Below are 55,501 nucleotides of genomic sequence, written 5' to 3' on the forward strand. Positions count from 1 at the left end.
GGCCTGGAGCTGTAAAGCGTCGCGACCTGCAAAGGGGACAGTCCCTTTTGCAGGTTGACCTGCAAAAGGGACTGTCCCCTTTGCAGGTCGCGACCACAAACAAAAGGCCCGGTGAGCGCGCTGCTCGCCGGGCCTTTCTTTGCAAGATGGCAGGGGTAGAAGGATTCGAACCCTCATTGACGGCACCAAAAACCGCTGTCCTAACCATTGGACGATACCCCTGTGCGCAGGCCATTGTACCAAGAAGCGCCGCCGTAAGAGTGGACAAAGGGACAGCCCCTTTGTCCACTCTCGCCATCTGCGCATTTTACGTAGCCCGTACACGAAGCGCCCGTGCGGCCCCCGCCGGCGAGCGGCTGAGTTATCATTGTGAACGGTATTTATCTGGGACCCGCAACGTATCGCATTTTGGAGGCAAATCCATGCCCATGACCGCGATTATCCTCGCCGCCGGCGAGGGAACGCGCATGAAGTCCCGTCACCCCAAGGTAATGCACAAACTTCTCGATCGCCCGCTGGTCTCGTGGGTTACGCGCGCCGCGCGCAACGCCGGGGCCGACCGCATCATCGTGGTCGTCGGCAACGGCGCCGAGGAGGTCCGCGCGCACCTCGCGTCCGAGAAGGACGTCGAATGCGTCGAGCAGACCGAGCGCCTGGGTACGGGCCACGCCACCCGCGTCGCCATCGAGGCCGCGCACGTAAGCGAGGGGCCGGTGGTCATCCTCAACGGAGACCTGCCGCTCATCGAGTCCGAAACCATCCGCGCCTTCGCCGACACCGTCTCGTCCGGCGAGCACGCCTGCGCCATCCTCACCATGACGCCGCCCGACCCCTTCGGCTACGGCCGCGTGGAGCTCGCCGCCGACGGCACCGTGGCGCGCATCATCGAGCAGAAGGACTGCACGCCCGAGCAGAGCGAGACCCTGCTGGAGTGCAACGCCGGCTGCTACGCGTTCGACGGGGCGCTTCTTGCCGCCCACGTCGGTGAGATCGGCTGCGAGAACGCGCAGCACGAGTACTACCTGCCCGACATGGTCGAGATTCTGCGCGGCCACGGCCACAGCACGACCATCACCCACTGCCCCGACTACGTCGAGGGCCTGGGCGTGAACTCCCGCGTGCAGCTCGCCGAGCTCACCGCGCTGGCGCAGGCTAAGATCAACGAGGGCCTCATGGCCTCCGGCGTCACCATGCTCGACCCCAAGACCGTGTGGGTCGGCCCGGACGTGGCCGTCGGGCGCGACACCGAGCTTCTTCCCATGACCATGCTCTGGGGCGCCACGAGCGTCGGCGAGGGCTGCACTGTAGGCCCGAACACCCGCCTCACCAACACGACCGTGGGCAACAACGTGCTGCTCGAGGAGGTCGTCGGCGTCGACGTGACCATCGACGACGACGCGACCTGCGGCCCGCGCGCGTACCTGCGCGGCGGCGCGCATGTGCTCGAAAGCGCCCACATCGGCACCCACGTCGAGCTCAAGAACACCGTCGTGGGCAAGGGCTCCAAGGTTCCCCACCTCAGCTACATCGGCGACTGCGAGATGGGCGCCGGCGTCAACATCGGCGGCGGTTCCATCACCTGCAACTACGACGGCGTGCACAAGAGCCGCACCACCATCGGCGACGGGGCGTTTATCGGCTCCGACACCATGATGGTCGCGCCCGTGAGCATCGGCGCCGGCGCCATCACCGGGGCCAGCTCCTGCATCACCAAGGATGTGCCCGCCGACGCGCTCGCCGTTGAACGCAGCGAGCAGTTCATGAAGGAAGGCTACGCGAGCAAGAGGCTTGAGCGCCTGAGGAAGGAAGCCTAATGTACGAGAACCTGAGCAATCCCGCACCCATCAACACCGAGATTAAGCTCTACACCGGACACGGCAACCCCGAGCTTTCCAAGAAGATCGCCGATATTCTGCACCTCGAGCTCCAGGGCCTGACCACCGAGAAGTTCGCCAATGGCGAGACCTATGCGCGCTTTACCGAGTCGGTCCGCGGCGACGATGTGTTCTTTATCCAGACCATGGCCGGCTCGAACGTCAACGACCTCATCATGGAGACGCTCATTGTGGCCGACGCCGCCAAGCGCGCCTCTTGCCGCAAGTTCACCGCCGTCATCCCCCACTACGGCTACGCCCGCCAAGACCGCAAGGCCGCGCCGCGCGAGCCCATCACCGCGCGCCTCGTCGCGAACCTGCTCGAGGCCGCCGGCGTCGACCAGGTGATCACCGTCGACCTGCACCAAGGCCAGATCCAAGGCTTCTTCAACATCCCCGTGACCCACCTCACCGGCCTCTACCTGCTCGGCGATTACTTCTTGAAGAACAAGGACTTCGACTGGGCAAACACCGTGGTCGTCTCGCCCGACATGGGCCGCGCCAAGGCCGCCAAGAAGCTCTCCGACTACCTGGGCTGCGAGGTCGCCATTGCCCACAAGAGCCGCCCGAAGCACAATGCGGCCGAGGTCATGGGCATCATCGGCAACATCGAGGGCAAGACCTGCATCGTCAACGACGACATGATCGACACCGCGGGCACTCTGTGCGGCTCCGTCAAGAAGCTCAAGGAGATGGGCGCAGGCAAGATCTACGTGTGCGCCACCCACGGCATCTTTACCGAGCCCGCCATCGAGCGCCTTGAGGAGGCCCCCATCGAGGAGTGCGTCGTCACCGACGTCATCCCGTGCGCCGTGGCCAACCAGGAGGGCTCCAAGATCAAGACGATCTCCATCGCCAACGAGCTCGCCGAAGCTATCTTCAGCGTGTACACCAACAAGCCGGTTTCCGACATCTTCGGCGGCAACCTGAACCTGTAGCGTCGCGCCCGCAGCGCGCGAAGGCTGTTCCTTTCGCGCCCTTCGCGCCGGTAAACGCGCCATCCGCGGGGCCGTCTTCGGGCGGCCCCGCTTTTGCTGAGAGGAGCTTACGTGGCAAAAGCGGCCACCATCATGATCGTGTGCGGGCTCGGTAACCCCGACGACGACTACGCGCGCACGCGGCACAACGCCGGCTTCGCAACCGTCGATTTGCTCGCCGAGCGGCACGGTGTCCGCTACTGGAAGAGCGAGGCGGGCGCGCAGACGGCCACGCTGACCTGGCGCGACGCCGACGGTGAGAAGCGCGAGGTGCTTCTTGCCAAGCCGATGAGCTACATGAACACGAGCGGTGGGCCGCTGTCCAAGCTGGCCCGTGCTCATCATGTACAGCCGGCCGAGATTTTGGTGATTCACGACGAAATTGACCTTGCTGCCGGCGAGATCCAGCTCAGGATGGGCGGCGGGCTCAACGCCCACAACGGCCTGCGCTCCATTGCCGACAAGCTTGGCACCCGCGACTTTGCCCGCCTGCGCTTTGGTGTGGGGCGTCCGCCCGGAAAGATGAACGTGGCAGACTACGTGCTGCGCGAGCTCAAGGGCAACTTCCTGACCGACTTCGAGGTAACGGCCCAAGACGCCGCCGATGCCGCTGAGTGCGCGCTCACCCAGGGCGTTAAATAACCGCACATTGCAAGGTTTTGCCGCTCGTGCGACGTAAACGCGAACCCGGTGCATACTTTTGCCGCTCGTGCGACGTAAAATCAGCCTCAAGACGGCCAAATGAGGCCCATACGCCCCTTGATTGGCGCTTCAGGGCGTGTTTTAACCCCAATTCACGTCGCACGAGCGGCAAAACCTTGCAGGGCCTACCTGTTTACGTCGCACGAGCGGCAAAACCTTGCAGAATCACCCGACGACTCTCTTCTGAAGCCGGGCAAAGCAATGGAGGGAATGGCCGACAGGTCATTCCCTCCATTTAATTGCCGTGCTATTCAGCGCAGTGAAGGCGCGGTGCTACTCAGCGTCACCCACAAGGGACTTGGTGATGCTTGCCGCGGCCTTCTTGCCGGCGCCCATGGCCAGGATGACCGTGGCGGCGCCGGTGACGATGTCGCCACCAGCCCAGATGCGCGGATCGGTGGTCTGGCCGGTCTCCTCGTCAGCTACGATGTAGCCCCACTTGTTGAGCTCCATCTCGCCGCCGATCTTGGCCGCGAACGGGTTGGCGTTGGTGCCGATGGCGGAGATGGCAACGTCGCAGGGAATCTCTTCGATGGCGCCCTCGATGGGCACCGGACGGCGACGGCCAGAGGCGTCGGGCTCGCCGAGCTCCATCTTCTGGACGCGAACGGCGCACACGGTGCCGTCCTCGCCGGCCACAAACTCCAGCGGGGCAACCAGAGGCATGACCTCGACGCCCTCGGCCTTGGCGTGGTGCAGCTCGGCACGACGGGCGGGCATCTCCTCCTCGGTACGGCGGTAGGCGATGATGGCGTGCTCGGCGCCCAAGCGCTTGGCGGTGCGCACGGCATCCATGGCCACGTTGCCGCCACCGAAGACCACGACGTTCTTGCCGTGCTTGGTGGGGGTGTCGTACTCAGGGAAGTTGTTGGCCTTCATCAGGTTCACACGCGTGAGGTACTCGTTGGCAAAGAACACGTTGGGCAGGTTCTCGCCGGGCACGTTGAGGAACTTGGGCAGGCCGGCGCCGGTGGCGACGTAGATGGCGTCGAAGCCCTCCTCGAAGAGCTCGTCGGCCGTGGCGATGTTGCCCACGACGGCGTTGTACTCGAAGTGGACGCCCATGGCCTCCAGGCCGTCGATCTCGCGCTTGACGACCGCCTTGGGCAGACGGAACTCGGGGATGCCGTAGACCAGCACGCCGCCACCGGTGAAGAACGCCTCGAAGACGGTGACGTCAAAGCCGTTGCGGGCCAGCTCGCCGGCGCAGGCGATGCCGGAGGGGCCGGAGCCTACGACGGCGACCTTCTTGCCGTTCTTCGGCTTCATAGCAGGTGCGGAAGCGAGCTCGGGCTGGTCGCCGACAAAGCGCTCCAGCTGGCCGATGGCCACCGGCTCGCCCTTCTTGCCGCGGACGCACTTGCCCTCGCACTGGTTCTCCTGCGGGCAGACGCGGCCGCAGATGGCGGGCAGCATCGAGTCCTCGCGGATGATGTCCAGGGCGCCGCCGTAGTTCTTGTTGCGGATCTGCTCGATGAACTTGGGGATGTTGATGTTGACGGGGCAGCCCTCGACGCAGAACGGGCGCTTGCAGTCCATGCAGCGCTCGGCCTCGGCCAGAGCCATCTCCTCGGTGAAGCCCTTGTCGACGGGACGGAAGTCGCAGGCGCGCTCGGCGGCCGGCTCCTCGTTGTCAGCGGTGCGCGGGGACTTCATGTCCGGGACAAAGCGACCATTTACCTGTGGCATGCGCAGTTCGCCTCCTCATAGGCCTTGAGGGACTGGCCCTCCTCGGTACGATATGCAGCCTGACGTGCGCGAAGGTCGTTCCAGTCGACCTTGGTGGCGTCGAAGTCGGGGCCGTCGACGCAGGCGAACTTGGTCTGGCCGTCGACCTCGACGCGGCAGCAGCCGCACATGCCGGTGCCGTCAACCATGATGGGGTTGAGGGAGGCGGTGATGGGGGTGCCATACTTCTCGGCGGTCATGGCCGAGAACTTCATCATGGGCACGGGGCCGACGCAGAAGACCTGCGTGACGGCCTTGGACTCCAGCAGGCGCTCGAGCGGGGCCGTGACCACGCCCTTCTCGCCGTAAGAGCCGTCGTCGGTGGTGATGTGAATGTGCCCGTCGTCCAGCAGCTCGCGGAACTGCTCCTCAAGCAGCAGAAGGTCCTTGGTGCGCGCGCCCATGATGGCGTGGACCTCGTGGCCGGTCTCGACCAAGTGCTTGGCGACCGGGAAGGCGATGGCCAGGCCGACGCCGCCGCCGATGACGGCACAGGGGCCGTCGGCCATCTCGGTCGGGACGCCCAGCGGGCCCGTAACGTCCTTGATGGAGTCACCGGCCTCATAGGTGGACAGCATCTCGGTGGTCTTGCCGATCACCATGAAGATGAACTCGACCCAGCCCTCGTCGGCGTTCCAGCCCGCAAGCGTGAACGGGACGCGCTCGCCCGTCTCGTTGGCGCGCACCATGAGGAACTGGCCAGCGTGAGCGTGCTTGGCCATCTTCGGCGCGTCGATGCGGAACTTGAACACCTTCTCCGAGAACTGCGTCTTTTCGAGGATCTTGTACATTAACGAAACTCCTCTCCTGCGATTCTCTTGCCATGCGGGCACCGTGCCGAATCCCCCACGAATCGAGACGCTGCCTCTAAACTGCGTTATTGTACCGCGCAACCCGCGCTCGGCCTAATGGATTGGCCACCCGCAGTCGCAGGGGCGCCGTTGGCGGAAATCGACCTAGCCGTCTGCTCAAATACCGAACTTTACGGTCGTTATTCCGAGGAGCGTCATCTATGCTGAGGACGACATGACTCGATTACCTGCGCATTTGCAAATTCCCCAAGCTCCACTACTCGGCCTTCTGCAGAACAACGACCGTAAAGTTCTGTTTTTGAGCAGCAATGATCCAAAACACTTAGAGCGGGGGCATCGGCTTCCAGTCGGGATCATGCAGAATCCTGCGCGACTCCTTGTAGCCGGCCCACAGGCGCGCCCAGCCGCTCTTCAGGTGGCTGCGGTCGACAATCAGGATACGCAGCAGCTCCTTGGCGAAGTTGGCGACGGTGCCCACCGCGTAGAGCACAGGGTTGTAATCGCCGTACACCTGGAAATATCTGGCCAGATACCCGCGGTTGCGCGTAATGTAGTAACGCGTCATGTCGCTCGCCGAGTTGAGCTGGCGCACGCTGCCGATCTCTTTGTTGGCCACCTCGCGACGACGGCTGAGCACGTAGTCGGGCACATAGTACACGTCGCAGGCCTTGCTCGCCACGTACCCGAAGCACGCATCGTCCAGGTAGATGAAGAAGCGCGGGTCGGGCAGGCCGGCCTTCTGGACCACGCGGCGAGAGAAGAAGCTTCCCTCGAAGCACAAAACGTTGCAGAGTTTATATCGCTCACCCTCGCGCCAGCCGTCACGTGAGAAGGGGTTGTAAATGGCGAGGCCGCACCAGAACCGATGCTGCCAGAAGAAATGGCCCCCGTCGAAGTCGCGGCGCCGCCCCATGATGGCGTCGGCCTCCTCGGACCAGCGACCCAAAATCGACAGCCCGTCCGGCTCGATGGCCACATCGTCGTCCATGACCCAGAACCACTCGGCGCCGAGCTCGTACGCCCGCCGCACGCCCTCGGAAAAGCCGCCGGCGCCGCCCGTGTTCTCCTCCATGGGCACGTAAACCACACGAGACGTGCCGCCGCATGCGTCCAGGTCGTCCTCTGTGTGGCCCCACAGCGAGTTCGCCCGCCCCTCGAAGTCTCGCACGATATCTGCCGTAAGCTGCGCGTTCTCGTTGTCCACGACCACCACGCGCCACGGCGCGACCGTCGACCCCTCGATGGAGTCGAGCAGCTTCGACAAGAGCTCTTGGCGCTTGAACGTGACGATAACGATGGCGGGGCGATTCATAGGAGCGCGCGTCCAATCGGTTTGGCGGTAACGCTGACTTATTATAGGGGAGCCCGCACGACCGCGGGCCTGCGTCGAGGAGGGCACATGACCAGCATCAAACAAGGGACCGTCTCCGTTGTCGTCCCAATGTACAACGTGGCCGCAACGCTCGAGCAGTGCCTCGCGAGCATCGAGTCGCAGACCTACGCCAACCTACAGATTATTTGCATGAACGACGGCTCGACCGACGACACGGCGCGCATCGCGGGCGCCCACGCGGCGCGCGATGCCCGCATCGTCGTAGTCAACAAGACCAACGAGGGCTACGGCGCCACGATGAACCGCGGCATCGCCGCCGCCGAGGGCACCTGGATCGCCATCGTGGAGCCTGACGACTACCTGGACACCACAGCGTTCGAGCAGCTCGTGGCCTGCGCCGAAGCCGTGAGCACCTCTTCCGGCAAGGTCGTCGACGTCGTGCGCTGCGCGTATTGGCGCGTCTTCGGTGAGGCCGGCGGCGAGACGCGCGCGGCCTGCCCCTATCTCCACCGCGTGAAGCCCGCCACGCAGCCGTTCGCCGTGGGCGACGGCATTGAGCTGCTGCTCCACCACCCCGCCATCTGGGCCGGCATGTATCGCCGCGAGTACCTTGAGCAGGCCGGCATTCGCTTCAACGAGGTCCCCGGCTCCGGCTGGACCGACAACCCCTTCCTCGTCCAGACGCTTTGCGGCGCAGGCGTTGGCATCGCGTACGTGGACGAGCCGCTCTACTACTATCGCGAGCACGACTTCAACGACGCCGAGGCCCTGGCCAAGAAGAGCCCGCTCACGCCGCTGACCCGTTGGAACGAGATGATGGACGCCGCGTGCGCCCTCGGCGTCGACGACGACCACGTGCTCGACGCGCTCGCGCTGCGCGGCGTCAACTACGCGACCATCACAGTGAGCGCGGCGGGAATGGAGGCCGACGGGGTCCACGATCTCGTGGAGCGCTCGATGGAGCGGCTGGACCCGGCGCGCGTGTTTGCCATCCCCGCGCTGTCAGGAAACGCAAAGGCTATGTTTGCGCAGGTAAGAGGTATCGAAGTACCAGCGGAAAACAAAGCCGCGCGCGTGAGGTACCTGGCTCGCGAAGCCGCATATCGCGTCCGTGTGAACGGCCTCGGCTTCGTCGCTCAAAACGTCAAGAGGCGCCTGAACCGCCTCTAGCCCCGGCCCCTGGCCCCTACTCCCCTACCCCTTATAGTTCGGAAGGCTTCCAAACTTCAGAAGCCTTCCGAACTTTAGTTAGAGGTCTTATAGCCGCAGGTAAATCGCTTGCGCTGCAAGCTTTCAGCTGCCCGAAAAAGTTTGGAAGCCTTCCGAACTTTAGAGGAGAGGTGCGAGGGGCGCGCGGGCGCGGCGAGCGTGAGGGCGCGGGGCTTACAGGAAGGCATCGGGGGTGAGGGTCGACGGAGCGCCGCGGCGAAGCACGTTGAGCAGGCGCGCTTGGACAATCGCCATCTGAACGTTTTGCGTCTTGATGGGTCCGACCAACGCCTTCGCGGCGCCGTCACGCGGCTTGGCCACGCTCGCCGCCAGCTGCGCGCGCTCACTCGAAATCAGCTTTCTAACCAGCTCTCGGACGCCGTCGCCCTTATCGCCGCCCTGTCCGGACCCGGAGCAGGCGCACTCAACGCACAGGGCCAACATCTCGAGGTAACGGCTGGTGAGCATATCCATGCTCGCAGGGTCGCCCAGCATGTCCCACCCGCTCAGCAAATCGTGCACGTCGTCGTAGCCGGCGTTCAGGCGGGCAAAGAGCTCGCGCGCACCGTCGGCCCCTCCTAGGTTCGGGAGTTCGCGACTCACGCGATAACCGCGTCCCACAAAAGCCACACGTTCAACGCGCCGCAGGTAATCGGCCACAAACGAGTGGTCATTGCCAGACTGCGCGTCAAAACGGCAGCGCTCGGAAGCCACGCGCTCGCGAACGAACAGCTTGCCGGTCGCGGGCATGAGGCGGCCCGATGCGAAGTGACGCCACGCGTCGGCACGGAAGTCGTGCTGGGTAAGATAGCGCGTGTCCTCGTCATCGCACTCCATCTCGACCGTGCGCCGGCCGCTCACGACCTCGGCAGAAACCCCGCCGACCACAAGCTCAGCATGGTACACCGCAACCGCGTCAACGAGCTTCTGTAGGTAGGTGGACTCGATCCACGCGTCAGGGTCCATCACAAAGAGATAGTCGCCGCGAGCATCGGCAAGCGCGAGGTTCAACGCCTCCTCGCGGGGGCACTCCGGCACATGCTCGACGCGCACGCGGATGTCGCGCTCGGAAGCCACATCGAGGGCTCGGGCGGTCCCGTCCGTGGACCCGGCGTCCACCACAACGGTCTCAACGTTGCGCAGGGTCTGGTTCTGAATACTGTCGAGCGCGCGGCGCAGCGTCTTCTCGGCGTTGCGAGCACACATGAGCACAGAGACCGTCGGCGATGTCGGGGAGAAGTGGGGCAAATGGATACCTATCGCAAGCTGCCCTTGGTTGGGGCTGACCTTACCTGTAAGGCCATTATCCAGACCATTTATGCACTCCTTGTGTGCGCAGGCAGACTCCCCAAATCATCAAAAATGCCCCACGGCCATTCGCGTGAGAAATAGCAGTGGCCCCTTCGTCTCATGCCGCGCGCGAAACAAGCCGAAAGGACCGTAATTCTTGTCGCTTTGTATAGGCTCTTTAACTACTCACCCTCAACGAGCGTGCCGAGCATAATGCACAGCCACGTCTTGTCAACGGCTTGATAACCCGTCTCGTACGTGGAACCGTCCTCTGCCTGCGCCGTATCGGCTTTTGTGGGCGCGTCAAAAGTTCCGATGGCCTCAACGCCTCCGAGCTGCGAGATCTTGTTGCCCAAGGCCACGAGCTCGGCTGCAGTCATATCGGTGCGAATCTTCATAACAAGGTCAAGCGAGTCGTCGACCAGCTTGCCCGAATCGGTGCCGGCAAGAGCCGCCACGCGCGCGAGCACATCTTCGGTCGACACAACAACGTGCGAGAACTTGACATTGAGCGCCGCGTTGAGCGGCGTCACGCACGCTGCGGGGCCGGAACTCGCGCAGAGCTCCGCCAAAGACGAGCTCGTGCCGGCGCTCGCGGTCACCTTGACGTCGCCGCCGACGTTGGCCATCTGCGCGGTAATGCTCGCTGCGCTCTCGTCCTCGCCCTCCTCGGGCACGTGCTCACGGATAACGAGCACGTGCGCGGACTGCAGCTGCGCGCCCTTGGCGAGCTCGCCGTCGCCGGAAACGGTAAGCAACAAGATCTTGGTGAAGCTGTCCTGCGAGATGGAGTAGCTGTCGTCCGTGACGGTCATGTACGACTGGTTGCTGACCTGCTTGCCCAGCGTGGAGTCGTTGAGACGAGCCTCCTTGCCCACACGGTCGGCCACACAGCTCACGGTGAGGACCAAGGCGATGGCCACGACGGCAAGCACCACGCCGCCGATGGTGTTGGTATACGGCCCGGGGGCGGGCACGTCGGTGCGCTCAAAACGCTCGCGCTTCCTAAAGAGCATGAAAACCGCCTTCCCACGCGCCTGCGCGCGCAAATCTCCTGTTTACAACAGGATACCTAACGCGACGGCGCCGAGCCCCGCGACAACCGCGGTAACGTAAACCAAAACGGTAATGAGCAGATTTTGGCGCGCGCTGGCGTTTGTTCTCCACAGCACGAGCAGGCCGACACCGCCCGAGGAGAGCAGGCCGGCAAGCATGGGGCCGGTCGCCAGCGTTCCGTCAAGGAAGAGCTCCGAGATGGCGACGGAAGCGCCACAGTTAGGGATAAGGCCCACGAGCGCGGATAGGAACGTGGCGCGCACCGGGTGGTTGGCCAGCGCGGCGCCGATGGCGTCCTCGCCCACGCCCTCGATAATCAGGCCGAAAACGAACGTGATGACGAAGATGAACGCGGCGACCTGGACGGTGTGGACCAGCGCGCAGCGCACGATACCCCAGACGCCGCGGCCGTGGTGGTGATGGCCGGCGTGGTCGTGGGCATGGGCGTCGCGGCCGTGGGCGCGCTCGTGGCCGGCGTGGTTGTGGGCGTGCGCGCTGGCCGCGCCGTCGCCGTCAGCCTTGTGGGCGCAGCACCTGCCACAGCACGCTCCCTCGCCGTCGGCGAGCCCCTCTTCGCACTCGTCCTCGCAGTGGCAGTGCTCGCGCTCGCAGAGCTCGTGGATGTGCACGTGGCCGTCGCCCGTGTGGTTGGACGCGCGCAGCATGGCGTCGAGCCCAAGGCCGACAACCAGACCAAACACGACCTTGATGCCGATGATGGCGGCCATGCGGCTCGGCGCGGCCTGATGCGCTACGAAGACCGGGATCAGCTCATCAGATGTGGAGAGGATCACCGCGACGAGCGTGCCCGCCGTGACGACGCGCCCCGCGAAGAGCGTTGCCGTCATGGCCGAGAAACCGCACTGTGGCAGCGCGCCCAGAAGCGCGCCCGCGATCGGGCCGGCGTGGTCGGTGCGCTCGACGATCCTGCGGACCTTATCGCTGGCCGCGTGCTCGAGCGCCTCCATCGCCAGGTACGTGAGAAGCAGAAACGGTATGAGGTTCAGCGTGTCGTGCACCGAGTCCTTAAGCACGTCAACTAACAAATCCAAAGCTCAAAGCCTTTCTTTAACAGCGGTTTGGGGACAGTCCCCTTTCTGCAGCGGTTTGGGGACACACCTCTGCGGGAACCTGCAAAAGGGACTGTCGCAGATGCGGGTCAGCGCCAGGCTGCAAGGGCGCCGGCCGGGTAGTCGACGCCGACGAACGTGAGGCCGCGGGCGGGCGCGCAGGGGCCGGCGGCGGCGCGGTCGCAGGCCGCCAAGGCATCGGCCACCCATGTCGCGTCGCGATGGCCGCGCCCGACCTCCACGAGCGTCCCCGCGATGGTCCGCACCATGTTGTGAAGAAACGCGTTGCCCTCGATGTCGATGCACACGAGCGCCTCTCCGGCCTCCTCGATCTCGCTCACGCTCAGGTGACCCACATATCGATGCGTCGGCTTGTCGACGGCCGAGGTGGCCTTACAGAAGCTCTTGAAGTCATGCTCGCCCACGAGGCACTGCGCGGCATCGTGCATGGCGGCGACATCGAGGGCGCCCTTGTACCACCAAGCGTGGTCCCATGCCATGATGGGCCGCGTGTCGCCAGCCGCGATGCGGTAGCGGTAGCGTCGGGCCTCGGCATCGAAGCGCGCCGAGAAGTCCGCCCCCGCGCGGTACAGGCCAACTATCGAGAGGTCATCTGGCGTGAGTGCCACGAGGCTGCGACGTAGGCGCCGGCCCGCAAGCCCTAGCTCGGCGGCGCTCACCGGCACACTGACGTGCTGCGCGATGGCGTGGACGCCCGCGTCGGTTCGCCCGGCGCAGGTGAGCTCGACGGGGCGGCGCAGCGTAGTCTCGAGCGCGCGGCGCAGCTCGCCTGCGACGGTGCGCTGGCAGGGCTGCTCAGCGAAGCCTGCGAAGCCTTCGCCGCGGTAGCCGAGCTTGACCACCAGCGTGCCCGCGGCCTCAGCCTCCCCCACCATCGGCGTCTCGCGCGGCACGGCCTCGCGCACATACGAACTCATGAACACATCCTCCCACGTCACCAAAAAAGGGCCCCGGCAAATGCCAGGGCCCTTGAGCTCTTCTTGCAAAGAGAAACCACTACTCGACGGTCTCCTCGGCAGCGGCCTCCTCGACGACCTCAGCCTTGGGGGCCTCGGCCACGGCAGAAACCTTGGACACGGTGGTCTTGGCAGCCTTGGCCTTGGGGGTGACGGGCTCGGTGACGAGCTCCATCAGAACCATCTCGGCGGCATCGCCCTTACGAGGACCGAGCTTCATGATGCGAGTGTAGCCACCGTTACGGTCGGCCCACATGCCCTGCGCGGCCTTCTCGAAGACCTCGCGGATGACCTCTTTGTCGTTGAGATAAGCGATGGCAAGACGGCGAGAGTGGATGTCGCCCTTCTTGGCCCAGGTGATGATCTTGTCAACATCGCCGCGGATGGCCTTGGCGCGGACGTCGATCGTCTTGATACGGTCGTTCATGAACAGGGCACGAACGAGGCTGCGCTTCATAGCCTTGGTGTGCGCAGCGTCGGTGCCGAGCTTCATGCCCTTCTTCTTGTTGTGACGCATTTTCTGCTTCTCCTAAGCGTTCAGGCGCACGTTAAGCCTTGAGCGAGAGGCCCATGGACTCGAGCTTGTCCTTGACTTCCTCGATGGACTTAACGCCAAAGTTACGGATGTTGAGAAGGTCGTTCTCGGAGAACTCAACGAGCTGGCGAACGGCGTGGATGCCGGCGCGCTTGAGGCAGTTGTAAGAACGGACGGAAAGGTCCAGGTCCTCAATCTGCTTGTCGAGCTCGACGTTGTCCTCAACGGTGCTGGTGGTAAAGATCGAGGCGTCCTCGACAGGCTCGTCCTCATCGGCCAAGCTCATGAACGCACTCATGTGCTGGTTGATGATGTTGGAAGCCTCGACGACGGCATCGCGCGGGGTCATGGAACCGTTGGTCTCGACCTCGAGCAGCAGACTGTCGTAGTCCGTGCGACGGCCGACGCGGTAGTTCTCGACGACCTTGGCGCACCGACGGACGGGAGAGTAGAGCGAGTCGACGTGAATGACACCGATCGGATCGCTCTCGCGCTCGTTGTCCTCGTTGGACACGTAGCCGCGACCTATACCGATGCGCATCCTCATGGTGAGGTGGGCGCCCTCGGAAAGGGTGCAGATGACGTGCTCGGGGTTCACAATCTGGAACTCCGCGGGGATGTCGAAGTCGCCGGCCGTGACAGTCATGGGACCATCGACCGAGATGGAGGCCTCTGCCTCGCTGCCGGTGCCCATGGAGCGGAACACCAGGCCCTTGACGTTGAGGACGATGTCGGTGACGTCCTCGTAGACACCCTCGACGGTCGTGAACTCGTGCTGCACGCCGTCGATGGAGATGGCCTCAACGGCCGCCCCCTCGAGCGACGAGAGAAGCACCCGGCGCAGGGAGTTGCCCAGGGTATCGCCGTAGCCGCGCTCGAGCGGGGCGACGGAGATGCGGGCGAGCCTGTCGCTGATCTCCTCTACCGACACCTGCGGTCGGATGAATTCGGACATTGCTACCTCCAAACAGGGTCGGGCTTACTTGGAGTAGAGCTCGACGATGAGCTGAGCGTCGATGTCGAGATCGATCTGGTCGCGGGTCGGGACCTGAAGAACGGTGCCCTTGAGCTTCTCGATGTCGACCTCGAGCCAGGCGGGAACGGCCATGTGCTCGGAGGAGATCAGGGCCTCCTTGATGGGGAGAAGGTCCTTGTACTTGGGGGCAACGGCGATGACGTCGCCGGCCTTGACCTGCGCGGAGGGGATGTCGCAGCGGTGGCCGTTCACGGTGATGTGACCGTGGCGGACCGTCTGACGGGCCTCCTTGCGGGTGCGGGCGAAGCCGAGACGGAAGACAACATTGTCAAGACGGCACTCGAGCAGGCTCATCAGGTTGTCGCCGGTGATGCCCTGGGTCTTCTTGGCCTTGTCGTAGTAGCCGTGGAACTGCTTCTCGAGCACGCCGTAGATGAACTTAGCCTTCTGCTTCTCGCGAAGCTGAATACCGTACTCGCTCTCCTTGCGGCGACGCTTGGGCTCGCGGTGAGAAGTCTTGTTAATTCCCATCACGACGGGGTCGATGCCGAGCTGGCGGCACCTCTTAAGGACGGGAGTCCTATCAACAGCCATTATTAAATCCTCCTAGAGCTACACGCGACGACGCTTGCTCAGACGGCAACCGTTGTGCGCGATGGGGGTCTTGTCCTGGATGCCCGAAACCTCGAGGCCGGCAGCCTGGAGGGAACGGATGGCGGTCTCGCGGCCGGAGCCGGGGCCCTTCACGAAGACAGCGACCTTGTGCAGGCCGTGCTCCATGGCCGCCTTGGCAGCGGCCTCGGCGGCCAGCTGAGCGGCGAACGGCGTGGACTTACGGGAGCCCTTGAAGCCGACGGTGCCACCGGACTGCCAGGAGATGACGTTGCCCTGGGGGTCGGTGATGGAGACAATCGTGTTGTTGAACGTGCTCTTGATGTGGGCCTGGCCCACAGCGATGTTCTTACGCTCGGAGCGGCGGACGCGCGTGTTGCGAGCGTTCTTCTTCTGCGCCATGTTCTACCCCTACTTCTTCTTCTTGCCGCCGACCTGACGCTTCTTACCCTTTCGAGTGCGAGCGTTGGTCTTGGTGCGCTGGCCACGAACGGGGAGGCCCTTGCGGTGACGGAGGCCGCGGTAGCAGCCGATCTCCATCAGGCGGCCAATGTTCTGACGCGTCTCACGACGGAGGTCGCCCTCGGTCGTGTAGTTGGCATCGATGAAGTCGCGAATCTTGGTGACCTCATCCTCGGTCAGATCCTTGACGCGGGTATCGGGGTTAACGCCGGTCTCGGCGCAAATCTTGGTGGCACGGGTGCGACCGATGCCGTAGATGTAGGTGAGTCCGATCTCGACGCGCTTCTCGCGCGGGAGGTCGACGCCGTTAATACGGGCCAACTTGGTGCTCCTTCCTTAGCCCTGACGCTGCTTGTGGCGCGGGTTCTCGCAAATGACGTAAACCTTGCCGTGGCGACGAATGATCTTGCACTTGTCGCACATCTTCTTGACCGAAGGACGTACCTTCATGAGTCATTCCTTTCGGTAGTGCTGATACGAACTTTATCTACTCGCCCAGCCGCTGGCGTGATTTCCTAGGCTGAATGCGACACAGCTCCTACTTGTAGCGGTAGGTGATGCGGCCGCGGGTCAGGTCGTAGGGAGAAATCTCCACGACGACCTTGTCACCCGGTAGGATTCGGATGTAGTTCATCCTGATTTTTCCCGAGATGGTGCAGAGAATGGTCTTACCGTTCTCGAGCTCCACGTTGAACATAGCGTTGGGCAGCGGCTCAACGACCTTGCCCTCGAGTTCGATTGCGTCTTGCTTGCTCAAAGTAATCCCTCTCTACGCCGTGACAGCGACTAACAAATATATCGAAAATTCACGGAGGCGTCCACGACCGCCAAAATCGCTCCACAACCTCACCACGGGTTGCGATGCGATTGCCGCCGGGCGCCGGAAGGTCTGTCCCCTTTCCGCTGCGGTTTGGGGACTGTCCCCTATTAGCAGGTGGGTTAGAGGTCGCACCAGGGGCCGGAGTCGTCGGCGGTGAGGACGAGCGGGCCGTCCGGGGTGATGGCCACCGTGTTCTCGTAGTGGGCCGCGGGCAGGCCATCGGCGGTGACGACGGTCCAGCCGTTGCCGAGGGTCCGACACTCGTAGGTGCCCATGGTGATCATCGGCTCGATGGCGATGACCATGCCGGCCTGGAGCTTAACGCCCCGCCCCTTCTTGCCGTAGTTGCGGACCTCGGGGTCCTCGTGCATCTTGCGGCCGACGCCGTGGCCGACGTAATCGCGGACGACGCCGAAGCCGTTGTCCTCGGCGAGGGTCTGGATGGCGGCGCCAATGTCGCCGAGGCGGTTGCCGACGACGGCCTGCTCGATGCCGGCCTTGAGGCAATCGCGCGTGACCTCGCAAAGCGCGAGGGTCGCCTCGTCGGGCTCACCGACGAAGAAGGTCCAGGCGTTGTCGCCCACCCAGCCGTTATAGGTCGCGCCGGTGTCGATGGAGACGATGTCGCCGTCCTTCAGCACGGTAGAGGGAGACGGGATACCATGGACGACCTGGTCGTTAACGGAGGCGCAGATGCTGCCAGGAAACCCGCCGTAACCCTTGAACGTAGGGGCGCCGTCGTGCGAGCGGATGAAGCTCTCGACGGCTTGGTCGATGTCGTAGGTCGACATGCCAGCCGAAACCATGCTCCCAGCTAGACGGAGGGCCGCCTTGGACAGTGCCCCGGCGGCCCTCATCTGCTCTATCTGCTGAGGAGATTTGAGCTTGATCATAGGTTCAGGAGGTCCTTAACGTCGGCGTAAACCTCGTCGACGGAGCGGTTGCCGTCGACCTCCTTAAGAATCGAATGACCCTTGTAGTACTCGATCAGCGGAGCCGTCTGGGTGTGGTAAGTATCCAGGCGGTGCTGAATCGTCTCGGCCTTATCGTCGTCGCGCTGGTACATCTCACCCTCGCAGCGCGGGCAGGTGTCGGTGCCGGCAGGAGCGGTGTAGCCGCAGGACTTGCAGGTGCGGCGGGAAGACAGGCGAGCAACGACGGCCTCGTCGGGAACGCTGACGAGCAGCGCGGCATCGAGGTCGCGGCCCATGTCGGCGAGCTCGGAGTCGAGCGCGACGGCCTGCGCGGTGTTGCGGGGGAAGCCATCGAGGATGAAGCCCTTATTGGCATCATCGGAATCGAGGCGCTCCTTGACCAAGTCGATGACGAGCTGATCGGGGACGAGCTGACCGGACTCCATGTAACCCTTGGCCTTGACACCAAGCTCGGAACCGGCCTTGACAGCGGCGCGGAGAAGATCGCCGGTGGAGATGTGGGCGAAGCCGCAGTCCTCCACGAGCTTCTGGCCCTGGGTACCCTTACCGGCGCCCGGGGCGCCAAGAAGAACGATGTTCATCAGTGATGCCCTTTCTCTAAAAGTACTAAGTACTTACTTGGCCGAAAACTCACCCGCGCGACGCTTCTTACTTGAAGAAGCCGTCGTAGTTGTGCATCTTGAGCTGGCTCTCCAGCGAGGAGAGGGTGTCCATCGCAACGCCGACCATGATGAGGACCGAGGTGCCGCCGAACGCCTGGATGAGCGAGTTACCCGTGAACCAGAAGATGATGGTCGGCACGACCGCAAGAATAGCCATGAACAGAGCGCCCGGGAGGGTGACATGGTCGATGGTGTTCTTGATGTAGGCGGCGGTGGCTGCGCCGGGGCGCACACCGGGGATGAAACCACCCTGCTTGCGAAGCTGGTCGGCGGTCTCCTCCGGGTTGAACACCATGGAGGAGTAGAAGTACGCGAAGGCAACGATCAGAACAACGGAAAGAATCCAGTTGATCCAGCCAGACGAGAGCGCGTTGGCAAACGACTGCATCCACTCGACGTTCGGGAAGAACACCGCGATCTGGGCAGGCAGATACAGAATCGCCGAGGCGAAGATGATCGGCACGACGCCGGCGGTGTTCACCTTGATCGGGAGGTAGGTGGCCTGGCCGCCCATCATGCGGCGACCGACCACACGCTTGGCGTACTGGATCGGGATGCGACGCTGGCCGCGCTCCACGAACACGATGATGGGAACGATTGCGATGATGACCACCATAGTGACCACGGTGAGGACGACGTTGCCTGAGCCCGTCACCGAGGAGATAAGCGAGGTGGGCAGGCCGCTCATGATGTTCGCGAAGATGATGAGTGACATGCCGTTACCGATGCCGCGCTGGGTGATGACCTCGCCCAGCCACATGATGATCATGGCACCCGCGAGCATGGTGAAGACGACGATGAAGCTTTCGAGAGCCTCAGGGATACCCATGCTCGAGAAATCGACGCCATAGCTCTTGAAGAGGAACAGGTAGCCCACCGAGGAGATGAGAGCGAGACCGATCGTGAGGTAGCGCGTGTACTGAGTGATCTTGCGCTGACCAGTCTCGCCATCCTTGGCAAGCTCACCAAGCGAAGGAATCACGGCCTGCATCAGCTGCAGAATGATCTGCGCGGTGATGTAGGGCATGATGCCGAGGCTGAAGACGGACATGCGGGAAAGCGCGCCACCCGAGAACAGGTTAAGCACGGCCATAGCGCCGCTCGACGACATGCTGCTCTGGTAAGAGCTGAGCATATCCTGGAACGGAACTCCCGGGACGGGAAGATAGGCGCCGAACCTGTACAGCAGGAGGATTCCCGCGGTCAGGAGGATCTTCTTCCTAAGTTCCGGAACGCGAAACGCGTTGGCGATTCCCTTTAGCACGCCTGCTCGACCTTTCCTCCGGCCGCCTCAATCTTGGCCTTTGCAGAGGCGGAGACCTTGTCGACCTTGACGGTGAGCTTCTTGGTGAGCTCGCCGTCGCCGAGGACCTTCACGAGCTCGTACTCGTGTTTGATGACGCCCTTCTCGCACAAGGAGGCGCCGTCGACGGTCTCACCGTCGGCATAAAGGGCCTCGAGGCGGGAAAGGTTCACGGGCGCGTACTCGACTCGGTTGGGGTTGGTGAAGCCGGGGAGCTTCGGGAGGCGCATAGCCAGGACCATCTGGCCGCCCTCGAAGCCGGGGCCCTTGCCGCCACCGGAGCGGGAAAGCTGACCCTTGGTGCCGCGGCCGGCGGTGGTGCCGGTGCCGGAGGCGTTGCCGCGACCAAGGCGCTTGCGGTTCTTGCGGGAGCCCGCCGCGGGGCGCAGATCGTTGAGCTGCATTGGTTGACTCCTAGTTCTCTTCCACGTTAACGAGGTGCTTGATCTTGAAGATCATGCCACGGATGCCGGGGTTATCCGGCTGCTCGACGCAATCGCCGATCTTGCGAAGGCCGAGGGCCTTGGCGGTGGCGGTCTGGTCCTTCTTCACGCCGCAGACAGCGGAACGGACGAGGGTGATCTTGAGGGACTGAGCCATCTTTAGTTCTCCTTCCCGGCGAACATCTCACCGACGGTCAGGCCGCGACGCTCGGCGGTCTGCTCGGGGGTGGAGAGCTCCTTGAGGCCCTCGGCGGCGGCCTTAATCATGTTAAGGGCGTTGTTGGTGCCGAGAGACTTGGAGAGGACGTTGGTGATGCCGGCAAGCTCGAAGAGCGGACGGACGGGGCCGCCGGCGATGACACCGGTACCCTCGACAGCCGGTTTGATGAGGACGCGGCCAGCGCCGTAGTGGCCCTCAACGGCGTGCGGCACGGTGCCGGCCTCGGTGACCTCAACGTGGAACATGTTCTTCTTGGCGTCCTCGACGGCTTTGGAAATAGCCAGGGGCACCTCGGCGGACTTGCCGAGGCCGAGGCCCACATTGCCCTTGCCGTCGCCGACGACCACGAGGGCGAGCAGCGACATACGACGGCCGCCCTTGACGGTCTTGGAAACGCGGTGGATGAAGACGACGCGCTCCTGAAGATCCGTATCCTGCTGGCGCTTACGATCTCGTGCCATTGAATCCTCCTAGAACTTCAGGCCCGCGTTGCGGGCACCGTCTGCCAGAGCCTTGACTCGGCCGTGATAGATACGACCACCGCGGTCGAAAGTGACCGTGGTGATGCCCTTCTCGAGGGCACGCTTGCCGACGAGCTCACCGACGAACTCAGCGGCCTCCTTGTTGGAGCCGAGCTTACCGGTGGCGCGGAACTCGGGGTCGAGGGTCGAGGCGGCGCAGAGGGTGGAGCCGGTGACGTCGTCGATGACCTGGGCATAGATGTGGGCGTTGGTGCGGTGAACGGCGAGACGCGGACGCTCGGCGGTGCCGGAGACCTTGCCGCGGACGCGACGCTTGCGGCGCGCGAGGCCGTCCTGCTTGGCCTTGAACTTGTTCATTGCTTCTCCTTAAGAGACATGCCGATACCTGACGGGGTATCGGACTTATGCGTTAAGCGCTACTACTTGGCGGCCTTGCCGAGCTTGCGGCGGATGTGCTCGCCCTCATAGTGGATACCCTTGCCCTTGTACGGCTCGGGCGGGCGCTTCATGCGGATCTCGGCGGCAACCTGGCCGACCTGCTCCTTGGAGATGCCCTTAACGGTGATGTGGGTGTTGTCGGGCACGACAAACTCGATGTTCTCGGGAGCCGGGTAAACGACGGGGTGGGAGTAGCCGAGGGAAAGGTCAAGGTCCTTGCCCTTCAGAGCAGCACGGTAACCAACGCCGGTGAGCTCGAGCTTCTTCTCAAAGCCCTGGGAAACGCCGACGACCATGTTGTCGATGAGGGTGCGGGTAAGGCCCTGCTGAGCGTTGGAGGCGACGGACTCGTCGTTGCGCTCGACGAGAAGCTCCTCGCCCTCCTGCTTGATGGTCAGGAGCTCGGAGAACGTGCGGGTGAGCTCGCCCTTGGGGCCCTTGACGGTAACGGTGGTGTTATCGATAGCCACGGTGACTCCGGCGGGAACCACGACAGGCTTCTTGCCAATACGAGACATGTGAGTCTCCTTTCTTCCTGTCGGGGATTTACCAGATGTAGGCGATGACCTCGCCGCCGATGCCGGCCTTGCGGGCATCGCGGTCGCACATCATGCCGCGGGACGTGGAGACAACGGCGGTGCCGAGACCACCGAGGACGCGCGGAAGCTTGTCAGCGGTGGAGTAGATGCGCAGGCCGGGCTTGGAAACGCGCTTGATGCCCTTGATGACCTTAGCGCGGCGCTCGCCGTACTTGAGGGTGATGTGAAGGGTCTTCTGGGGCTTGGTGTCCTCGACCTCATAGCCCTCGATGTAGCCCTCCTCCTTGATGACGCGCGCGATCTCGACCAGAACCTTGGTCGACGGCATGGAGACCTCAGCCTTGTTGGCGGAGTTCGCGTTGCGAATGCGCGTCAGCATGTCAGAAACGGGATCGGTAATCTTCATGGATCCTTTTCTCCTTTGTTAATGATGAACCTGTGCGCTCGGTTCGCCCCCACCCTTAGCAGGTGCGCCTGAACGCCAGAGCCCTTTGCGTCCTACCAGCTAGCCTTGCGGACGCCAGGAAGCTCGCCCTTGCTCGCAAGCTCGCGGAAGCACACACGGCAGAGGCCGAACTTGCGATACACGGAGTGGGGACGCCCACAGCGCTGGCAACGGCTCTGCTTGCGGGTCGAGTACTTCGGCTCGCGCGACGCCTTGACGATCATCGATGTCTTAGCCACAAATCCTCCTTCAGAGAATCCTTGGGGCAGCGCGGACGCGCTCCCCTACTGCAAATATATTGACTACGCCTTCTTGAACGGGAAGTTGAAGGCGGAAAGAAGCGCCTTGCCCTCCTCGTTGGTGTTGGCGGTGGTCACGATGGTGATGTCCATGCCGCGGGTGTGATCGATCTTGTCGAAGTCGATCTCCGGGAAGATGAGCTGCTCGGTAACGCCCATTGAGAAGTTGCCGCGGCCATCGAAGGACTTGTCGGAAATGCCGCGGAAGTCGCGGATGCGGGGGATGGCGATGCAGATCAGGCGATCCAGGAACTCCCACATGCGGTCGCCGCGCAGGGTGACCTTGGCGCCGATCGGCATGCCCTCACGAAGACGGAAGGTAGCGATGGACTTGCGGGCGCGGGTGACCAGCGGCTGCTGGCCGGTGATGGCGCGAAGGTCGGCGACAGCGCCGTCGATGGCCTTGGAGTCGGTGGCGGCCTCGCCGACGCCCATGTTCACGACGATCTTCTCGATCTTCGGGATCTGCATGACGTTGCCGTAGCCGAACTGCTTCTGGAGCTCGTCGCGGACAGTGTCCAGGTACTGCTGCTTAAGACGCGGGACGTACTTCTCGTCTGCCATGTTTATCTCCTTAAAACCTGGGGTTTTAAGCCCGGGGCGTTTGAGCCTCGGACCTCCCTCGAGCCTGGCGAGCCGTCGGGAGCCTTCTATCTGCATGCGCCCGAGACAGAAACCTCCCGTCAACAGACGCGAGTGTCTATATTACGCCAATCCGTCCAGGCGCGTTAACGAGAATATCACGTCACCCTTCCTGCATAAAAACCGTTGCAGGCAACGTAGGGGCCCAGCCGGCAGGAAGCGCGGCGCCGAGTTCAAAGAGCGCCCGCCCGAATAACGCAGAGAGCCCCCGGAACTTCTCGAAATGGACACCCAAGCGAGCGAAGCTCACGCAGCCCATGTAGAGAAGTCCCGGGGGCTCCCGGACAGGTAAATCAGCCGCTCTTAGAACTCAGCGCCGCACTTCTTGCAAACGCGGATGGCGGTCTTCTTGCCGTTGAGCTCGCCCTGCTTGTGGCCGACGCGGGTCGGCTTGGAGCAAGAGGGGCAGACCAGCATCACGTTGGAAACGTGAATCTTGGCCTCCTTCTCAACGAAGCCGCCCTGCGTGTTGACGGCGGTGGGACGCATGGCTTTCTTGACCACGGCGACGCCCTCGACAACGACCTTGTCCTCGGAGGGATAGGCGCGCAGGACCTTGGCCTGCTTGCCCTTGTCCTTGCCGGAGATGACCTCGACGAGGTCGTCCTTCTTAACAGACATCTTAGGCACGGTGTATACCTCCTTAGAGCGTCTCAGGCGCGAGCGAGACGATCTTCATGTACTTGTGATCGCGCAGCTCGCGGGCAACGGGCCCGAAGATACGGGTACCCTTGGGCTCGCCCTCCTTGTTGACCAGGACACAGGCGTTCTGATCGAACTTGATGTAGCTGCCATCCTTGCGGCGGTTCTCCTTCTTGGTGCGCACGATGACGCAGCGAACGATGTCGCCCTTCTTCACCGAGCCACCCGGCGTGGCCTCCTGAACGGCGCCGATGACAACGTCGGCAAGGCCGGCGTAACGACGCTTGGAGCCACCAAGGACCTTGATGCACTTGACTCGCTTGGCGCCGGAGTTGTCGGCGACGGCGAGCATGGTCTCCATCTGAATCATGTTGGTGTTCCTCCGTATGGTTGCCAACCCAGAGGTGCGCCCTCACGTGCGGCGCACATGGGATGGCAAAGGGATTTGCAAAAACTTACTTGGCGCGCTCGACGATCTCGAGGAGACGCCAACGCTTGGTCTTGGACAGCGGACGGGTCTCCATAACAGTGACCTTATCGCCAAGGCTGCACTCGTTGTTCTCGTCGTGAACGTGGAGCTTCTTGGAGATGGTCATCATCTTGCCGTACTTGGGGTGGTGCTTGCGGTAGTCGATCTTCACCGTCACGGACTTGTTGCCGGAGATGGAGACGACGATACCGGTGCGAACCTTGCGCGCGTTCCTGTTTTCGGTCTCAGCCATGTCTTACCTCTCCTGCAATCTACTGCTGGGCAGCGGTCTTCTCCGCTGCCTTCTGACGGGCCGTCTGCTCGGTGAGGCAGCGGGCGATGTCCTTCTTCACGTTCTTGACGCGAGCGGTGTTGTCGAGCTGGCTCGTGGCCATCTGGAAACGAAGGTTGAAGAGCTCGGCGCGGCCCTCCTCGACCTTCTTAACGAGCTCGGCGTCGCTGAGCTCCTTGATGTCCTTGTACTTCATTAGGCTTCCTCCCCGTCCTGCTGAGCGGCGCGGTGGACAATCTTGGTCTTGATGGGCAGCTTGTGCTGGGCGAGACGCAGAGCCTCACGAGCGACTTCCTCGGGAACACCGTCGATCTCGAACATGATGCGGTCGGGCTTGACGACGGCCACCCACTCCTCCGGGTTGCCCTTGCCCTTGCCCATACGGGTGTCCTGGGGCTTCTTGGTGATGGGCTTGTCCGGGAAAATGGTGATCCAGACGCGGCCGCCACGCTTCATGTGACGGGTCATGGCGATACGAGCAGCCTCGATCTGGCGGTTGGTGATCCAGTGGGCCTCGAGCGCCTGGATACCCCAGGTACCGAAGTGCAGCTCGGTGTTGCCCTTTGCGTGGCCCTTCATGGAGCCGCGCTGAACCTTACGGTGAAGAACGCGCTTAGGGGCGAGCATTAACGGGCCCTCCTCTCGTTACGGCCGCGGCGGGGACGCGAAGAACCCTCAAGAGCCGGACGCGGGGTCGGCTGGCCGGGAAGCTTCTCGCCGAGGTAGATCCAAACCTTGATGCCGCAGGCACCCATGGTGGTGCGAGCGGTGGAGGTGCCGTAGTCAATCACGGCACGAAGGGTGTGCAGAGGCACGCGACCCTCGCGGTACCACTCGCGACGGCCCATCTCGGCGCCGTTCAGACGGCCGGAGCACTGGATACGGATACCCTTGGCGCCGGCCTTGCGGGCGGACTGGACAGCCTTGCGCATGGCGCGACGGAAGGCGACGCGCTGCTCGAGCTGCTCAGCGATGGACTGAGCAACGAGGTTGGCGTCGAGCTCGGGGCGCTTGACCTCGATGACGTCGACGTTGACCTGGCCCTTGGAGACCTTTGCGACGCGCTCGAGCTCAGAACGCAGGGCGTCGATGTCGGCGCCCTTCTTGCCGATGACGATGCCCGGGCGAGCGGTATAGATGGTGACCTTGACCTTGTCGCCGGCGCGCTCGATGTCCACGCGGGACAGGGCGGCGTTAGCGAGGCGCTTGTTCAGGAACTCGCGGATGGCGAGGTCGTTGCCGAGGTTCTCGGCGTAGTTCTTCTCGGCGTACCAACGGGAACGCCACTCCTCGGTGATACCGAGACGGAAGCCGGTAGGCTGAACCTTGTGACCCATGCTTTCCCTACGCCTCCTTTCGAGGAGCGACGACGACGGTGATGTGGCTCATGCGCTTGTTGATGCGGGAAGCGGAGCCCTTGGCGCGAGGACGGATGCGCTTGAGCGTGGGGCCCTCATCGACGTAGGCGAGCTTGACGTAGAGGTCGTCAGCGCGAAGGCCGTTGTTGTTGACGGCGTTGGCGATGGCGGAACGCAGAACCTTGTTAACGGGCTCGGCGGCAGCGCGGGTGCTGAACTGCAGAACCTCGAGCGCCTTGGCGACGGGGAGGTTGCGGATCATGTCGACGACCATGCGGGTCTTGCGAGGAGCCATGCGCACGTACTTGGCGGTGGCGCGGACCTCGGTGGTGGTGTTGTTAGCCATTTACTACTAATCCCCCTACTTAACCTTGTGACCCTTGAAGGTGCGGGTCGGGGCGAACTCGCCGAGCTTGTGGCCGACCATGGACTCGGTCACGTACACGGGGACGTGCTTGCGGCCGTCGTGAACGGCGATGGTGTGGCCGACCATCTCGGGGTAGATGGTGGAAGAGCGGGACCAAGTCTTCATAACGTCCTTGGTGCCGGCCTCGTTCTGAGCGGTGACACGCGCGAGGAGGCGAGTCTCCACGAACGGGCCCTTCTTGAGACTTCTGCTCATGTGTTCTATCTCCTAAACGTGTGACTACTTGGTCTTGCGACGACGGATGATCAGACGGTTGCTGGCCTTCTTCGGGTTGCGCGTCTTGTAACCCTTCGTCGGCTTGCCCCAAGGAGTAACGGAGGGACGGCCAGAGGTGTGGTTCTTGCCCTCGCCGCCGCCGTGCGGGTGGTCGACCGGGTTCATGACGGTACCACGGACGGTCGGGCGGACGCCCTTCCAGCGGTTGCGGCCGGCCTTGCCGATCACGATGTTGGAGTGCTCGGCGTTGCCCACGACGCCGATGGTGGCGCGGCAGGTGAGAAGGACGCGGCGAAGCTCGGAGGAGGGCATGCGCAGGACAGCGTAGCCGTTGTCCTTGCCCATGAGCTGGACGGAGGTGCCGGCGGAACGGGCCATAGCGGCGCCCTTGCCGGGCTGGAACTCAACGTTATGGATCAGGGTACCGACGGGGACCTCGGAGAGCGGCATGCAGTTGCCGGGCTTGATGTCGATGTCCTTGGTGCCGGAGATGACCATGTCGCCCACGTGGAGGCCCTCGGGAGCGATGATGTAGGCCTTGGCGCCGTCAACGTAGTGAAGAAGCGCGATGCGGGAGGTGCGGTTCGGGTCGTACTCGATGGTCGCGACCTTGGCCGGGACGTCGTCCTTGCGGCGCTTGAAGTCGATGCGACGGTACTGACGCTTGTTGCCGCCACCCTGGTGACGAACGGTGATGCGGCCGTTGTTGTTGCGGCCGCCCTTGTGGGGCAGGGGCTCGAGAAGGCTCTTCTCGGGCTTGTCCGTCGTGATCTCCGAGAAGTCGGAGACAGTCTGGAAACGCCTGCCGGCGCTCGTCGGCTTGAGGTGCTTAACTGCCATTTGGTTCTTTCCCTTCTTTGTCCGTTGGCCGCCCCGCTCAGGGATTGGCGAGACGACACCGGATTACCACGGTACCGCGCGTATCCATTATGCGCGGCATAGAAGCCCGGCCTCCCCTATTGGGAGGCGCGGGCAGAAAAACCGAACTTACTCGGCGGCCTGGGTGGCGAAGATCTCGATCGACTCACCGTCGGCGACGGTGACGACGGCCTTCTTCCAGGAGCGGGTCATACCGGACTGGTAGCGGACGCGCTTCATCTTACCGCGAACGTTCATGGTGTTGACCTTGACCACGTGCACGTTGAAGATCTTCTCGACGGCGTCGGCGATCTCCTCCTTGCAGGCGGACTTGGCAACCTCGAACGTGTACTTGCCCTGCTCCATGAGGTCGTAAGAACGCTCGGAGACGATCGGGCGAACGATGACGTCGTAGGCGGAGTTCATTATGCGAGCACCTCCCCGAACTTCTTGGCGACATCGGCAGCGAGGACGAGGGCCTTGTTGTCGATGAGCAGGCGGCTGGTGGCCTCGACGTCAGCGATGATGGTGACGTTGTCGAGGTTGCGGAACGACAGGTAGGCGTTGATGGCCTCGTCGTTGACGACGACGGTCACGCGCTTGTCGTCGGTGATGCCCAGGGCGTGCAGAGCGGCCTTGGCAGCCTTGGTGGAAGGCTCGGCGAAGTCGAAGTTGTCGACGACGTAGAGCTCACCGTCGGCGAGCTTGCCGGAGAGCACGGAACGCATAGCAAGCTTGACCATCTTGTTGTTGATCTTCTTGTTGTGCGTGCGCGGGGTGGGGCCAAAGACGACGCCGCCGCCGACCCACTGCGGGGCACGGGTGGAACCCTGGCGGGCACGGCCGGTGCCCTTCTGGCGGTAGGGCTTGCGGCCGCCGCCGGAGACCTCGTGGCGGTTCTTGACCTTGTGGGTGCCCTGACGCAGGCAGGAGTCCTGGCAGACAACGACCTGGTGGATAACGGGGATGTTCGGCTCGATGCCGTAGACGGCGTCGGCGAGCTCGGTCTGCTCGACCTCAGCCCCCTCGACGTTCTTGACGGAAATCTTGGACATTGTGTCCTCCTAATAGACCTAAAGGTTTACTTTCTCGGGGCCCTTAGGCCATGCGGACCTGGACGAGGCCGTTCTTGCCGCCGGGGACAGCGCCCTTGACGAGCATGAGGTTCTGCTCGGCGTCGACGCGGACGAGCTTGAGGTTGCGCACGGTGACGCGCTCGTTGCCCATGTGGCCGTACATGTGGAGGCCCTTACGGACGCGCGCGGGGTAGGCGCACTGGCCGATGGAACCCGGCTTGCGCTGGTTGCGGCAACCGTGGGTCATGGGGCCGCGGGAGAAGTTCCAGCGCTTGATGGTGCCCTGGAAGCCCTTGCCCTTGGAGGTGCCGGTGACGTCGACGGACTTGACGTCGGAGAAGTCGGCCACGGTGACGACGTCGCCGCAGTTGTGCTCCTCGCCGTTCTCAACGCGAACCTCGCGCAGGAACTTCATAGGCTCGACGCCGTGCTTGGCGAAGTGGCCGGCCATGGGCTTGTTGACGTGCTTGGAAGTGATGTCTCCGAAGCCGATTTGGACGGCGTCGTAGCCGTCGGTCGCCTTCGTCTTGACCTGCGAGACGGTGCAGGGGCCAGCCTGGATGACGGTCACGGGGACGACGTTGTCGTTCTCGTCCCAGACCTGGGTCATACCGAGCTTGCGGCCAAGGATGGTGTTGACCATGCTCTTTCCTTACCTTCGGTGGTCATGGGACACGTGAGGCACCCTTTGCCTCAACCCCAGCGGACCACGTCCTTTACCTGCTGTTTTGTTTGGAGACACAGTAATACCCAAATTTCGCAGCTTGTCTACTATACACGTGCAGGCGGCCATTCACAATCTCTACGCAGAACTTTTTTGCCCATCTACCTGCGGCGCAAATTTCCCCGCACCCGGGCGTATCTATGTTCTGCACAGCCGTCCTCGAAGCCCCATCCGCCCCGTCCGCCCCAACCACTCGCCCCGCCCCGCGCTCCCGTCCCCTCCTTAAAGTTCGGAAGGCTTCCAAACTTAAGAACGCATCAAGACCCTAATGACGTAGGTCATCTACCTGCGGTTATACGTTATCTAACCAAAGTTCGGAAGGCTTCCGAAGTTTGGAAGCCTTCCGAACTTATAGGGACAGGTTGGCGACGTGGCGGCGGGACCGCAGCGGGGGCGGGCGGTTAGGCGAGGGGGTCGGTTATGGAGAGAAGCTCGAAGGAATCGGCGGGCTCGTCGTAGTCGAAGGCAAAGATTCCGCAGTTGGGGAGCCTGCCGGGGGCGGGCGCGCCGTCCGGGAGGTTCATGGCGATGAACTGACGGCTGGCCGATCCGTGCGAGACGGCGACGGCGCAACGAACGTTCTGGCGCCCCATGAGATCACGCAACCCCTCGAGCATGCGGATACGCAGGGCGCGGTTGCCCTCTCCCCCATGGGCCACGAGCTCCTCGCCCGGATCCCACACGTCGCACGGAAGCTCTGAGAAGGGACCCTCCTCAAAGCGCCCATATGAGCGCTCGATAATCCGCGGCTCGGGCAGAACCTCGCCAATAAACCCCAGCTCATCGGCCAAGACCCGCGCCGTTGCCAGCGCACGTCCCAGAGGCGACGAGACCATGGCGTCAGGCGACGCGCCGTGCTCACGAAGCCACGCACCCGCAGCATGAGCCTGGCGCACGCCCAGCTCCGTCAGCGACGAGTCGCACCGCCCCTGCACCCTCCGAACCAAGTTGAACTCCGTCTGCCCATGTCTCACCAAATAAAGCCGTTTCATAAGAGCGACCCCCGAACGCCCGGATAGTCCGTGCCGACACACTTCCCTGAAGACCATACTCCTGTCGGAACCGAGCTCAAGCTCTAAGCTCCGCGACGTTAACGCAGAGCGCCCCCTTGATTGTGTAGGAAGGCGTCCAAGCACGCGAAGCGTGCGCAGCCTTCCGAAGCAACCAAGGGGGCGCTCGGACAGCTAAAAGCTAAAGCTTAGAGCTTGATCTCGATATCAACGCCAGCGGGGAGGTCGAGACGCATGAGGGAGTCGACGGTGCTGGAGGAGGGATCGAGGATGTCGATGAGGCGCTTGTGGGTGCGCATCTCGAACTCGTCGCGGGAATCCTTATCCTTGTGCGGGGAGCGGATGACGCAGTACAGGTTGCGCTCGGTCGGCAGGGGGATGGGGCCGCTCACGCGGGCACCGGTCTTCTGAGCGGTGTCGACGATGAGCTTGGCGGACTGATCAACGACCTCGTGGTCATAGCCCTTGAGGCGGATCCTGATCTTCTGGCTGGACACTGTGGTACCTCCGTAAATGAGCTATCGCTCGGGTCGTTTAGTTGGTGCCGTTCTTGGCGACAATCTCGTCGCGGACGGCCTTCGGGACGGGCTCGTAGGAGTCGAACTGCATGGTGTAGCTTGCACGACCCTGAGTCTGGGAGCGGAGGTCGGTAGCGTAGCCGAACATCTCGCCCAGGGGCACCTTGGCGCGGATGACCTTGGTGTCGCGGCGGTCCTCCATGCCCTCGATCTTGCCGCGGCGACCGGAGAGGTTGCCCATGACGTCGCCCATGTACTGCTCGGGAGTCTCGACCTCGACGGCCTCGATCGGCTCGAGCAGGACGGGGTCGGACTTCTTGAGGGCGTCCTTGATGGCCATGGAGCCGGCGATCTTGAAGGCGGCCTCGGAGGAGTCGACCTCGTGGTAGGAACCGTCGATCAGCTTGACCTTGACGTCGACGACCGGATAGCCGGCGACGACACCGGTCTGGAGCGCCTCCTGGATGCCCTTGTCGATCGAGGGGATATACTCCTTCGGGATGACGCCACCGACGATGGCGTTCTCGAACTCGTAGCCCTTGCCCTCCTCGTTCGGCTCGATGTCGATGACGGCGTGGCCGTACTGGCCGCGGCCGCCGGACTGGCGGACGAACTTGCCCTCGGCGTGATTGACGGCCTTGCCGGCAGTCTCGCGGTAGGCGACCTGCGGCTTACCCACGTTGCAGTCGACCTTGAACTCGCGACGCAGACGGTCGACGATGATCTCGAGGTGCAGCTCGCCCATGCCGGCGATGATGGTCTGGCCGGTCTCGTGATCGGTGTGGACCTGGAAGGTCGGGTCCTCCTCGGCGAGCTTGGCAAGGCCCACGGACATCTTGTCCTGCTCGGCCTTGGTCTTGGGCTCGACGGCGACGTCGATGACGGGGTCGGCGAACTGGATGGACTCGAGGATGATCGGGTTCTTCTCGTCGCAGAGGGTGTCGCCGGTGGTGGTGTTCTTGAAGCCGACGCAAGCGACGATGTCGCCGGCGGAGCAGGCCTCACGATCAACACGGTCGTTGGCATTCATCTCGAGGATGCGGCCCAGACGCTCGCGGTTGTCCTTGGTGACGTTGTAGACGTAGGAGCCCGCCTCGGCGTGACCGGAGTACACGCGGATGTAGGTGAGCTTGCCGACGAAGGGGTCGGTCATGATCTTGAACGCCAGGGCGGAGAAGGGCTCCTTGACGTCGGCGTGACGGACCTCGGGCTCACCCTTGGGGGTGGTGCCGTCGATCTCGGTAACGTCGAGCGGGGAAGGCAGATAGTCCACGACGGCGTCGAGGAGCTCCTGGATGCCCTTGTTCTTGTAGGCGGAGCCAACGAAGACCGGGTTGATGCCGCCCTCGAGGACGCCCTTGCGGATGGCGGCCTTCAGGGTGTCGACCGGAACCTCGGCCTCCTCGAGCACGAGCTCCATGATCTCGTCGGAGAAGTTGGAAGCGGCGTCGAGAAGCTCGTCACGCTTGGCCTGGGCCTCATCAACAAACTCGGCGGGAATCTCATCCATGGCCTCGGGGTAGATCATGCCCTTGGCGTCTTCCTTGAAGTCCCAAGCGGTCATGGTCACGAGGTCAATGATGCCCCAGAAGTTGGCCTCAGAGCCCATGGGGAGCTGAGCGGCAACGGCGGGAGCGGAGAGACGCTCCTTCATGGTCTCGATGGCGTGGTCGAAGTCGGAGCCGACGCGGTCGAACTTGTTGATGAAGGCGATGCGGGGCACGTTGTACTTGGTGGCCTGACGCCAAACGGTCTCGGACTGCGGCTGGACACCAGCGACGGCGTCGAAGACGGCAACAGCGCCGTCGAGGACGCGCAGGCAGCGCTCGACCTCAGCGGTGAAGTCGACGTGGCCCGGGGTGTCGATGATCTGGATGACGTGATCCTTCCAGAAGCAGGTGGTAGCAGCGGAGGTAATGGTAACGCCGCGCTCCTGCTCCTGAACCATCCAGTCCATGGTGGCGGCGCCGTCGTGGACCTCGCCGATCTTGTGGTTCTTGCCCGTGTAGTAAAGGATGCGCTCGGTGGTGGTCGTCTTACCGGCGTCGATGTGGGCCATGATGCCGATATTACGAAGCTTGTCGAGCTGATACTTAGCCTTAGCCATTAGTGGTTATCCCCTCGGACTAGAAGCGGTAGTGAGAGAACGCGCGGTTGGCCTCGGCCATCTTGAAGAGGTCCTCGCGCTTCTTGACGGAGGCGCCGACGCCGTTGGAGGCGTCGAGAATCTCGTTGGCGAGACGCTCGGCCATGGTGTTCTCCTTGCGAGCGCGGGAGAAGTTGACCATCCAGCGGATGGCGAGGGTGGTGGCACGACGAGAGCTGACCTCCATGGGGACCTGGTAGGTGGCGCCACCGACGCGCTTCGGCTTGACCTCAAGGGTCGGGCGGATGTTGTCCATGGCCTTCTTGAAGACGGCCAGCGGGTCCTCGCCGGACTTCTCGGCGACCATGTTGAAGGCACCGTAGACGATGCGCTCAGCGGTGGCCTTCTTGCCGTCGAGGAGGACCTTGTTGATGAGCTGGGTCACGAGACGGTTGTTGTAAACGGCGTCAGGCTGGACCTCACGACGGTTAGCTGCTGCACGACGCGGCATGTGAATCTCCTTAAGAACTTAAAGCGGGTGTTTGCTTGGGAAGTCGTCTTACTTCGGGCGCTTGGTGCCGTAGCGGGAACGGGCCTTCTGGCGGTTCTGGACGGCAGCGCAGTCGTAGGCGCCGCGGACGATCTTGTAGCGCACACCGGGGAGGTCGCGGACGCGGCCGCCGCGGATCAGGACGATGGAGTGCTCCTGGAGGTTGTGGCCCTCGCCGGGGATATAAGCGGTGACCTCGATGCCGTTGACGAGACGGACACGGGCGACCTTACGAAGAGCGGAGTTCGGCTTCTTCGGGGTGGTGGTGAAAACGCGGGTGCAGACGCCACGCTTCTGGGGGTTGTGCTGGAGAGCGGCGTTCTTGGACTTGCTCTTGACGCTCACGCGGCCCTTGCGGACGAGCTGGTTGATAGTAGGCAAGGTTATCTCCTTCTTATACCTATCGACGTGCTTCTTTGTGTGTATTCAAGGGCCGCTCAGCACAGCAACCCGGATTGACGCGAGGATGTACTTTACGCGCGACTCGCGGCAGTTGTCAAAACGCCACGGAGCCGGGCGTATCCATTTCACACGGAGTCCACAGATAAGACAGGGGGCAGCGGTTTGGGGACAGTCCCCTTTCTGCACGCGAGTCGCCGTTTCGAGTTATTCGCCCAATGGCTCGGCATTGCGCTCGCGGTCCTCGTGCGTGTGCAAAAAGGGGACTGTCCCCAAAACGCAGTCCCCTGTCTTATCAGCAGGCCTCGATCTCGGTGAGCTCGATTTGGTCGCCGGTAACAAGCACGGTGTTCTCGCTGGCGCAATACGGGCAGGTACGGCCGTGCTCGACGGTCGAGTAGGTGCGCCCGCAGTCGTTGCATACGGTAACGGCCGGCGCCTCCTCCACCTCGAGCACCGAGTCGCGGATCAGGTCATTCTTCTCGGCGGTCCAGCGCCAGCAGTCCACGAGGTAGTCGGGCACGACGCCCGAGACTTCGCCCAGCGTAAGCTTCACGCGGCTCACGGAGGTGAGGGAGTTCTGCTCTCCCACCTCCTCGACCATCTTTACGATGTGGACGACGATTCCGAGCTCGTGCACGCGCGCTCACCTACTTCTACTTGCCCGGCTTGTTCTTGTTGCCGTGGAGCAGCAGCTTGATGCCGCGCTTGGCGGCGTAGGGCAGCACAGCGCCCATCTTCTTCTCGGATGCGACCATGGTGGAACACTCGGGGTGGTCGCGCTTGAGGTGGATGGCGTCGAACTCGCAGCGCGTGGTGCACAAGCCGCAGCCGATGCAGCGGTTGGGATCGACGATAGAGGCGCCGCACTTGAGGCAGCGGGCCGTCTCCTTCTTGACCTGCTCCTCGGTGAAGGTGTGGCGCACATCGGTCCAGTCGTGCAAGAGCGAGTGCACGTGATCGCAGATCGGACGCACGCGACCGGCATGGTCGTAGTCGCCGGGGTCCACGAGGATGTTCGTCTTGTCCAGCTCCACGTAGTGCAGCTGGTTGCGGCCGATGGTCAAAGACGCCTTCTGCGCGTAGCGGTGCAGGCTGATGGCGGCCTCGTGACCAGCGGCGATGGCGTCGATGACGAACTTGGGGCCGGTGTAGACGTCGCCGCCAACAAAGACGTCGGGCTCGGCGGTCTGGTAGGTCTTCGGGTCGGCCACGGGGCCGTTTTCGCGCCCGAGCTCGACTTTGGAGCCGGCGAGAAGGTCGCCCCACTCGATGCTCTGGCCGATGGAGAAGACAACGTTGTCGCAGGGAACTGTGATGGTATCGTCCTCGTCGTAGATGGGCGAGAAGCGGTGATTGTTGTCGTAGACGCGGGTGCAGCGCTTGAAGGTGACGCCGGTCACGTGGCCATCCGCGCCCACCTGGAAGGCGGCCGGGCCCCAGCCGTTCTTGATGACGACACCCTCCTCCTCGGCCTCGACGATCTCCTCGGACAGGGCCGGCATCTCGTCAAGCTGCTCGAGGCAGTACATGGAGACTGCAGGCGAGCCGCCTCGGACCGAGACGCGCGCGGCGTCGATGGCCACGTTGCCGCCGCCGATAACGACGGTCGTGCCGGAAACGTTCTGGTCGGGTTCGTCCACGGCTCCGCGCAGGAAGTCGACGGCGGTCACGATGCCCTCGGCGTCCTCGCCGGAAACGCCCACGCGGCGGCCGCCCTGGCAGCCAATGGCCACGTAAAAGGCACAGAAGCCCTGCTTACGCAGCTCGTCGAGGGTGACGTCCTTGCCCACCTCCACGCCGCAGCGGATTTCGACGCCCATCTCGCGCATGACGTCGATCTCGGCGGCGACGACGTCCTTGGCCAGCTTGTAAGCCGGGATGCCGTAGGTCATCATGCCGCCGGGCAGCGGGTTCTTCTCGAAGACGACGGGCGCGTAGCCCTTGTCGGCTAGGTAATAGGCGCAGGAGAGGCCCGCGGGGCCGGCGCCGATAATAGCGATCTTCTGCTTAAAGGCGCCGCGCATGCTGGGGATCGTCGGCACGGGCACGTAGCGGGTCTGGGCGTCGAGGTCCTTCTCGGCGATAAACTTCTTAACCTCATCGATAGCAACGGCCTCGTCGATGGTGCCGCGGGTGCAGGCGGCCTCGCAGCGGCGATTGCAGACGCGGCCGCAGACGGCCGGGAAGGGGTTCGCGCGCTTGATGATGCCGAGCGCCTCGGTGTAGCGGCCCTGGGCAGCCATGCGCAGGTAGCCCTGGACGGGTACGTGCGCGGGGCAGGCCACCTTGCAAGGCGCGGTGCCGGACTCGTGGCACTCAATGCGGTGGTTGTCCTTGTAGTCCCAATCCCAGTCGTCCTCGCCCCATTGATTGTCGTCGGGAAGCGGCTGAATGGGGTACTCTACCCGCCCATTCTTTGTGCAGAGCTTCTGGCCGAGCTTCGGGGCGCCGGCAGGGCAGACCTCGACGCAGGCGCCGCAGGCCACGCACTTCTCGGCCTCGACGTGGGCCACGTAGGCGGAGCGGGAGAGATTCGGCGTGTTGAACAGCTGAGAGGTGCGCAGGGCGTGGCAGACGTTCACCTGGCAGTTGCAGATACCGAAAATCTTGTTCTCGCCGTCGATGTTGGTGATCTGGTGCACGAAGCCGTTCTTCTCGGCGCGCAGCAAGGTGTCGATGACCTGGTCATAGGTGATGAAGTGGCCCTTGCCGGTCTCAACCAGATAATCGGCCATGTCGCCGATGCCGATACACCATTCCTGCGGGTCGTCGGGACTGCCCTCGCCGCGGGCGCGCTCGCCCAGGCGGCAAGAACAGGCGCCGGCAGCGTAGCGGTCGTATTTCTTGAGCCAGTGCGAGATGTGCTCGACGTCGACGGAGGTGTTCTCGTGGCTGATGGACTTCTCGACGGGAATGACGTGCATGCCGATGCCGGCGCCGCCGGGCGGGACCATCTTGGTCACCTTGGTGAGCGGCAGGTAAGCCATGCGCTCGAAGAAACTGCCGAGCTCAGGGTGCTCCTCGAGCTGCTTTTGGTTCATCAGCGTGAACTCGGCCGAGCCGGGAACGAACATGGGCAGCACGTACTGCTTGGTCTTGGTAGGGTTCTCCCAGTTGTACTCGATGATGCCCTTGATGGACATGGAATCGAGAAGTTCCTGGACGCAAGCCTCGTCCATGCCGGATTTCTGGACGAGCTGCGCGAGCGTCATGGGGACACGGACCTTCATGTGGCGGGTGAGCGAGGCCTCCTCGTCGGTCATGACAGAGGCAAGGCCCCAGTAGTCGGGATCCTTCTCGCTGGTCTTGTTGCCGATGCGGTCGGTGATCTTGGCGGCTTCGCGCAGGACGCCTGGCTTCAGCGGCTCGCTGGCAGCGGGGCCCGGCGTGTTGCGGTCCTCGTTTGCCCAGGTGGTAAAGGTATCGACCTCGCTCATGTACTCCGGAGCGATGATGCGGGTCGGCTCGCCTGCCGGGTTGGTCGTCGGGATGACGTTGCGCGCGGCGACCTCCTCGTCGGTGAGCGTGCCCCTCATGGGGTTCTCGTCCAGGTTGACGGACATGTTCCTCTCCTTATAACTGGCGGCCGCTCCCCCGAACGGCGCGCTTGCGGACGCGTATTTGCGAGCCGGATCTAGGCCTTCCAGGAGCTGACCTGCTCGCGGAGCCACTCGTACCACTCGTCCATGCCCTCGCCCGTCTTGGCGCAGATAGGGATCACGCGCGCGTTCGGGTTGCGCATGGCCACGTTGGCGCGGCAGCGGTCGAGGCTGAATTCAAAGTACGGGGCGACGTCGATCTTGTTGACCAGCACGACGTCGCAGACAGAGAACATGAGCGGGTACTTGAGGGGCTTGTCGTCGCCCTCGGGCACGCTCAGAATGCAGGCATTCTTGCAGGCGCCGGTGTCGAACTCCGCCGGGCACACGAGGTTGCCGACGTTCTCGAGGAAGATGAGAGCGGCGTCGTCGGCGGCCAGGCCGTCGAGGCCCTGCTTGCACATGCCTGCGTCCAGGTGGCACATGCCACCCGTGTGGAGCTGGATAGTCTTGGCGCCCAAGGCGGAGATGGTGGCGGCGTCGACGTCCGAGTCGATGTCGGCCTCCATGACGGCGAGCTTGAGCTCTGCGCCCAGCACCTCGATGGTGCGCGAGAGCGTGGTCGTCTTGCCGGAGCCCGGCGAGCTCATAAGGTTCAGCAGGTACTGGCCGCGAGCCTTGAGGTCGGCACGCAGGGCGTCGGCCTCGCGGTCGTTATCGGCAAAGACGGACTGCTTGATCTCAAGGACCTTGTACTCCATCGGTCTCCCTTTTGCTCGGCAGAAATATCCAGAATTATTATATCTTCCTCGATTGACACCGTGTCAAAATTCTCGGCGAGGAGTTGCGCTGGCCTAGCTCCATGGAAGTCGCTAACTGCGACACATCGGCATTTCTGTTCTGGAGGACCCCTCCGGTGGCACCCCTTCTGGCCATGGCGCCGGAAGAAGATTCTGACCTGCGCCGATTGATGAGCTGGGACAAGGTCGTGGCCTTGCGCGAAGAGCTGGCGCAGGCAACTGGGGTCGGGCAGGGGCTTCTGGCCCCAAGCCACTGGCGCAACGCCGGCGAGCGACCGGAAACGCTTCGCGACGCGCTGCCGGTGCTGACGTCCTGGGCCGAGCTTCCCATTGACGCGCTCGCTCGCTCCGACGCCGAGCTGCGCTCGTGCGAGGTTATCAGGCGAAGGCTGTGGTCGAGCGAGCTGACGCCCGGAGCAAGGGTCGCCCTCTCGGACGAACTTTCGGTCGTAAACCCGGAAGCGTGCCTGCAGCAGCTGGCGGCAAGGGCATCGCTTGCGCGGACCATCATGCTGGCCTCCGAGCTTTGCGGTAGCTTTGCTGCCTATCGTCCGCCCGCGCCCTTGCGAATTGCCTTGCAGTCATTGTTGAACCAGGGAAAGCGCCTGGATCACGGCGGGTGGGAACCCCTGCCTCACCGCGAGTGGGAGGCTCACGGACCTCTGGAAGAGACCGCCGCTCACAACGCCCGAGGACATCCGCGCATATCTGGCAAAGAGCGACTCTGCACGTGGAAGGTAGCGCCTTACCCGCGCGGGGGAGCCGGTGGTGCCCAATGCGACGTCTCCGCCCGAAGTCCAAACCGCGATGTTGCTGGGCCTTCCCCAACGACTGGGCGGCGAGGGGCTCGGCGGCTTCACCCACAATGAACGAATTGTGCTTGGGCAAACCGCGCGAACGCTATCTGCTAAGGACTGCCGCTACTGCGACCTGTACTGGGACGACGGCCTTGACCTGGAGTGCCAGAGCACTGCGTTTCACGACAACGATGCGAGCTTCCTCTCGGACGCCGATCGCAGCGCCGCACTTGAGGCCATGGGAATCCGTGTGCTGCCGATGACGAGCAGCCGGCTGGGCAGCGTCCGCAGCGTCGAGGCGCTTGCGGCAACCGCGCGGACCATGCGCGGACTTCCTAGACACGCCAAAACGCAGCGCCAGCACCAAGCAAGCGTTGAATTGCTGCGCGAAACGCAGGTTGATTGGGCCTAACTGCCCTACGTCTGATTGCTCGGCGAGTTTCTGGGAGGTTTAAATCGGCCGGACCAAATAGCCGCTCTCGGCCAACTGGGAAAACGCGGCCAAAATCGTCTCCGCCACTCGATAAATCCGATTTAAACCTCCCAGAAACTCTTCGGGCCCCTAGCTGGCCTCCCGGCACAGAAATACGGTGCCGACCCCGGGAAGGAAGGATCGGCACCGTAAAAGGGAGCCTAGCTTATATTTGCCCAGCTAGAAGCCTATGCACGCTCCTTGGAACGCTTGAAGGCAACAACGCCAAGGCCCACAAGCACCACGGCGGCGACGATGTCGACGCCGTACATCACGCTCATCCACGTGGGTGTAACGGCCGCGGGGTCACCGTCGGCGTAGCGCCAGCTGTTGACGGCGGTGTACAGGATGTTGTGGCAGGCACGACGCATCTGCTGAACCGCGGTGGCGGAGAGGTCCGTCACGTAGTTGGTGGTCTCAGTGGTGGCAAGCATGATGTCGGTACCGCCACGAATCAGCTGGTCAGCGTTCTGATACATGTAGTTCGGACCAGAGAAGTAGTCGGTCTCGACCATGCCGGTGAAGCCCCACTCGTCGCGCAGGACGGTCTGGTTCAGGCCAAGGTGGGCGCTGGAGTAGGTGTTCCCGATGTAGTTGAACGAGCCCATGATGGCCTGGGCGTCGTTGTCGGACTTGACCACGATCTCAAACGCACGCAGGTAGATCTCGCGGATAGACTGCTCGTTGGCCCAGGTGCACAGCTGGCCGTTGCGCTGGGTCTCCTGCTCGTTCAGGGCAAAGTGCTTGGTGAAGGAATAGACTCCGCGATCGGCGGCACCCAGCATCTCCTGGGCGGCCTGAGCGCCGGTCAGCACCGGGTCCTCGGAGAAGTACTCGAAGTTGCGGCCGCCAAAGGCGGAGCGGTGGATGTTGATCGACGGGGCATACCAGCCAGAGACCTGCAGCTCGTGGGCCATGTCGCCGATGGTCTCGCCAAACTGGCGGGCAAGGTTCTTGTTCCAGGTGCAGGCCATGGCAACGTTGCAGGGCAGGCCGATGGAGCTCACGCCGGTGAAGTTGTCCTTGAGGGCGGCCGGGCCGTCGACGTCGGACAGGCGGATCTTGCCGATGGAGTCCACGGCGGCGTTAGAGTAGCCGCCGTTTGCGATCAAGTTGTTCATGTCATCGACGGTCAGCTCGTCGAGAAGGTCGTTCCACTTGGCATCGTCGTAGTCAACGCCGCGCAGGTCATAGAGGCGCACCCCGTTGTTGGCACCGGTGGTGGGCATCTCGTCAGACGCGTTGTCGAACTGCGTCGGGTCGTAGTTGCCGTTGTTGTAGTAGGTGGACTTGTACTCGTCGGCCATGCCGTAGTTGGTGGGGGCAGCGGTGGCCTCAGCGTAGTTTGCAAAGCCGTTGGCGCGCGAGAGGTACACAAGGTCGCCGTTGGCGTCGTCGAAGACGTTGGTGGCCACGACCTCGTCGCCGTTGTGGGTGTTGTCGGCGGTGTTGTAGGCGTTGGTCTCGGCAACGCTCACGACAGTGGACGCGTACTCGGTGTGGGAGTCTGCGTTGATGCTGACGGTGTAGTCGCCGGCCTCAAGCACGTAGGCCTTGGCGTTCTGGTAGTCGTAGGAGGCCAGGTCGTCATCATCGAAGCTGATGGAGATGGTCTGGGACTCGCCAGGCTCGAGCAGCTTGGTCTTCTCGTATGTCACGAGGTTGGCCGTGGCCTTCTCGATGCCGCCGTTGGTGTAGGGCGGGTTGGAGTAGACCTCGACGACGTCCTTGCCGGCAACGGAGCCGGTGTTGGTGACGGTGACGTCAAAGCTCACGGTGCCGTTAGCGTAGGTCACAGCGCCCATGGACTGCGAGAAGGTCGTGTAGGAGAGGCCGTAGCCAAACGGGAACTGCACGGTGCTGTCGTAGTCGATGAGGCCCTCGTCAGAGGCGGTCTCGTAGAAGCGATAGCCCACGTAGATGCCCTCGGTGTAGTTCACGAAGCGCGGGGAGCGAGTGCCGCGGGCAGACTCCACCTGGAACTCCTCGACGTTGTCATAGGCAAAGTCGCCAAAGTTGTTCCAGCTGGGGGCCTGGGTCAGGTCGTACAGGAACGTGTCGGACGTCTTGCCGGAGGGGTTGGTCTCGCCGGAAAGCACGGTACCCAGGGCGGTGAAGCCGGCCTGGCCGGGGTGCGGGGCCCAGACAACGGAGCTGATCTGCGGGTAGTCGTTGACGAATCCCATCTCAAAGGCGTTGGCGCCGTTGTAGACAACCACGACGTTCTCGAAGTTAGCGCAGACGAGGTCGAGCATGTCGTGCTCGGTACGGTTGAGCTCGAGGTAGTGCTGGCCAGCTTCAAAGTCGTCGTACTCGGCGGAGTTGTTATTGTAGATGACGTCGTCGGCCTTCATGTCGATCGGCAGGTCAAGGCCCTCGCCGCCCACGCGGCCGATGACCACGATGGCGGTGTCGGAGTAGGCCTTAGCGTTGTCGATGAGCTCCTGGCTGTAGTTGGCCGCGGGCGGCTCGGAGAGCGTCCAGTCGGCGGCAGTGACGGAGATCTTGCCGCGCTCGGTGGCGTAGCTGGTGTAGAAGTCCGACAGCTCCTGGTTGGTGGTGAAGCCGGCGTTGTTGAGGCCGTCAAGAAGCGAGACGGTGTCATAGGCGTCGGACAGCGAGCCGGAGCCGGTGCCGCCGTAGATCGGGTTGGTGGAGGCCCAGCCAAACACGTTCACGTTGCCCTTGGCCAGCGGCAGCGTGCCGTTGTCGTTCTTGAGAAGAGTGATGCCCTCCTCCTCGATGTCAACGGCGAGCTTGTTGGTGGCCTCGATGGTCTCGGCGGAAAGCGAGAGCTTCTCGGCGGTGGCCGAGGTCACGATGTTCTTGAGTGGGCCCATGAGCATCGAGTTCACGGACGCCAAGGCAACCGCCACAGCCACGATCCAGGTAAGGGCGTGCGTCAGCTTGCGCTTGCCCTCCCCGGCAATCCTCTTTGCGCCGGTAAACACCGTCACCAGGATGGCGGCGAGAAACGCGACGCCGATGACGGCCAGCTGCGGCGCCACAGACTGCAGCACGGCAAGGACATCATCCATGTTGAGTTCCAACATCTTATCTTCCTCCCTTTTTCTCTTCCCACGCGGTGCCGGCGGGCCCGACACCTGCGCTTTTCTCGCCGAAACTTTATTAAACTGAGCTGAAGAGGTTAAGGGGCCCGGGTTGTTTGGTCAGTTTTCTGTCAGCTAATGACGATGGCCGACCGCTGGCGGCGTGTCGAAATTGGCCGACCCCGTTGCCCGGTACAATCTCTAGGCGAGGGAAGAGGAGCCCAAAGGGAGGCCGAATTGCTTAAAGTCTTGATAGTCGAGGACTACCCGGACGAGGCTGATGCGCTGCGTGAGGCGCTCGAGCGCTATGCCCAGCGCCACGACCTTGACCTCCGCATAACCTGGAGCGAGGCGGCCCAGGCGCTTGCCACCGGCAGCCGCACCTTTGACCTGGTGTTTCTTGACATTGAGCTGCCAGGCATGAGCGGCATGGATGCGGCCACCCTCATGCGCTCCTACGACTCCAGCACCCCCATCATCTTTACCACCAGCCTGCAGCAGTACGCCGCGCGCAGTTACGAGGTGGACGCCGCCGGCTTCATCGTCAAGCCCGTGACCTACCCAAAACTCGAGATGTGCATGGACAAGGTCGTCGGGCGGCTGCGCGCAAGTGCCAGCAGGCGCCTTGTCTTCAACGTTGCCGGAGGCATGCGCGTGCTTGACGTCAACGACATCCGCTATGTAGAGCTGCAGCGCCACGACCTTGTCTTTCACCTTGGCGGCGCCGAGCCGCTCAAGCTGCGCGGCACCATACGAGAAGTGCTCGAGCGCGCAGGTGGCGAGGGGCCGCTGGTCCAGATCTCCAGTGGGTGTCTGGTGAACATGGACTTCATCCGCCTGATCAAGGGCTCCGACATCCAGATGGCCGACGGAACCCTGTTGGCACTGTCCCGCAGCCGCAAGAAGGAGGTCCTCGACACCTTCTCAAGCTACCTCGGCAAGGCGTTCTAATGGATATTCTTCAGCGCATCGTCTACATGAGCATGCCAAACGTGCTCACCATCTTCATTGCGATCGGGATGTTTTGCTCGCTGTACCCGCTGCGGCCGCGCCCTGCCCTCAACTTTGCTGCCTGCGCCCTTGTCTGCGTTGCACTCTCCTGCGGCAGCACCTTCATTCAGCTTGTGGTAAGGCCCGCACTTGTCACGCAGCTCGGCTCATACATTTCCAGCTTTCCCACGCTTGCCTACTTTGTGCTGGTGCTTCTCGTCTGCATTCCCTTGTTCAGGCTTCCCTTTGAGCTCACGTTGTGGGACGCAGCCTTCTGCTGCACCGCCGGCTACATCATGCAAAACATCGGCCACATACTCTGGCAGGCGGCAACCAACCTGATGCCTGCGCTGGACATGCTTGCCAACTTGCCTCGAGTTGCGCTTCTCTATACCTTCTACCTGCTGCTCTTTGCTCTTGGCTACGTCACGGTCATCAAGAACATCCACGCAAATCGCCTTGAGGGCGAAGGCGACTGGCGCACCGGATTTGTTGTTGCCGGCGTCATTGCGGTCAACATCGGCCTCAGCTCCATAGTTGAGAGCCTGCAAGGTCAAGGCGCTCTGCACGTAAGCCAGTACCTAGCGCTTGTCATCTGCATGCTGATGGTAAGCGCACTCACCTTTCTTCTTGACTACACAATTCTCTTTAGCAACCGCATGCGCGAAGACGCGGCGGCGGCGCGTCAGCTTGTACAGGACCAGCAGCGCCAGTACGAGCTTTCCGCAGAGACAATCGAGGCCATCAACGTGCGCTGTCACGACATTCGCCATCAGGTACGCCAGCTGTCGACCCAGACGGATACGCAAGGGGAACTTCTCGAGGAGATCTCTGGTTTGATCTCGGTCTATGACGCCGGCATCAACACACACAACAAAGCCCTAGACGTGATTCTCACCGAAAAGAGCCTGCTTTGCCAGGGCCGCAGCATCCAACTGGCCTGCACCGCAGATGGCAAGTCCCTGTCCCACATGGCCGAACAGGACATCTATTCACTCTTTGGCAACGCCCTCGATAACGCCATTGAAGCCGTCGAGAAGGTCCGTGACCCCGAGCGTCGGCTGATCGACGTGAGCACGCACTCGCTTGGTCAGATGCTTTGCGTGCAGGTGCGCAACTACTACGATTCGGAGCCTCAGTTTGTTGAGGACGGCAGCCTTGCCACATCCAAGAAAGACGGCGGCCTGCACGGCTATGGAACGCGCTCGATGCGCCTTGTAGCCGAGCGTTATGACGGATCTTGCAGCTTTGAGGCAAACGACGGCCTGTTCTGTGTGTCCGTCCTGCTTCCGGTGCCCGCCTAGGTACTGCGAAACTCACCCGGCAAAGGTGCTCGACGGGGGTCCAATACGCAAAAAAGGGGGCGGTCCGAAGGACCTCCCCCTAGCGTTCGCTATGCCCAAGAATGGCTTATTCGTCGTCCTCGTCGGCGGCCTCGGACGTAACAACCTGGGAAAGTAGGTCATCGAGGCTGCCCAGGTCCTCGTTGATGATGTCGCCGGAGTTTTCGTCGGTAGAAGCGCCGCCGATCAGCTCGTCATCGTCGAAGTGGTGCTTGGCGGGAGCTGCGGAGCCGAGCATGATGTCGCCGTCCGCGTCGGGCGAGAACACCATGTTGAGAAGCTGCGAGAGATCCTCGGAGTCGGCCTCGTCGTCCTCGGGCTCGAGGATATAGAGAAGGCCGCGGGCCTCGAGGCCGTCGCGGAGCTCCTCGATGGCCTTGGCGCCGATGCCGTCAATGCGCAGCAGGTCATCCTCAGTCTTGCCGATGAGGTCGCCCACGGTCTCAATGCCGACCTCGCTGAACTTGTTGGTCCAGCGCTGCGACACGCCGAGGTCGTCGAACAGGTAAAGCTTGGCGTCCTCGGAAGAGAGGGTGCGGCCGTTCTTGGAATAAACGCCGCCGAAGCCGTAGTCGTCGCCGACCCAGTCGAGCTGCTTGGGAAGCTGCTCCTCGATGCCCTTGAGCTCGTCGGGGGCCCACTCGGGAAGGCATTTGGCCATCGGCGAGGTGGGGCCGTCGATCTTCTGGCCGTGGTAGGTTGTCGACACGTTGTGGTACGCGGCGAGGCCGGTGCCGGCCGGAATCTGCTTGCCGACGATGACGTTGGACTTGAGGTCCAGCAGGTGGTCGGTGTCGCCCTCGATGGCAGCCTCGGTGAGGACGCCGGCGGTGCGAATGAACGAAGCGCTGGACAGCCAAGAATCGATTGAGCTGGCGACCTTAAGGGCACCGAGGATGACCGGCTCGGCCTCGGGCGGGTTGCCGCCGGCCAGCGTGATGTTCTGTACCGTCTCGGCAAAGATGTAACGGTCGACGTACTGGCCGAGCAGATACTGCGAGTCGCCCGGGTTGGTGACCTGGACGCGGCGCAGCATCTGGCGCGCGATGACCTCGATGTGCTTGTCGTCGAGGTCGACGCCCTGGGACGTGTAGACATCCTTAACGGAGTCGACGAAGACGTGCATGGTCGACTCGATGTCGGTCAGCTTGCGGAGCTTACGGAAGTTGACGAAGCCACGGGTAATCTGGTCGCCGGCGCGAACCTCGACGCCGTCCTCGACACCCGGCATGAAGCGGGCGGACGCGGGAACGGTCCATTCCTCCACAACGCGGGTCAAATCCTCAGGGTCGAGGATGGAGATGCGGTACTCGGTCTGCTCCGGGCGGATGCGAAGAAGGCCGGACACGGGGGCCAGGTCGGCCTCGCGGCCCAGGATCTTCTCGTTGACGTTGCCGACGACGTCGAACATGCGGGCAACCGTCGGGAGGCCCTGCGTGATGTCGTCAGCGCCAGCGACGCCGCCGGAGTGAATCGTACGCATGGTGAGCTGGGTGCCCGGCTCGCCGATGGACTGGGCGGCGATGATGCCGACAGCGGTGCCGATGTTGACCGGGCGACGGGTCGAGAGGTCCCAGCCGTAGCACTTCTGGCAGACGCCGTACTTGCTCTTGCAGGTAAGAAGCGCGCGGAGCTGGATCTTCTTGACGCCGTGCTCGACGAGCATCTGTAGGTCGGCCTTGGACTCGATGTAGCCGCCGGCCTCGACGAGGACCTCGCCGGTCTCGGGATCGACGACCGGGTTGAGCGTACAGCGGCCGATGAGGTCGACGTTCACATCGCTCTCGCCCGGCTTGACAATCTGGTAGGTAACGGCCTCGTCGGTGCCGCAGTCCTGCTCGCGCACGATGACGTCCTGACCCATGTCGACAAGTCGACGGGTCAGGTAGCCGGAGTCGGAGGTGTGCGACGCGGTGTCTACCAGGCCCTTACGGGCGCCGTAGGTCGAAATGAAGTACTCGAGCGGCTCGAGGCCCTCGCGGAAGTTCGCCTTAATCGGAAGGTCGATCGTCTCACCAGACATGTCGGCCATGAGGCCTCGCATGCCGGCCAGCTGGCGAAGCTGGGTCTTGGAGCCACGGGCGCCGGAGTCGGCCATCATGTAGATAGGGTTGTCCTCAGCGAAGCCCTCGAGCATCTTGGAGCCGAGCAGGTCGGTGCACTCAGTCCAAGCGTTGACGACCTCGACGTGGCGCTCGCGCTCGGACAGGAAGCCGTCCTCGTAGTACTCGTTGATCTGGTCGACGCGGTCCTGCGCCTCCTCGATGAGCTCTTTCTTGTCGACCGGAATCACGGCGTCCCACACGGAAACCGTGAGGCCCGCGAGGGTCGCGTAGTGGAAGCCGGTGGACTTGATGGCGTCAAGAATCGGCTCGACGTCGGCCAGCGGGTAGCGGTCGCAGCAGTCGTTGACGAGCCACGAGATGTCGCTCTTCACCAGCTTGTAGTTGATGAAGGGGTAGTCGGGCGGCAGGCACTGACGGTTGAAGATGGCGCGGCCGATGGTCGTGGTAAAGCGGACGGGGCCGTTGCTAAGGTCGATGTCCTCGGTCTTGCCCTTGCCCACGAGCACGCGGAAGATGCGCTTACCGTCCTCAACGACGTTGGCCTCGGAGGGGTCGATGCGGACCACGACGGGAACCTGGAGGTCGAGGGTGGAGTCGCCCTCGGAGGCGCGCAGGGCGTCCTCGAAGTCGGCGTAGACCACAGGCTCCACGCCGTCAGCGAGGGCTTTCTCGGAGGTCAGGTAATATGAGCCGAAGACCATGTCCTGCGACGGGACGGTCAGCACCTTACCGGAAGCCGGCGAGCGCAGGTTGTTGGAGCTGAGCATGAGAACGCGGGCCTCGGTCTGGGCCTGCGTGGAAAGCGGCAGGTGCACGGACATCTGGTCGCCGTCGAAGTCGGCGTTGAAGGGGGCGCAGACCAGCGGGTGCAGGTGGATGGCCTTGCCCTCGACGAGGACCGGCTCGAAAGCCTGAATCGAGAGACGGTGCAGCGTAGGTGCGCGGTTGAGGAGCACCAGGCGATCCTGGATGACCTCCTCGAGCACGTCCCAAACGGCGGACAGCTGACGATCGATGGCGCGCTTGGCGCCCTTGATGTTCTCGACCTTCTCGAGCTCGACGAGACGGCGCATCACAAAAGGCTTGAAGAGCTCGAGCGCCATCTGCGAGGGCAGGCCGCACTGGTGCAGCTTGAGCTTGGGATCGACGACGATGACCGAACGGCCGGAGTAGTCGACGCGCTTGCCCAGCAGGTTCTGGCGGAAGCGGCCCTGCTTGCCCTTGAGGGCCTCGGCGAGCGACTTCAGCGGGCGGCCACCGCGACCGGTGACGGGACGGCCTCGACGGCCGTTGTCGAAGAGGGCGTCCACGGACTCCTGGAGCATGCGCTTCTCGTTGTTGACGATGATGGCGGGGGCGTCCAGGTCGAGCAGGCGCTTGAGTCGGTTGTTGCGGTTGATCACGCGGCGATAGAGGTCGTTCAGGTCGGAGGCGGCGAAGCGGCCACCATCGAGCTGGACCATCGGTCGCAGGTCGGGCGGGATGACGGGGATGACGTCGAGGATCATGTCCGCGGGGTCGTTGCCGCCCTTGAGGAAGGCGTCGACAATCTCGAGACGCTTGACGGCCTTCTCGCGCTTCTGCTTCTGGGCGTCATCGGAGGCGATGATGGCACGCAGGCTCTCGGCCTCGGCTTCGAGGTCGACGTTGCGAAGAAGCTCGCGCACGGCCTCGGCGCCCATGCCGCCCTTGAAGTAGATGCGGTAGTAGCGCTTGAGCTCGGAGAAGAGGCCCTCGTCGGCGATAAGCTCGCGCTCCTCGAGCTGCATGAACTTCTCGTAGGCATCGCGGCGAAGCGCTTTCTCCTCCTCATACTCCTCCTCGAGGTCGGCGATGCCGGCGCGGATCTCGTCGGCGGAGAGGGGCTCGAAGTCGTCGAACTCGTCGCCGGTGGCCTCACCCTGCTCCTTCAGGCGCGCGATCTGGTCGTCGCGCTCGGCGTCGAGCTCCTCGAGGTCGGCGGCGAGCTCCTCGCGCAGGTCGTCGGCGTCGGCCTCGCGGGCCTCGGTGTCAACGTTGGTGATGATGTAGCTGGCGAAGTACAGGACCTTCTCGAGGTCCTTGGACTTGATGTCCAGAAGGCGGGCGAGCGGGAAGGTCGCGGGGCTCTTGAAGTACCAGATGTGGCTCACGGGAGCGGCGAGCTCGATGTGCCCCATGCGGTCGCGGCGCACCTTGGCCGTGGTGACCTCAACGCCGCAGCGCTCGCAGACGATGCCCTTGAAGCGGATGCCCTTATACTTGCCGCAGGAGCACTCCCAGTCCTTGACGGGACCGAAAATCTTCTCGCAGAACAGGCCGTCCTTCTCGGGCTTGAGGGTGCGGTAGTTGATGGTCTCGGGCTTCTTCACCTCGCCGTAAGACCAGCCGCGAATCGCGTCGGCGGAGGCCAGCGAGATCTTGATCGCGTCGAAGTCGGTGGTATCGAAGTCTGCCACAGTTACTCCTTATCGCTGTTCGCGTCGCCTGCGAGGACGGTCTGGTCCTCGAGGTCATCGGTCAGGCCGCCGATCAGGTCGTCGACGCCGTTCATGTTCACAAAGACGTCCACAGAGTCCTCGGCGGCCGGAGCCTCCTGCTTGGCGCGCTGCTCGCGCTTCTTGTAGGAAATCGGCTGAATATCGAGCGCCAGGGAACGGATCTCCTTGACGAGGACCTTGAAGGACTCGGGGATGCCGGCGGAAGGCACGTTCTCGCCCTTGACGATGGCCTCGTAGGTCTTGACGCGGCCGTTAGTGTCGTCGGACTTGACCGTGAGGATCTCCTGTAGGACGTTGGCGGCGCCGTACGCGTACAGCGCCCAAACCTCCATCTCGCCGAAGCGCTGGCCGCCGAACTGGGCCTTGCCGCCGAGCGGCTGCTGGGTGACGAGAGAGTAAGGGCCAGTCGAGCGGGCGTGGATCTTGTCGTCGACCATGTGGCCGAGCTTCAGGATGTAAGAAACGCCAACGGTGATCTGGCTCTTGAATGGCTCACCAGTGCGGCCATCGTAGAGCGTGGTCTTACCGCGCTCGTTGAGCTGCGGGACGAAGTCAAGGCGCATGTGCTCGCCGTACTCCTGGATGGCCTTGTTGACCATGTTGATGTTGGAGCGGCGGATGACCTCGGCAACCGCAACGTCGGTCGCGCCGTCCAGAACCGGCGTGGCGACCTTGATCGGGCCTTCGACGTAGCGGGTGGACTCGGTGGACTCGTCGTCCCAGCCGTGCGCGGCGGCCCAACCGAGGTGGCACTCGAGCAGCTGGCCGACGTTCATACGCGACGGGACGCCCAGCGGGTCGAGAAGCACGTCGACGGGGGTGCCATCGGCCATGTAGGGCATGTCCTCCACGGGCAGGACGTTGCAGACGACGCCCTTGTTGCCGTGGCGGCCGGCGATCTTATCGCCCTGCTGGATCTTGCGGCGCTGAGCGACGAAGACGCGGACGAGCTCGTTGACTCCCGGCGGGAGGTCGTCGCCGGCCTCGCGGCTGAAGCGGACGACGTCGACGACGCGGCCGTAGGAGCCGTGGGGCATCTTGAGGGAAGTGTCGCGGACGTCATGGGCCTTGGCACCGAAGATGGCGCGAAGCAGGCGCTCCTCGGCGGTCAGAGCGGTCTCGCCCTTGGGCGTGACCTTGCCGACCAGGATGTCGCCAGGGCCGACCTCGGCGCCGATGCGGATGATGCCGTCATCGTCGAGGTTGGCAAGCATGTCCTCGCCCATGTTCGGGATCTCGCGGGTGATCTCCTCGGGACCGAGCTTGGTGTCGCGGGCATCGATCTCGTGACGGGAGATGTTGACGGAGGTAAGCAGGTCCTCCTGCACCACACGCTCGGAGACGACGATGCCGTCCTCGTAGTTGAAGCCCTCCCACGGCATGTAGGCCACGGTGAGGTTGGCGCCCAGGGCGAGCTCGGAGTTCTGGATGGAGGTGCCGTCGGCCAGCGGCTGGCCGGCCTTGACCTCGTCGCCGGAGCGGACAATCGGGCGGTGGTTGATGCAGGTGCTCTGGTTGGAGCGCTGGTACTTGGGCAGGTCGTAGCGCTCGGAGCCGTGTTTGTCGGAGTAGACAACCACGTGGGCGGCGTCGGCCTCAGTGACCACGCCGTCGTGGAAGGCGCGGATGAGCTCGCCGGAATCCAGGGCGGCGCGCGACTCCATGCCGGTGCCGACGAACGGGGAGTTCGCGCGAATCAGCGGCACGGCCTGTCGCTGCATGTTGGCGCCCATGAGGGTACGCTTCGCGTCGTCGTGCTCGAGGAACGGGATGAGGTTGGCGGCGACGGAGAGCAGCTGGCGCGGACTCACGTCCATGTAGTCGACCTCGTTTACGTGCACCTGGGCGGGAGCGCCGAAGGAGCCGTCGAAGTCGCGCGTACGGGCGATGACGCGCTCGGGGTTGTACAGGTTGCCGTGGGAGTCGATGGCCACGAACTTGCCGGTCTTCTTGTCGAAGAGCGTGTTCGCGGGGGCAATGTTGTGGGTCTCCTCCTCGTCGGCGGTCATCCAGTCGATCTCGTCGGTGACCTTGCCATCGACCACGCGACGATACGGCGCCTCGATGAAGCCGTAGTCGTTAACGTGGGCGTAGAGCGCAAGCGAGCCGATAAGGCCGATGTTCGGGCCCTCGGGGGTCTCGATCGGGCACATACGGGCGTAGTGCGAGTTGTGGACGTCGCGGACGGCCGTCGGCACGTTGGTGCGGCGGCTGGAGCCGGACTTGTGTCCGGCCAAGCCGCCCGGGCCGAGGGCCGAGAGGCGGCGCTTGTGGGTAAGGCCGGCCAGCGGGTTGGACTGGTCCATGAACTGCGAGAGCTGAGAGGAGCCGAAGAACTCCTTGATGGCCGCCACGATCGGGCGGATGTTGATCAGGCTCTGCGGAGTGATGTCATCGGGGTCCTGGGACGCCATGCGCTCGCGGACGACGCGCTCCATGCGGCTCATGCCGATGCGGAACTGGTTCTGGACGAGCTCGCCCACGGTGCGCACGCGGCGGTTGCCGAAGTGGTCGATGTCGTCGAGACGGCAGTTGGAATCGCCGTTGAAGATGGCAAGGAGGTAGCGCAGGGAGGCGACGATGTCCTCCTGCGTGAGCACCTTGTCGGCGGAGTCGACGTCGATGCCGAGCTTCTTGTTGACCTTGTAGCGGCCAACGCGAGCAAGGTCATAGCGCTGCGGGTTGAAGAAGAGGCCGTCGAGGAGGCTGCGGGCGGAGTCCACGGTAGGGGGCTCGCCGGGGCGCTGGCGACGGTAAATCTCGAGCAGGGCGTCCTCGCGAGTGGTCGCGGTGTCGCGCTCGAGGGTGTTGCGGACGATGTCGGAGTCGCCGAGCAGCGAGAGAATCTCGTCGTCGGTCTCAGCGATGCCGAGAGCGCGCAGGAACATGGTCGCGGACTGGCGACGCTTGCGGTCGATGGAGACGACCAGGTGGCCGCGCTTATCGACCTCGAACTCAAGCCAAGCGCCGCGAGCGGGGATGAACTGTGCCTTGTAGACCCGGATCCCGTTGTCCATCTCAGTGGAGAAGTACACGCCCGGAGAGCGAACGAGCTGCGAGACGACGACGCGCTCGGTGCCGTTGATGACGAAGGTGCCGCGCTCGGTCATGAGCGGGAAGTCGCCCATAAAGACGAGCTGTTCCTTGATCTCACCGGTCTCGAGGTTGGCGAAGCGGACGTCCACAAAGAGGGGCGCCTGGTAGGAGATGTCCTTTGCTCGACACTCCGCGATGGTGTGAGCGGGGTCGCCGAACTGGTGGTCGCCGAACGTGACCTGCATGGTCTTGGCGTTGTTCTCGATGGGAGAGAACTCGCCGAAGGACTCCTGGAGCCCATCGCCCATGAAGCGCTCGAACGACTCTTTTTGCACGGAGATGAGGTTCGGCAGCTCCATGGCATCGTCGATCTTGCTGAAGGTCATGCGTCCAGTAGTGCCTTGCGGTTTGGTGAGAGAAGTCTTTGTGGTAGTCACCAGGCTTTTCCTCCTTCAAAAAGGGTGGAAGGCGGCAATTGTCGCAACGTAATAATTTAGACGAAGCACCTGGCAGGGTCAACAATAACGCTTGACTTACAGATCATTTTGAATTATCTTTTTTTAACTAGCGCAAGTACCTGCGCGTTTGCAAATCCGCAGTACAGTAAGTTGTGAAGAAAAGATGGGCGGCCAAACCTCGTGGTTCGGTCGCCTTTTTCTTCGCCGAATTTAATCCCCCACGCAACCTGCAAAAGGGACAGTCCCTTCTGCAGGTTGCGTGGGGAGCCTGCAGAAGGGACTGTCCCTTTTGCAGGCCCTCGGGTTGTGGAACAAAAAAAGGGGTCGGACCCGCAGGTCCGACCCCTTGGCTAGGCTTATGCCGCGCCTTCAAGCAAGGAATAACCTACTTGAGGGTGACGGTGGCGCCGGCCTCCTCGAGCTGCTTCTTGGCGGCCTCGGCGTCGTCCTTCTTGGCGCCCTCGAGGATGGCCTTGGGGGCACCCTCGACGACCTCCTTGGCCTCCTTGAGGCCAAGGCTGGTCAGAGCACGGACAACCTTGATGACGGCAATCTTGTTGTCGCCGTAAGCCTCGAGGACGACGTCGAAGTTGGTCTTCTCCTCCTCGACGGGGGCGGCGCCGGCAGCGGGGGCAGCGGCGACGGCCACGGGGGCAGCGGCGGAGACGCCGAAGACGTCCTCCAGCTCGTGAACGAGCTCGGAAAGCTCGAGGGCGGGCATCTCCTTGAGGGTCTCGATGATCTCATCCTTGGTGACAGCCATGTCAATTCTCCTTTTGTAGGGGCGCCCGTCTTCTGTGTGGCGCCCGAATGCTTATGTTGTGCAGGTAGCGCTGGTGGCGTGGTGAAGCCGGCGAAGTTTACGCGGCTTGCTTCTGGTCGACGACGGCCTGGAGCGCAGTAACGAGTCCGCGGGCGGGACCAGCGCAAACCTGGGCGATGCCAGACAGGGGGCTCGCGATGACGTACACGAGCTGGGCCAGAAGCTCGTCGTGAGAGGGCAGGTCGGCGTAAGCCTTGGCCTCCTCGGCGGACAGAGCGGCACCATCGGCGATGGCGGCCACGAACTCCATCTTCTTGAGCTTCACGGACTGCTCCTTGATCACCTTAGCGGCGGCCACGGCGTCCTTCTCGTAGAAGACGTAGGCGCACGGACCGGCGAGGGACTCGCTGATATCGGGCAGACCAGCCTTCTCGAGACCAAGCTTGACGATGTTGTTCTTGTAGACCTTCATCTCGGCACCAACCTCGCGAAGAGCGCGGCGGACCTCCTGGGACTCCTTCACGGAGAGGCCAAGGTAGTTGATGACAAACACACCCTTGGAGTTCTCGATGGACTCGGAGACCTTGTCGAGCATAGAAACGTTTGCTTTGCAGGGCATTGATTACACCTCCTTGAATCTGCGGTCGGGCACGAGCCGCCGATTTGGGCGGGCCCTTTTCGCAGAAAAGAACCCCACCTGGCACAGCCAAAGCGGGGTTCTCGAAGATGCTATCTCTGAGACCACCTCGGCAGGCGGGTTATCCCCATTGAGCCTTGCGGCACCGGCTGTCTTTGGCAGCGGACGTGCTGATTTCACACAAGACGGGCGTCTTGTGCAATTGCTAATTCTTGCAATTGACAAGACGCCCGTCAAGCGCACTACAACTTCTTCAAAAAGAAGCTACGAGGTTACTTAGGCGAGGAAATCGCGGGTAACAGAGCCGTCGACCTTGACGCCAGGGCCCATGGTGGAAGAAACGGCCACGGACTTGACGTACTTGCCCTTGGCGGAAGCGGGCTTCACGCGAAGAATCTCGGTGTAGAGAGCAGCGTAGTTCTCGACGAGCTTCTCGACCTCGAAGGAAGCCTTGCCCACGGGAACGTGGCAGATGCCGTAACGGTCGGCGCGGTACTCGACGCGGCCAGCCTTGAGCTCGGAGACCATCTTGGCGACGTCCATGGTCACGGTGCCGAGCTTGGGGTTCGGCATGAGGCCACGGGGGCCGAGGATCTTGCCGATGCGGCCGACCTTGGCCATCATGTTCGGGGTGGCGATGGCGGCGTCGAAGTTGATCTCGCCGCTCTGAATCTGGGCCACGAGCTCATCGGAGCCCACGACGTCGGCGCCGGCCTCCTCGGCCTCACGGGCCTTCTCGCCCTCGGCGAAGACGGCGACGCGGACGGACTTGCCGGTGCCGTGGGGCAGTGAGATGGAACCGCGGACGTTCTGGTCGGCCTTACGGGTGTCGACGCCGAGGCGGATGGAAACCTCGACGGTCTCGTCGAACTTGGCGGTAGCGAGCTCCTTGACGAGCTCCATGGCCTCCTTGGGGGCGTAGAGCTTGGCGGAGTCTACCTTGGCGACGTTAGCGTTGTAGTTCTTACCGTGCTTAGGCATGTGAATACCTCCTGTGGTCAACGGGCATATGCCCTCCCACATCTTTTGCGGTTTCCCGCATCTACAGAAAACTGCGCCCTCCCCTAGCGCGAAGGGCGCGTAGAGCCAGATTTGTTACTCGGCGACGGTGACGCCCATGGAGCGAGCGGTGCCGGCAACGATCTTCTTGGCGGCCTCGATGTCGTTGGCGTTGAGGTCCGGCATCTTGATCTCGGCAATCTTGGTGAGCTGCTCCTGTGTAAGCTGGCCGACCTTGTCGCGCTGGGGAACGCCGGAGCCGCTCTTGAGGCCGAGCTCCTTGAGGATGAGCTTAGCCGCGGGAGGGGTCTTGGTGACGAAGTCGAAGGTCTTGTCCTCGTAGACGGTGATCTCGACCGGGATGATGTCGCCGGACTTGTCCTTGGTGGCGGCATTGAAAGCCTGGCAGAACTGCATGATGTTCACGCCGGCGGCGCCGAGGGCGGGGCCAACGGGAGGGGCCGGGTTAGCGGCGCCCGCGGGAATCTGGAGCTTGATGAACTTCGTGACCTGCTTGGCCATGAGAACCTCCTGAAGTAGCTACGTGTGAGAAGTGCCTGAAGTGCTATATTACGCCGCCCCGAGAAGCAATCCCTTGCGGG

Annotated in this window: 59 protein-coding genes, 1 tRNA gene and 1 other annotated feature; of the genes, 7 read left to right on the forward strand and 53 right to left on the reverse strand. The window is 63.1% G+C overall.

Going from position 1 to position 55,501, the window contains the following annotated elements; genetic code table 11:
* Positions 1 to 147 precede the first annotated feature (147 nt).
* A tRNA-Gln gene (locus U5709_RS04675) sits at positions 148 to 222 on the reverse strand.
* A gap of 200 nt (positions 223 to 422) precedes the next feature.
* Between U5709_RS04675 and glmU the strand changes: the two genes are divergently transcribed.
* The 3 genes from glmU (at position 423) to pth (ending at position 3,493) form a co-directional block, all read left to right on the forward strand.
* Positions 423 to 1,814, forward strand: coding sequence for a bifunctional UDP-N-acetylglucosamine diphosphorylase/glucosamine-1-phosphate N-acetyltransferase GlmU (gene glmU, locus U5709_RS04680; protein WP_321971667.1), 1,392 nt, complete (start codon positions 423 to 425; stop codon positions 1,812 to 1,814).
* Complete coding sequence (locus U5709_RS04685) at positions 1,814 to 2,812, forward strand: ribose-phosphate pyrophosphokinase (protein ID WP_321971668.1); 999 nt, start codon at positions 1,814 to 1,816, stop codon at positions 2,810 to 2,812. The genes glmU and U5709_RS04685 overlap by 1 nt, the downstream gene beginning before the upstream one ends.
* A gap of 132 nt (positions 2,813 to 2,944) precedes the next feature.
* Positions 2,945 to 3,493 carry an aminoacyl-tRNA hydrolase gene (gene pth / locus U5709_RS04690; RefSeq protein WP_321971735.1) on the forward strand — a complete coding sequence of 183 codons (549 nt, stop codon included), beginning with the start codon at positions 2,945 to 2,947 and terminating at the stop codon, positions 3,491 to 3,493.
* Positions 3,494 to 3,826: 333 nt separating this feature from the next.
* Here the strand turns inward: pth and gltA are convergent, their stop codons facing one another.
* From gltA to U5709_RS04705, 3 genes are all read right to left on the reverse strand, one after another.
* Positions 3,827 to 5,242 (reverse strand): NADPH-dependent glutamate synthase, encoded by a 1,416-nt coding sequence (gene gltA, locus U5709_RS04695; RefSeq protein WP_321971669.1) that lies wholly within the window; start codon positions 5,240 to 5,242, stop codon positions 3,827 to 3,829.
* Positions 5,230 to 6,072, reverse strand: coding sequence for a sulfide/dihydroorotate dehydrogenase-like FAD/NAD-binding protein (locus U5709_RS04700; protein ID WP_321971670.1), 843 nt, complete (start codon positions 6,070 to 6,072; stop codon positions 5,230 to 5,232). The genes gltA and U5709_RS04700 overlap by 13 nt, the downstream gene beginning before the upstream one ends.
* Before the next feature lie 343 nt (positions 6,073 to 6,415).
* On the reverse strand, positions 6,416 to 7,405 hold the full coding sequence (locus U5709_RS04705; RefSeq protein ID WP_321971671.1) for a glycosyltransferase: 990 nt from the start codon (positions 7,403 to 7,405) through the stop codon (positions 6,416 to 6,418).
* A gap of 87 nt (positions 7,406 to 7,492) precedes the next feature.
* Between U5709_RS04705 and U5709_RS04710 the strand changes: the two genes are divergently transcribed.
* Positions 7,493 to 8,596: a glycosyltransferase family 2 protein gene (locus U5709_RS04710; RefSeq protein WP_321972909.1), complete on the forward strand. Its 1,104-nt coding sequence runs from the start codon at positions 7,493 to 7,495 to the stop codon at positions 8,594 to 8,596.
* Between the two features lie 213 nt (positions 8,597 to 8,809).
* On the opposite strand, the gene U5709_RS04715 is transcribed toward U5709_RS04710, so the two are convergent.
* From U5709_RS04715 to hypB, 42 genes are all read right to left on the reverse strand, one after another.
* Positions 8,810 to 9,883: a glycosyltransferase family A protein gene (locus U5709_RS04715; protein WP_321972910.1), complete on the reverse strand. Its 1,074-nt coding sequence runs from the start codon at positions 9,881 to 9,883 to the stop codon at positions 8,810 to 8,812.
* A gap of 224 nt (positions 9,884 to 10,107) precedes the next feature.
* Positions 10,108 to 10,941, reverse strand: a complete 834-nt coding sequence (locus U5709_RS04720; RefSeq protein ID WP_321971674.1) for a hypothetical protein — start codon at positions 10,939 to 10,941, stop codon at positions 10,108 to 10,110.
* A gap of 42 nt (positions 10,942 to 10,983) precedes the next feature.
* Positions 10,984 to 12,033, reverse strand: coding sequence for a putative manganese transporter (locus U5709_RS04725; protein WP_321971675.1), 1,050 nt, complete (start codon positions 12,031 to 12,033; stop codon positions 10,984 to 10,986).
* Between the two features lie 107 nt (positions 12,034 to 12,140).
* Entirely contained in the window at positions 12,141 to 12,989 is an 849-nt protein-coding gene (gene truA / locus U5709_RS04730) for a tRNA pseudouridine(38-40) synthase TruA (protein ID WP_415913448.1), read from the reverse strand.
* Positions 12,990 to 13,068: 79 nt separating this feature from the next.
* Positions 13,069 to 13,545, reverse strand: coding sequence for a 50S ribosomal protein L17 (rplQ, locus tag U5709_RS04735; protein ID WP_321972911.1), 477 nt, complete (start codon positions 13,543 to 13,545; stop codon positions 13,069 to 13,071).
* Positions 13,546 to 13,576: 31 nt separating this feature from the next.
* Positions 13,577 to 14,518 (reverse strand): DNA-directed RNA polymerase subunit alpha, encoded by a 942-nt coding sequence (locus U5709_RS04740; RefSeq protein WP_321972912.1) that lies wholly within the window; start codon positions 14,516 to 14,518, stop codon positions 13,577 to 13,579.
* A 24-nt stretch (positions 14,519 to 14,542) separates the two neighbouring features.
* On the reverse strand, positions 14,543 to 15,133 hold the full coding sequence (gene rpsD / locus U5709_RS04745; protein WP_321972913.1) for a 30S ribosomal protein S4: 591 nt from the start codon (positions 15,131 to 15,133) through the stop codon (positions 14,543 to 14,545).
* An 18-nt stretch (positions 15,134 to 15,151) separates the two neighbouring features.
* The gene (gene rpsK / locus U5709_RS04750; RefSeq protein ID WP_321971679.1) at positions 15,152 to 15,553 is read right to left on the reverse strand and encodes a 30S ribosomal protein S11; all 402 of its coding nucleotides are present in this window, start codon (positions 15,551 to 15,553) and stop codon (positions 15,152 to 15,154) included.
* Positions 15,554 to 15,562: 9 nt separating this feature from the next.
* Entirely contained in the window at positions 15,563 to 15,934 is a 372-nt protein-coding gene (gene rpsM / locus U5709_RS04755; RefSeq protein ID WP_321972914.1) for a 30S ribosomal protein S13, read from the reverse strand.
* A gap of 15 nt (positions 15,935 to 15,949) precedes the next feature.
* On the reverse strand, positions 15,950 to 16,063 hold the full coding sequence (gene rpmJ / locus U5709_RS04760; protein WP_013252436.1) for a 50S ribosomal protein L36: 114 nt from the start codon (positions 16,061 to 16,063) through the stop codon (positions 15,950 to 15,952).
* An 88-nt stretch (positions 16,064 to 16,151) separates the two neighbouring features.
* Positions 16,152 to 16,370: a translation initiation factor IF-1 gene (infA, locus tag U5709_RS04765; RefSeq protein ID WP_075575875.1), complete on the reverse strand. Its 219-nt coding sequence runs from the start codon at positions 16,368 to 16,370 to the stop codon at positions 16,152 to 16,154.
* Between the two features lie 182 nt (positions 16,371 to 16,552).
* Positions 16,553 to 17,326, reverse strand: a complete 774-nt coding sequence (map, locus tag U5709_RS04770; RefSeq protein ID WP_321972915.1) for a type I methionyl aminopeptidase — start codon at positions 17,324 to 17,326, stop codon at positions 16,553 to 16,555.
* Entirely contained in the window at positions 17,323 to 17,949 is a 627-nt protein-coding gene (locus tag U5709_RS04775) for an adenylate kinase (RefSeq protein WP_321972916.1), read from the reverse strand. Before U5709_RS04775 ends, map begins: the two co-directional genes overlap by 4 nt.
* A 67-nt stretch (positions 17,950 to 18,016) precedes the next feature.
* Positions 18,017 to 19,294, reverse strand: coding sequence for a preprotein translocase subunit SecY (gene secY, locus U5709_RS04780; RefSeq protein ID WP_321971683.1), 1,278 nt, complete (start codon positions 19,292 to 19,294; stop codon positions 18,017 to 18,019).
* Positions 19,288 to 19,737, reverse strand: coding sequence for a 50S ribosomal protein L15 (rplO, locus tag U5709_RS04785; RefSeq protein ID WP_321971684.1), 450 nt, complete (start codon positions 19,735 to 19,737; stop codon positions 19,288 to 19,290). Before rplO ends, secY begins: the two co-directional genes overlap by 7 nt.
* 10 nt (positions 19,738 to 19,747) lie before the next feature.
* Positions 19,748 to 19,933, reverse strand: a complete 186-nt coding sequence (gene rpmD / locus U5709_RS04790) for a 50S ribosomal protein L30 (protein WP_321971685.1) — start codon at positions 19,931 to 19,933, stop codon at positions 19,748 to 19,750.
* 2 nt (positions 19,934 to 19,935) lie between these two features.
* Positions 19,936 to 20,457, reverse strand: a complete 522-nt coding sequence (rpsE, locus tag U5709_RS04795) for a 30S ribosomal protein S5 (RefSeq protein ID WP_321971686.1) — start codon at positions 20,455 to 20,457, stop codon at positions 19,936 to 19,938.
* Between the two features lie 9 nt (positions 20,458 to 20,466).
* Positions 20,467 to 20,835 carry a 50S ribosomal protein L18 gene (rplR, locus tag U5709_RS04800; RefSeq protein WP_321971687.1) on the reverse strand — a complete coding sequence of 123 codons (369 nt, stop codon included), beginning with the start codon at positions 20,833 to 20,835 and terminating at the stop codon, positions 20,467 to 20,469.
* 62 nt (positions 20,836 to 20,897) lie between these two features.
* Complete coding sequence (gene rplF, locus U5709_RS04805) at positions 20,898 to 21,434, reverse strand: 50S ribosomal protein L6 (RefSeq protein ID WP_321971688.1); 537 nt, start codon at positions 21,432 to 21,434, stop codon at positions 20,898 to 20,900.
* 28 nt (positions 21,435 to 21,462) lie between these two features.
* Positions 21,463 to 21,861 (reverse strand): 30S ribosomal protein S8, encoded by a 399-nt coding sequence (rpsH, locus tag U5709_RS04810; RefSeq protein WP_321971689.1) that lies wholly within the window; start codon positions 21,859 to 21,861, stop codon positions 21,463 to 21,465.
* A gap of 92 nt (positions 21,862 to 21,953) precedes the next feature.
* Positions 21,954 to 22,139, reverse strand: coding sequence for a type Z 30S ribosomal protein S14 (locus U5709_RS04815; RefSeq protein WP_021727074.1), 186 nt, complete (start codon positions 22,137 to 22,139; stop codon positions 21,954 to 21,956).
* 63 nt (positions 22,140 to 22,202) lie between these two features.
* Positions 22,203 to 22,763 carry a 50S ribosomal protein L5 gene (gene rplE / locus U5709_RS04820; RefSeq protein ID WP_321971690.1) on the reverse strand — a complete coding sequence of 187 codons (561 nt, stop codon included), beginning with the start codon at positions 22,761 to 22,763 and terminating at the stop codon, positions 22,203 to 22,205.
* Positions 22,764 to 23,144: 381 nt separating this feature from the next.
* Positions 23,145 to 23,462 carry a 50S ribosomal protein L24 gene (rplX, locus tag U5709_RS04825; RefSeq protein WP_321971737.1) on the reverse strand — a complete coding sequence of 106 codons (318 nt, stop codon included), beginning with the start codon at positions 23,460 to 23,462 and terminating at the stop codon, positions 23,145 to 23,147.
* Between the two features lie 22 nt (positions 23,463 to 23,484).
* Entirely contained in the window at positions 23,485 to 23,853 is a 369-nt protein-coding gene (gene rplN / locus U5709_RS04830) for a 50S ribosomal protein L14 (RefSeq protein WP_321971691.1), read from the reverse strand.
* Between the two features lie 85 nt (positions 23,854 to 23,938).
* Positions 23,939 to 24,205 carry a 30S ribosomal protein S17 gene (gene rpsQ / locus U5709_RS04835; protein WP_321971692.1) on the reverse strand — a complete coding sequence of 89 codons (267 nt, stop codon included), beginning with the start codon at positions 24,203 to 24,205 and terminating at the stop codon, positions 23,939 to 23,941.
* A gap of 19 nt (positions 24,206 to 24,224) precedes the next feature.
* A complete protein-coding gene (rpmC, locus tag U5709_RS04840) occupies positions 24,225 to 24,440 on the reverse strand; it encodes a 50S ribosomal protein L29 (RefSeq protein ID WP_321971693.1) in 216 nt (71 codons plus the stop codon).
* Positions 24,440 to 24,871, reverse strand: a complete 432-nt coding sequence (rplP, locus tag U5709_RS04845) for a 50S ribosomal protein L16 (protein ID WP_321971694.1) — start codon at positions 24,869 to 24,871, stop codon at positions 24,440 to 24,442. Before rplP ends, rpmC begins: the two co-directional genes overlap by 1 nt.
* Complete coding sequence (gene rpsC / locus U5709_RS04850) at positions 24,871 to 25,581, reverse strand: 30S ribosomal protein S3 (RefSeq protein WP_321971695.1); 711 nt, start codon at positions 25,579 to 25,581, stop codon at positions 24,871 to 24,873. The genes rplP and rpsC overlap by 1 nt, the downstream gene beginning before the upstream one ends.
* A gap of 7 nt (positions 25,582 to 25,588) precedes the next feature.
* The gene (gene rplV / locus U5709_RS04855) at positions 25,589 to 25,948 is read right to left on the reverse strand and encodes a 50S ribosomal protein L22 (RefSeq protein ID WP_321971696.1); all 360 of its coding nucleotides are present in this window, start codon (positions 25,946 to 25,948) and stop codon (positions 25,589 to 25,591) included.
* A 15-nt stretch (positions 25,949 to 25,963) separates the two neighbouring features.
* Positions 25,964 to 26,224: a 30S ribosomal protein S19 gene (gene rpsS / locus U5709_RS04860; protein WP_321971697.1), complete on the reverse strand. Its 261-nt coding sequence runs from the start codon at positions 26,222 to 26,224 to the stop codon at positions 25,964 to 25,966.
* Between the two features lie 24 nt (positions 26,225 to 26,248).
* The gene (gene rplB, locus U5709_RS04865) at positions 26,249 to 27,085 is read right to left on the reverse strand and encodes a 50S ribosomal protein L2 (protein ID WP_321972917.1); all 837 of its coding nucleotides are present in this window, start codon (positions 27,083 to 27,085) and stop codon (positions 26,249 to 26,251) included.
* Between the two features lie 147 nt (positions 27,086 to 27,232).
* Positions 27,233 to 27,529, reverse strand: coding sequence for a 50S ribosomal protein L23 (gene rplW / locus U5709_RS04870; RefSeq protein WP_321971699.1), 297 nt, complete (start codon positions 27,527 to 27,529; stop codon positions 27,233 to 27,235).
* Positions 27,529 to 28,158: a 50S ribosomal protein L4 gene (rplD, locus tag U5709_RS04875; RefSeq protein ID WP_321971700.1), complete on the reverse strand. Its 630-nt coding sequence runs from the start codon at positions 28,156 to 28,158 to the stop codon at positions 27,529 to 27,531. Before rplD ends, rplW begins: the two co-directional genes overlap by 1 nt.
* A 43-nt stretch (positions 28,159 to 28,201) precedes the next feature.
* Positions 28,202 to 28,822 carry a 50S ribosomal protein L3 gene (gene rplC / locus U5709_RS04880; RefSeq protein ID WP_321971701.1) on the reverse strand — a complete coding sequence of 207 codons (621 nt, stop codon included), beginning with the start codon at positions 28,820 to 28,822 and terminating at the stop codon, positions 28,202 to 28,204.
* A gap of 482 nt (positions 28,823 to 29,304) precedes the next feature.
* Entirely contained in the window at positions 29,305 to 29,952 is a 648-nt protein-coding gene (locus U5709_RS04885; protein WP_321972918.1) for a histidine phosphatase family protein, read from the reverse strand.
* A 149-nt stretch (positions 29,953 to 30,101) separates the two neighbouring features.
* On the reverse strand, positions 30,102 to 30,410 hold the full coding sequence (rpsJ, locus tag U5709_RS04890) for a 30S ribosomal protein S10 (protein ID WP_117205672.1): 309 nt from the start codon (positions 30,408 to 30,410) through the stop codon (positions 30,102 to 30,104).
* A gap of 37 nt (positions 30,411 to 30,447) precedes the next feature.
* Positions 30,448 to 32,538: an elongation factor G gene (fusA, locus tag U5709_RS04895; RefSeq protein WP_321971703.1), complete on the reverse strand. Its 2,091-nt coding sequence runs from the start codon at positions 32,536 to 32,538 to the stop codon at positions 30,448 to 30,450.
* Between the two features lie 19 nt (positions 32,539 to 32,557).
* Positions 32,558 to 33,028, reverse strand: a complete 471-nt coding sequence (gene rpsG / locus U5709_RS04900; protein WP_321971704.1) for a 30S ribosomal protein S7 — start codon at positions 33,026 to 33,028, stop codon at positions 32,558 to 32,560.
* Positions 33,029 to 33,076: 48 nt separating this feature from the next.
* The gene (rpsL, locus tag U5709_RS04905) at positions 33,077 to 33,448 is read right to left on the reverse strand and encodes a 30S ribosomal protein S12 (RefSeq protein ID WP_321971705.1); all 372 of its coding nucleotides are present in this window, start codon (positions 33,446 to 33,448) and stop codon (positions 33,077 to 33,079) included.
* Positions 33,449 to 33,761: 313 nt separating this feature from the next.
* On the reverse strand, positions 33,762 to 34,106 hold the full coding sequence (locus U5709_RS04910; RefSeq protein ID WP_321971706.1) for a hydrogenase maturation nickel metallochaperone HypA: 345 nt from the start codon (positions 34,104 to 34,106) through the stop codon (positions 33,762 to 33,764).
* Between the two features lie 16 nt (positions 34,107 to 34,122).
* Positions 34,123 to 37,032 (reverse strand): FAD-dependent oxidoreductase, encoded by a 2,910-nt coding sequence (locus U5709_RS04915; protein WP_321971707.1) that lies wholly within the window; start codon positions 37,030 to 37,032, stop codon positions 34,123 to 34,125.
* 71 nt (positions 37,033 to 37,103) lie between these two features.
* Positions 37,104 to 37,769: a hydrogenase nickel incorporation protein HypB gene (gene hypB / locus U5709_RS04920; protein WP_321972919.1), complete on the reverse strand. Its 666-nt coding sequence runs from the start codon at positions 37,767 to 37,769 to the stop codon at positions 37,104 to 37,106.
* A gap of 807 nt (positions 37,770 to 38,576) precedes the next feature.
* Here hypB and U5709_RS04925 point away from each other — a divergent pair.
* Positions 38,577 to 39,017 carry a hypothetical protein gene (locus U5709_RS04925; RefSeq protein WP_321972920.1) on the forward strand — a complete coding sequence of 147 codons (441 nt, stop codon included), beginning with the start codon at positions 38,577 to 38,579 and terminating at the stop codon, positions 39,015 to 39,017.
* A gap of 248 nt (positions 39,018 to 39,265) precedes the next feature.
* On the opposite strand, the gene U5709_RS04930 is transcribed toward U5709_RS04925, so the two are convergent.
* Positions 39,266 to 42,130 carry a glycoside hydrolase family 3 protein gene (locus tag U5709_RS04930; RefSeq protein WP_321972921.1) on the reverse strand — a complete coding sequence of 955 codons (2,865 nt, stop codon included), beginning with the start codon at positions 42,128 to 42,130 and terminating at the stop codon, positions 39,266 to 39,268.
* A gap of 234 nt (positions 42,131 to 42,364) precedes the next feature.
* Between U5709_RS04930 and U5709_RS04935 the strand changes: the two genes are divergently transcribed.
* On the forward strand, positions 42,365 to 43,078 hold the full coding sequence (locus U5709_RS04935) for a LytTR family DNA-binding domain-containing protein (RefSeq protein WP_321972922.1): 714 nt from the start codon (positions 42,365 to 42,367) through the stop codon (positions 43,076 to 43,078).
* Positions 43,078 to 44,421 carry an ATP-binding protein gene (locus U5709_RS04940; protein ID WP_321972923.1) on the forward strand — a complete coding sequence of 448 codons (1,344 nt, stop codon included), beginning with the start codon at positions 43,078 to 43,080 and terminating at the stop codon, positions 44,419 to 44,421. Before U5709_RS04935 ends, U5709_RS04940 begins: the two co-directional genes overlap by 1 nt.
* A 106-nt stretch (positions 44,422 to 44,527) precedes the next feature.
* Here U5709_RS04940 and U5709_RS04945 read toward each other — a convergent pair whose 3' ends face one another.
* From U5709_RS04945 to rplK, 6 genes are all read right to left on the reverse strand, one after another.
* Positions 44,528 to 48,964, reverse strand: a complete 4,437-nt coding sequence (locus U5709_RS04945; protein ID WP_321972924.1) for a DNA-directed RNA polymerase subunit beta' — start codon at positions 48,962 to 48,964, stop codon at positions 44,528 to 44,530.
* Between the two features lie 2 nt (positions 48,965 to 48,966).
* A complete protein-coding gene (locus U5709_RS04950) occupies positions 48,967 to 52,428 on the reverse strand; it encodes a DNA-directed RNA polymerase subunit beta (protein WP_321971715.1) in 3,462 nt (1,153 codons plus the stop codon).
* Between the two features lie 457 nt (positions 52,429 to 52,885).
* A complete protein-coding gene (rplL, locus tag U5709_RS04955; RefSeq protein ID WP_321971716.1) occupies positions 52,886 to 53,263 on the reverse strand; it encodes a 50S ribosomal protein L7/L12 in 378 nt (125 codons plus the stop codon).
* Between the two features lie 97 nt (positions 53,264 to 53,360).
* Entirely contained in the window at positions 53,361 to 53,882 is a 522-nt protein-coding gene (rplJ, locus tag U5709_RS04960) for a 50S ribosomal protein L10 (protein ID WP_321971717.1), read from the reverse strand.
* Positions 53,883 to 53,939: 57 nt separating this feature from the next.
* Positions 53,940 to 54,077 (reverse strand) — a sequence feature (ribosomal protein L10 leader region).
* Between the two features lie 99 nt (positions 54,078 to 54,176).
* Positions 54,177 to 54,881, reverse strand: a complete 705-nt coding sequence (rplA, locus tag U5709_RS04965) for a 50S ribosomal protein L1 (protein ID WP_321971718.1) — start codon at positions 54,879 to 54,881, stop codon at positions 54,177 to 54,179.
* Between the two features lie 114 nt (positions 54,882 to 54,995).
* Positions 54,996 to 55,421: a 50S ribosomal protein L11 gene (gene rplK / locus U5709_RS04970; protein WP_321971719.1), complete on the reverse strand. Its 426-nt coding sequence runs from the start codon at positions 55,419 to 55,421 to the stop codon at positions 54,996 to 54,998.
* Between the last annotated feature and the right edge of the window lie 80 nt (positions 55,422 to 55,501).

This window comes from Paratractidigestivibacter sp. (genome assembly GCF_963660155.1).
In the GTDB taxonomy this organism is placed as follows: Bacteria; Actinomycetota; Coriobacteriia; order Coriobacteriales; family Atopobiaceae; genus Paratractidigestivibacter.

Bases quoted from the DNA above. Each gene is read 5' to 3' on its own strand.
- glmU (WP_321971667.1), top strand. From the start codon at position 423: ATGCCCATGACCGCGATTATCCTCGCCGCCGGCGAGGGAACGCGCATG.
- U5709_RS04700 (WP_321971670.1), bottom strand. From the start codon at position 6,072: ATGTACAAGATCCTCGAAAAGACGCAGTTCTCGGAGAAGGTGTTCAAG.
- rplK (WP_321971719.1), bottom strand. From the start codon at position 55,421: ATGGCCAAGCAGGTCACGAAGTTCATCAAGCTCCAGATTCCCGCGGGC.
- rplV (WP_321971696.1), bottom strand. From the start codon at position 25,948: ATGGCTAACAACACCACCACCGAGGTCCGCGCCACCGCCAAGTACGTG.
- rplO (WP_321971684.1), bottom strand. From the start codon at position 19,737: ATGCAGCTCAACGATCTGCGCCCCGCGGCGGGCTCCCGCAAGAACCGC.
- rplW (WP_321971699.1), bottom strand. From the start codon at position 27,529: ATGAACTCCGCCTACGACGTCATCGTTCGCCCGATCGTCTCCGAGCGT.
- U5709_RS04885 (WP_321972918.1), bottom strand. From the start codon at position 29,952: ATGGTCTTCAGGGAAGTGTGTCGGCACGGACTATCCGGGCGTTCGGGG.
- U5709_RS04720 (WP_321971674.1), bottom strand. From the start codon at position 10,941: ATGCTCTTTAGGAAGCGCGAGCGTTTTGAGCGCACCGACGTGCCCGCC.
- U5709_RS04930 (WP_321972921.1), bottom strand. From the start codon at position 42,130: ATGTTGGAACTCAACATGGATGATGTCCTTGCCGTGCTGCAGTCTGTG.
- hypB (WP_321972919.1), bottom strand. From the start codon at position 37,769: ATGGAGTACAAGGTCCTTGAGATCAAGCAGTCCGTCTTTGCCGATAAC.
- U5709_RS04685 (WP_321971668.1), top strand. From the start codon at position 1,814: ATGTACGAGAACCTGAGCAATCCCGCACCCATCAACACCGAGATTAAG.
- rplC (WP_321971701.1), bottom strand. From the start codon at position 28,822: ATGGTCAACACCATCCTTGGCCGCAAGCTCGGTATGACCCAGGTCTGG.
- pth (WP_321971735.1), top strand. From the start codon at position 2,945: ATGATCGTGTGCGGGCTCGGTAACCCCGACGACGACTACGCGCGCACG.
- rplQ (WP_321972911.1), bottom strand. From the start codon at position 13,545: ATGCGTCACAACAAGAAGAAGGGCATGAAGCTCGGCACCGACGCTGCG.
- truA (WP_415913448.1), bottom strand. From the start codon at position 12,989: ATGAGTTCGTATGTGCGCGAGGCCGTGCCGCGCGAGACGCCGATGGTG.
- rplA (WP_321971718.1), bottom strand. From the start codon at position 54,881: ATGCCTAAGCACGGTAAGAACTACAACGCTAACGTCGCCAAGGTAGAC.
- rpmD (WP_321971685.1), bottom strand. From the start codon at position 19,933: ATGGCTCAGTCCCTCAAGATCACCCTCGTCCGTTCCGCTGTCTGCGGC.
- rplX (WP_321971737.1), bottom strand. From the start codon at position 23,462: ATGTCTGTTAAGAAGGACGACCTCGTCGAGGTCATCTCCGGCAAGGAC.
- rplR (WP_321971687.1), bottom strand. From the start codon at position 20,835: ATGAACAAGTTCAAGGCCAAGCAGGACGGCCTCGCGCGCCGCAAGCGT.
- map (WP_321972915.1), bottom strand. From the start codon at position 17,326: ATGATCAAGCTCAAATCTCCTCAGCAGATAGAGCAGATGAGGGCCGCC.
- rpsK (WP_321971679.1), bottom strand. From the start codon at position 15,553: ATGGCGCAGAAGAAGAACGCTCGCAACACGCGCGTCCGCCGCTCCGAG.
- fusA (WP_321971703.1), bottom strand. From the start codon at position 32,538: ATGGCTAAGGCTAAGTATCAGCTCGACAAGCTTCGTAATATCGGCATC.
- rplB (WP_321972917.1), bottom strand. From the start codon at position 27,085: ATGGCAGTTAAGCACCTCAAGCCGACGAGCGCCGGCAGGCGTTTCCAG.
- rplF (WP_321971688.1), bottom strand. From the start codon at position 21,434: ATGTCTCGTATTGGCAAGAAGCCTGTCGTGGTTCCCGCCGGAGTCACC.
- rplJ (WP_321971717.1), bottom strand. From the start codon at position 53,882: ATGCCCTGCAAAGCAAACGTTTCTATGCTCGACAAGGTCTCCGAGTCC.
- gltA (WP_321971669.1), bottom strand. From the start codon at position 5,242: ATGCCACAGGTAAATGGTCGCTTTGTCCCGGACATGAAGTCCCCGCGC.
- rplP (WP_321971694.1), bottom strand. From the start codon at position 24,871: ATGCTCGCCCCTAAGCGCGTTCTTCACCGTAAGGTTCAGCGCGGCTCC.
- rpsG (WP_321971704.1), bottom strand. From the start codon at position 33,028: ATGCCGCGTCGTGCAGCAGCTAACCGTCGTGAGGTCCAGCCTGACGCC.
- rpsQ (WP_321971692.1), bottom strand. From the start codon at position 24,205: ATGGCTGAGACCGAAAACAGGAACGCGCGCAAGGTTCGCACCGGTATC.
- U5709_RS04915 (WP_321971707.1), bottom strand. From the start codon at position 37,032: ATGTCCGTCAACCTGGACGAGAACCCCATGAGGGGCACGCTCACCGAC.
- rpsD (WP_321972913.1), bottom strand. From the start codon at position 15,133: ATGGCTGTTGATAGGACTCCCGTCCTTAAGAGGTGCCGCCAGCTCGGC.
- U5709_RS04775 (WP_321972916.1), bottom strand. From the start codon at position 17,949: ATGAACATCGTTCTTCTTGGCGCCCCGGGCGCCGGTAAGGGTACCCAG.
- rpmJ (WP_013252436.1), bottom strand. From the start codon at position 16,063: ATGAAGGTACGTCCTTCGGTCAAGAAGATGTGCGACAAGTGCAAGATC.
- U5709_RS04710 (WP_321972909.1), top strand. From the start codon at position 7,493: ATGACCAGCATCAAACAAGGGACCGTCTCCGTTGTCGTCCCAATGTAC.
- U5709_RS04950 (WP_321971715.1), bottom strand. From the start codon at position 52,428: ATGACCTTCAGCAAGATCGACGATGCCATGGAGCTGCCGAACCTCATC.
- rplN (WP_321971691.1), bottom strand. From the start codon at position 23,853: ATGATTCAGATGGAGACCATGCTCGCCGTCGCCGACAACTCCGGCGCC.
- rplE (WP_321971690.1), bottom strand. From the start codon at position 22,763: ATGGCAGACGAGAAGTACGTCCCGCGTCTTAAGCAGCAGTACCTGGAC.
- U5709_RS04940 (WP_321972923.1), top strand. From the start codon at position 43,078: ATGGATATTCTTCAGCGCATCGTCTACATGAGCATGCCAAACGTGCTC.
- rpmC (WP_321971693.1), bottom strand. From the start codon at position 24,440: ATGAAGTACAAGGACATCAAGGAGCTCAGCGACGCCGAGCTCGTTAAG.
- rplL (WP_321971716.1), bottom strand. From the start codon at position 53,263: ATGGCTGTCACCAAGGATGAGATCATCGAGACCCTCAAGGAGATGCCC.
- rpsC (WP_321971695.1), bottom strand. From the start codon at position 25,581: ATGGGTCACAAGGTTCAGCCTACCGGCTTCCGTCTCGGTATCACCGAG.
- U5709_RS04740 (WP_321972912.1), bottom strand. From the start codon at position 14,518: ATGTCCGAATTCATCCGACCGCAGGTGTCGGTAGAGGAGATCAGCGAC.
- rpsS (WP_321971697.1), bottom strand. From the start codon at position 26,224: ATGAGCAGAAGTCTCAAGAAGGGCCCGTTCGTGGAGACTCGCCTCCTC.
- rpsH (WP_321971689.1), bottom strand. From the start codon at position 21,861: ATGAAGATTACCGATCCCGTTTCTGACATGCTGACGCGCATTCGCAAC.
- U5709_RS04705 (WP_321971671.1), bottom strand. From the start codon at position 7,405: ATGAATCGCCCCGCCATCGTTATCGTCACGTTCAAGCGCCAAGAGCTC.
- rpsE (WP_321971686.1), bottom strand. From the start codon at position 20,457: ATGGCACGAGATCGTAAGCGCCAGCAGGATACGGATCTTCAGGAGCGC.
- rplD (WP_321971700.1), bottom strand. From the start codon at position 28,158: ATGTCCAAGATTTCCGTCAAGAACGTCGAGGGGGCTGAGGTCGAGCAG.